This window comes from Enterobacter genomosp. S (assembly GCF_001631805.1).
GTDB classification, from domain to species: Bacteria; Pseudomonadota; Gammaproteobacteria; order Enterobacterales; family Enterobacteriaceae; genus Enterobacter; species Enterobacter quasihormaechei.
The window spans coordinates 741,000-789,688 of record NZ_LVVA01000001.1 but is presented as its reverse complement, the minus strand read 5'-3'; the positions used below and the strand labels follow the sequence as shown (position 1 = coordinate 789,688).

Sequence of the window (48,689 nt, the reverse complement as noted above, 5' to 3'; positions counted from 1 at the left end):
TGTGCGCAATGCCGCGGATCGTTGGCGCAAAACCGCGCATGCTCTCGGGCAGCATGGTGTCGTCTGAATAAATCTGTATGCCCCGGAACATAATGCTGTCGAAAATATCTCCCGGCGTGCTTGTTTCGCCAAGCTGTAGCTGTCCTTTCAAAAACTGTATATCGCGGCTCAGCGTCGTACTGACGGACGAAAAATCATGCTCTTTATTACTTTTAGTGGCGGTACTGTAATTACGTAGCCGCCACGGCCCCAGATTCAGACCGCTCTGTAGGTTCAGATAAAGCTGATCCTGCGTCTTTCCCTGATTTACCCAATTGCGCGAGCCATTGGCACTGTAGTTGAGCAGCAGCGCCGGGATGCCCTGATCCCAACGGGAAGGGTCAACCGTGCCGCGTGCACGAATGTTAAGCGCTGACTGAGGAATGGATATATCCAGCCTTTGCTTGTCAAAATTCAGGCGAGCGCTGGCATCAGGTATAAAGGCGCCAGGGTTGGTTATAATCGTTCCTTCCGGCAGTGCCGCCAGCTTCGGAAAAAGCTGGGTCCGTACACCAAGCATATCAAGCATGCCGCGGTTTAGCTCAGGCGCCAGCCCCACACCATTCAGGGCTACAAAAGAAATATTCTCCGTCCGAACATATTCATTGTTAAGCCAGATTTCTACCCTGTAGGTACCGGGCAACTGCTCGCCATGTTCAAAACGGCTTAGATCAATGCTTTTTGCCGATGTGTGCGTCTTTTCCAGCGCGTCAGACATAAAATATAATTCACCTGCCTTTGCAGGAAACAGACCGGAAATTAACAGGGCAATAGCAGACAGCCGGATAACTTTAAAATATTTCATTTCCGGTTTAATTAATTTTCGGCAATTAAAGTCAGTCTTCACTTTGCTTTCCTGCTCGGATGACATGGCTGAATCTATTTCTTAATTACGGCAATCTCTGACGCGCTTCTTCAGTAACGCCGCCGAAATCATTTATCGCTTTCCAGGTAACATCCCGTCCCGCAGCGGTGATATGTGCCGTACCGAACGGTGCTACCATCGGCGGGTGTTCAATAGCCTGACTGCCCACTTTTAAAGAAAACAACGACACGTAATAGGGGGTTGGATTAGAGATAACAATCCGATCTCCGCTACGCTCATAGTGCAGGTTTTTCCAGGCGTCATTTACCCTGTCGGTTGCTAATTTTGCCGGCCGATAGAAAAGCTTCATGCGCGTCTTGACGGCTAAAAGCAGCCTATTACGATTCGATTTTTCCATAGATGGAATCGACTTTACGTTAAGCCAAAAGAGGGATTCACGATCTTGGGGCAGCATCTGTTCCCCGGTGTAAACAATACGAAGGGTATTTTCATGCTCTCCGTCCAGACGAAACAGCGGTGGTGTGACAATAAAAGGTACTTTAGCAGGTGAATTTTCTTCCAGTTCAATCCATGACTGAATGAGATAAGGAATCGAGTTTTTACTGTTTTTTACCGATATTGACGCTTCGTTTTCTTCACCATTGTAAATCAGCCGTGTACCGCCAACGGTAATGCCAGCATTGACTGAAAGCGTGAATAAGCAAGCAGTGAGTAAAAGAATAGCATGAAGGAGACGGCTCATATTACAACTCCATGATCCCATCGGGAAACAGGCGGGCGTGCAGCGGGCACGCCCGAAGGTCTTACTGGTAGGTGATAGTAAAATCTGATGAGGCATTAGCCGTACCGGCTGTAACCGTAGCCTCGGTTGCCTTGTATTTAGCAACAAATTCCATCTGATTACTGTTTGAAGCCGTGGTATCAAGGGTCAGGCTTTTAGACGGCGTGCCGAGAGGGATAGGCGTAACGCCATCTTTTTCATACAGCGCGACGCCTACTCCTTTGGCCGTCTGACCTGAACTAAGCGCAAGAACGCTGGTATCATTAGCATCAGCTGTGCCATCAAATTTAACTGATGCGGTTTTAACCGCCGTCGGGCAATTATCAAGCACGATAGTAAAGCGAGTTGCTGCCGCTACATCGCCTTTTGCGCTGAATGAGCTCTTGGGAATTTGTCCGAGGTCAACTGTCTGGGTAGCAGTACCTGTGTTAACCGTGCACGCCGAATCCAGAATAGTTCCGGTAAAATTAATCTTCCCATCGGCAGCTTGAGCCGCAAAGGAAATACCGGTGACGACAGTAGCTGCCAGCACATTGCGAACAAGACGGGGCATTTTATTTTGCATAGCTATATATCCTGATGATTGAACAAATATCTGCTGCGGACGTTATCCATAGCAGGACTGGCGGTTTAATACCGCCTTATAAAAATATGCAACAAGATCAAAAGGAGCACTTCTGACCAAAAACACATTAATAGATAATGTTGCTACTTATAATTTACATAAAATCTCTTCTGGAACCCCTCCAGAAGACAGCATTAAAATGAGTTGCTTTAACTCCAGGCTGCTACCTAAAAAAAGACGGCTCTTTACATACTGTAATCTATTGGTATCAGACCTGTTTTTACGCAAATAAATTTTATTTGTTGGGTCGTAAATGTTTACCAGAAAATCAAAGTAATCTTCTGATAAAGTATCTTTCAATTTTTGATGCAATACATTAACTAAACTACAGGATGATTCTGCCAGGGCGAGTTTTGCTGCACGGCTGCAAATCTTCTTTAGTTCTTTGATTGTCGTTATTAGCCCAAATGCTTTAAGGAAGCTATTTGCGGCAATGTTTTCTGGTACAATAAAATGGGTCTGCCTGGATAATCCCCTCGCAGCCAGGCGCGAGTGAAGCCAGCGAATATTCTCTCCCGTTTCATGAACCGTATCGATGATTATATAGGGTTTATCAAAAACCGTCGCGCAAACTAAAAATGCCAGACGATTATCAAAGAAGAAAATTTGTCTATTTTCAGGGGATAGCGCCATTACCGCCTGTCGCATTGCAAAATTTCTGGTAAAAACAAGTACAGCTGTCACTGCTTCTGTCCTTTCGAGCTAATCTCATTTTTAATAAATGATTGTTTTTTGACAACATATACACGTTCCAGAGCATCCTGTTCTATTTTATATGCTTTGCCGTCCAGCCTTGAGAAGGGATATCTTTCAAAGCCAACGCTGTTAAATGCAAGCTGAATCTTCTTTATCATCGACAGTAAATATGATTTTGAACAGCGTAATCCATTATCATAAAATACATGAATGATAATATCTTCATCATACACAACACCCGTGTCCATTTCAGACAGCAAATATTCGAAGAGCCTGGCTTTAGTGGCTCCAAACCTTTTGATACGTCCATTTTTGATGTTAATTAACGTTCTGGTAGAAAGCCTGTACTCCAGATTTTGAAAAATATTATATCCATATAGAATAACGTCTGAGAAAAAGGGCACGGCCACTCCTTAGAGGTCTATCCATCTCATATCCATGACACTTTTTTTCATATCTTTACAATGAATTATTGTTCACCAGGTACGAGAAAATAGTATTTCATTAAAAAAAAGGTGGCAATGAGACAGGTTTGTCAAAATAAAATACCAAAATGATAGTTATCAAAACATTTATAACTTTAAATGCTAATCTGAGGGTGATAAAAATCTATATGATAATAAAATGTTGCTTTAATTTTTTCTGTTTTAACAATATTTAAACGTCAGAATATTTATCTGATTAAAGTTAATTTGTGGATTTATATAAAAAATAATCAAAAAATATTATAATTTTCAATGAGTTGTAATTATCGGTTGAAGGTGTTAAGCCATATCCTAACCAGGTGGATTTAGGAATAGTCAGAACGGCGCGTTAAATCTGCTTAAAACATTGGCAACATAAATTAATCTAAATTAACAAATGGTAACCCTGAACAATATCTTGCAACATAGTGTTTGAAATAATCTATTAAAATCATTGGGTTACCTGAAGATGCGCGAGATCACTATCTCCCCATATCGGTAACCATCTAAAAAATTACCTGGATCAACATCCAGGCCTGAACATATATAAAGGAAAAATGACCATTCCTGTGCCACAGCTGTCTGGCGTAGGCAACTCTATAGACGACATTGTAAACATTTCACGGGCTGATATCATTACGTCAGGGTATTAATAATATTTTAATAATCATCTTTAATTAAATGATGATTGAATACGCGCGCGTAGAGTGAATAGGTGATGAGTTAATCGCTTTGCATTCCGTATGGGTTCCCGTTGTATTTCCGCCTCTTGTAAAAGTTATCCGTGCGCTGCTTTACACAAAACAGTACATTGCATTCAACAGAGTTTTAGTTACTCTCACAAAAATAATTGGGGGAGCGTAGTTATGTATCGGCGAGAACGGGGCGGTTGTTGAATTTAACAAGGTTAACAGTGCATTTTTCGCCATTTCACCCGTCGGTATGCCGCTGTACGCTCCTGCTTCAGCTAAGCGGAATTCTCCCATGCTTTTCGCCATGTTGACGGCCGGAACCCAGACGGTCTTAAGATTTTCTGAGCATTACTGCGCTTTAAGGCATAGGCCGGATGGTCATAAACTTGTCCACCCTGGATTTTTGAAAAATGTGTAACACGGTTTCCCTGTGGGGTGTTGTTACTGTAGTTGTTTTTTCTACAGCCTTAATGATTTAAATATGTGATGAAATCAATTCACTTTTTGCGCTATTTTGTGTGTGGCTATTGCTATAGAGTGAAGTCTCAGGAGGATCTCATGGAGCCAAAACTCGAATTTTCTTTCAGTGTTGATATTATTGTCGATCGGCCGATCATCGTTTCTAACTCTCCTGTCACAGGAAAGCGTCAGTTAATACCTATTTTGAGTGGAAAAGTTTACGGGGGACTAACAGGTGAAGTTCTGCCTGGTGGTATTGACAGTCAGATCATTGAGCCTAATGGAGTATGCCGACTCTCTGCAAGATATGCTTTAAAGGTCTCAGAAGGGACAATTTATATTGAAAATAACGGCATACGCAAAGTGCCAGCAGAGTTTACACATTTACTTTTTACTGAGGACATGAGTTTTTTCAATCAAATTTTACCCTCTGACATTTATTTTAAAACTGTGCCTGTTTTTGAGGTCGATTCGCCTGAACTTGAATGGCTGAGGACATCAATTTTTATCTGTTCTGCAAGCCGTACATCTGATGGTGTTAAGCTAGATTTTTATCGTGTGAACTGATTTTCAGTCTCGTATATTTTTGACAGCACCGCACCGTAACCTTTAAAGCAGTGATGGGACTAAGGATTGGCAGGCTTTCCGTGGGATAACCCTGCCCGCCCGGAAGCTTACATATTACCTAATAGTATTCCGGCCTCCCATCACCCGCCTCAGTGCGCCGTGATATAAGGCTCTCGTACAAACTCCGCCAGCAGCCAGACCATATCATGCAACAGCCCGGTGAGTTCTTTCGCCACGCTCGCAGGCAGCGTCCCGCCCATCACCGCAAGCGTTAACGCCACGGCATAATCCACCTGTAGCGCTGTTTCTTGCCAGCATTCCGGCACGCAGGAGGGGATCTTTTCCCCCGCAATCAGTCTTTCAACCAGATGCGGCGGAAGTGCCGAGTCACAACATTCCCGCAGCCGCTTCAGCGTAGTCAGTAGTCGCTTACAGAGCGTGGCAAACGTCACCGCGTCGTCCGTTTCCAGCAACACGCTTACGTACGCCGCGCAGGCATCAGCCAGTTGAAAAAGATCCGCAGAGTCGGGAAGTTGCAGGTGGAGAAGGTGATGAACAGCGCTTTCTTCAGCGTGGGCGTACGAAAATCCATGGGTAGTAGCCATTTAGCATCCTCTTGGTCCAAAAATGTTTAGTCATGCTAACGGGTTCCTATGCCCGGCTGCGGATGTGCCGCAACGCAGGCACTTTAAAACTGCGAAGAAGGGATGAAAAGGGATAACCCTGAATTACATAAGGTTGCTTGCAGGTTTGCGAGGCGGCTTCCAGAACGGCATTGCCGGGTGGCGGCTACGCCTGACCCGGCCTACAAAAAAAACCACCCGCGACACGAACCGTAGGCCCGCTTACCCTTCGCTCATCATCGCCAGAAACCGCTTCACCGTCCGCGAACGCTCAAAGCGCCGCCAGCAGAGCGCGATATCGGTATAAAGCTCTGGCGAGCGCAGTGCATGGTAGGTGACATTCGGCGGCGAAATAGCGGCCATGGATTTCGGCACCAGCGCGAACCCGCCGCCGGCGGAGACCATGCTCAGGGAAGAGGAAAGTTGTGAAGATTGCAGCATGTGCTGCATATCGATTCCGGCGCGCTCGCAGCTGCCGTAAACGCGGTCGTACAGCCCCGGTGCGACCTCCTGCGGGAACAGCACCACCGGCGTATCCCGAAGTTCCTCCAGCGCCAGATCGCCGCACGTCGCCAGGGGATGATCGCGATGCAGCGCCACCACCATTGGCTCCCGGTCGAGGATTTTTAATTCGAACACCTTGCTGCTCTCGCACGGCAGGCGCACAAAGGCGATATCCAGCTCCCCCTCCGCCAGCATCGTGGTCAGCGAGGACATGTTGGCTTCCACCTGGTGAACCTGCACTGCCATGTTCTGCACCTGAAACTGGCGGATCAGGGCGAAGATTTTGGGATGGAAAGCGTCGGAGCTGGTGATGCCAATCGACAGATTGCCGTTCAGCCCGCGCGCGATGCCCCGGGCTTTCTCCAGCGCGGCGTCGCTCAGCGCCAGGATTTTACAGGCGTCCTCATAGAAGGCCTCTCCCGCCTCGGTCAGCTCCACGCCCCGCGTCAGGCGCCTGAACAGCGGCGTGCCCACTTCCTCCTCAAGCCGTTTGATCTGCTGGCTCAGAGGAGGTTGTGAAATACCCAGCGCGTTGGCCGCCCTGGTGAAGTGTCGCTCGCGTGCTACCGCGACAAAATAGCGCAGATAACGAAGTTCCATATCAAAAACGTCTCAAACCAGCATGGATTCTATATTGGAACTCTCTGCTGAATCGGGTCAACATTTATTTAACCTTTATAAATAAAGTTGAAGAGGACGAGCATGATGATGCATTCATCTGCATGCGACTGTGAGGCGAGTTTATGCGAGACCCTGCGCGGGTTCTCGGCTCAACATCCTGACAGCGTGATCTATCAGACATCGCTAATGAGCGCCCTGCTAAGCGGCGTCTACGAAGGGGAGACCACCATCGCTGACCTGCTGGCACACGGCGATTTTGGTCTCGGCACCTTTAACGAGCTGGACGGCGAAATGATTGCCTTCAGCAGCCAGGTATACCAGCTGCGCGCCGACGGCAGCGCCCGCGCCGCGAAGCCGGAGCAGAAAACGCCGTTCGCGGTAATGACCTGGTTCCAGCCCCAGTACCGCAAAACTTTCGACGGGCCGGTCAGCCGTCAGCAGATCCACGACGTGATCGACCAGCAGATCCCCTCCGATAACCTGTTCTGCGCGCTGCGCATCGACGGCAACTTCCGCCATGCCCACACCCGCACCGTTCCGCGCCAGACGCCGCCGTATCGGGCGATGACCGACGTGCTGGACGACCAGCCGGTGTTCCGCTTTAACCAGCGCGAGGGCGTGCTGGTGGGGTTCCGTACCCCGCAGCATATGCAGGGGATAAACGTGGCGGGCTATCACGAACACTTCATCACCGACGATCGACAGGGCGGCGGCCATCTGCTCGATTACCAGCTGGAAAGCGGCGTGCTCACCTTCGGTGAAATTCACAAGCTGATGATAGACCTGCCCGCCGACAGCGCGTTTTTACAGGCCAACCTGCACCCCAGCAACCTTGATGCGGCTATCCGCGCCGTTGAAAACTAACAGGAGTACTACCGTGAACAGTGAGAAACAGTCACGTCAGTGGGCGCACGGCGCCGATATGGTTGTCGGCCAGCTGGAAGCGCAGGGCGTGAAGCAGGTGTTCGGGATCCCGGGCGCAAAAATCGACAAGGTTTTTGACTCCCTGCTGGACTCCTCCATCGAGATCATTCCCGTACGCCACGAGGCCAACGCGGCATTTATGGCGGCGGCAGTGGGGCGTCTGACCGGCAAAGCCGGGGTGGCACTGGTGACCTCCGGACCGGGCTGTTCAAACCTGATCACCGGTATTGCCACCGCCAACAGCGAAGGCGACCCGGTGGTAGCGCTGGGCGGGGCGGTGAAGCGGGCGGATAAAGCCAAGCTGGTGCATCAGAGCATGGACACTGTCGCAATGTTCAGCCCGGTGACGAAATACGCCGTGGAAGTGAACTCCCCGGACGCGATTGCCGAGGTGGTGTCCAACGCGTTTCGCGCCGCCGAGCACGGCAGACCGGGCGGGGCGTTTGTCAGCCTGCCGCAGGATATTGTCGACCAGCCCACCACGGGGGCGATTTTGCCCGCCAGCGGTCCTGCGCTGATGGGCCCGGCACCGGAGTCAGCGATTAACGACGTGGCGAAGCTTATCGAAAAGGCCAAAAACCCGGTCATCTTACTCGGCCTGATGGCCAGCCAGCCCGCCAACAGCGCCGCGCTGCGCAAGCTGCTGGAGAAAAGCCGCATTCCGGTCACCAGCACCTATCAGGCCGCCGGGGCGGTCAATCAGGAGCACTTCACCCGCTTCGCCGGACGCGTCGGCCTGTTTAACAACCAGGCGGGCGACCGGCTGCTGCATCTGGCGGATCTGATTATCTGCATCGGCTACAGCCCGGTGGAATACGAGCCGTCCATGTGGAACAGCGGCGACGCCACGCTGGTGCACATTGACGTGCTGCCCGCCTATGAGGAGCGCAAGTATGTTCCCGATCTGGAGCTGGTGGGGGATATCGCCGCCACGCTGAACCTGCTCGCCAGCCGCATTGAGCACAAGCTTGAACTGAGCCAGCGCGCCTCGGAAATTCTGGTCGATCGCCAGCATCAGCGGGACCTCCTCGACCGTCGCGGCGCATCGCTTAACCAGTTTGCCCTGCATCCGCTGCGCATCGTGCGCGCCATGCAGGACATCGTGAACAACGACGTGACGCTTACCGTCGATATGGGCAGCTTCCACATCTGGATCGCCCGCTACCTCTACAGCTTCCGCGCGCGTCAGGTGATGATCTCCAACGGTCAGCAGACCATGGGCGTGGCGCTCCCGTGGGCGATTGGCGCGTGGCTGGTCAATCCGGGGCGCAAGGTGGTGTCGGTCTCCGGGGACGGCGGCTTTTTGCAGTCGAGCATGGAGCTGGAAACCGCCGTACGCCTCAACGCCAACGTGCTGCACATCATCTGGGTGGATAACGCCTACAACATGGTTGCCATTCAGGAAGAGAAAAAATACCAGCGTCTTTCCGGCGTGGAGTTCGGCCCGGTCGATTTCAAAGCCTATGCCGACGCGTTCGGCGCAAAAGGTTTTGCCGTCGAGAGTGCCGACGCGCTCGAACCGACGCTGCGTGCCGCAATGGATGTCGATGGCCCGGCAGTGGTGGCCATTCCCGTCGACTACAGCGATAACCCGCTGCTGATGGGCCAGCTCCATCTCAGCCAGATTTTGTGAATCAACATAAGGACAGAGAAATGCAAAAAGTGGCTCTCGTAACCGGCTCCGGCCAGGGGATTGGCAAAGCGATCGCGCTTCGTCTGGTGAAGGATGGTTTTGCCGTCGCTATCGCCGATTACAACGAAGCGACGGCGAAAGCGGTTGCCGATGACATCATCCGCAGCGGCGGGAAGGCCGTCGCCGTGAAGGTCGACGTCTCTGACCGCGACCAGGTGTTTGCGGCCGTGGAGAAAGCCCGCACCGAGCTGGGTGGCTTCAACGTCATCGTCAATAACGCCGGGGTGGCGCCGTCCACGCCGATCGAATCCATCACACCGGAGATTGTCGACAAAGTCTACAACATCAACGTGAAAGGGGTGATCTGGGGCATTCAGGCCGCGATTGACGCGTTCCGCAAAGAGGGACACGGCGGCAAAATCATCAACGCCTGCTCCCAGGCGGGGCATACCGGCAACCCGGAGCTGGCCGTCTACAGTTCCAGTAAATTTGCGGTGCGCGGCTTAACCCAGACCGCCGCACGGGATCTTGCTCCGCTGGGGATCACCGTTAACGCCTACTGCCCGGGCATCGTTAAAACGCCGATGTGGGCGGAGATCGACCGTCAGGTCTCCGAGGCGGCGGGTAAACCGCTCGGCTACGGGACCGAGACCTTTGCCAAACGCATCACACTTGGCCGTTTGTCCGAGCCGGAAGACGTGGCCGCGTGCGTCTCTTACCTTGCGGGGCCAGACTCTGACTATATGACCGGCCAGTCTCTGCTCATCGATGGTGGGATGGTGTTCAACTAAATTCTAATAAGCTCTGACATGAAGTTTCCCCTGCTCCCGTGCAGGGGCTTTTTTTTGTCTCCTTCGCCATTGTGGATTACACTGCGCGCTGCAAAACTTCAGTCTTGAGATCTGACAGGCGGTAACAGCGATGAACGGTACAATCACAACGTGGTTTAAAGATAAAGGCTTTGGATTTATCAAAGATGAAAACGGCGACAACCGCTATTTTCATGTGATTAAGGTCGCCAACCCTGATCTGATTAAAAAAGATGCGGCGGTGACCTTCGAGCCAACCACCAACACCAAAGGCCTTTCCGCGTATGCGGTGAAGGTGATCCCGGAGAGCAAGCATCTCTATATCGCGGGCGAGCGCGTGAAGCTCACCTCGATCAAATCCTTCGTGGTATTCAGCGAGGAAGAGCCCGTTGAGACCAAAATCGACAAAGAGAACGCGGTGCTGTCGGTGGGGCTGCTGATGAACAGTATCAAACCAAAATCCGACAAGAAGCCGGGCGAAATGCGCACGGTGAAGAAGCTGGCGATCACCACTTTCCAGAACACGACGATGATCTTTACCGAAGATGAAATCGACATCGACGCGACGGTTAAGCTGCTGAAGTAATTTCGTGCCGGGTAGCGGCTCTCCCATACCCGGCCTGCATTTCCTCTCTTTTCGTCCGCTTTTTAACCTGCTATAACAAACTCCTTACCTTTCAGGGAGTCATCGCCGTGCCCGAAATCAATCAATATGGTCAAACCGTTAACGATATCGTCCCGGACTGGAAATGCGCCAGGGTCTTAACCCGCACCCCGCTCACCGGTCAGTATTGTCGTCTGGAGCCGCTGGACGCCGATCGCCACTCGGCTGATTTATATGAGGCCTACGCGCTGGGTGATGACAGCGACTGGACGTGGCTTGCCAGCACCCAGCCTGAAAGCGTGGAAGCCACCGCCCACTGGGTGCTCGGCAAGGTGATGGATGACGATCTGGTCCCGTTTGCGGTAATCGATTTACGCACTGAAAAAGCGGTAGGGCTGGTGAGCTACATGGCGATAGAGCGGTTCCAGGGCTCGGTGGAGATCGGCCATGTCACCTGGTCGCGGAAGATGAAAGGCACCCGCATTGGCACCGAAGCGGTGTGGCTGCTGCTAAAAAATGCCTTTGAGCACAAGTACCGTCGGCTGGAGTGGAAATGCGATTCGATGAACACCGCCTCACGCAGCGCGGCGGAGCGGCTGGGGTTCGTCTGGGAAGGACGTCTGCGCCAGAGGCTGGTGCGTAAGGGGCGTAATCGCGACAGCGACATGCTCTCTATTATTGACGGCGAATGGCCGCAGAGGGACGCGGCGCTGCGCGCATGGCTGGCAGCAGAGAATTTTGACGCGCAAGGGCATCAGATTAAGCGGCTTGAGGCATTTCGCTAGAACGGTATCGTGGGCAGAGCGCAATGCGGCTGCTCTGCCCACGAACGTTATTTCTCGATCATCTGCATAATTTGGTCGCGATTGATAGCATGTTCATTGCCCGCAACGTCCTCATAGGTAATTAACCCGTTGTCATCATCGACTTCCGGCTTTCCGTGGGTAATAATCATTTCGCCATTTTTCTTTTGTAATACGTAGTCGCTGGAGCACCCTGTAACCGTCAGGGTCATCAGTGCCAGACTCAATACTGCTGCTAAATTTTTCATCTTAATGCCTGTAATTAAAAAGACCACCAGGGCCGAATAAGATTACTGACATTCACCTCATAAAAAAGGGAGATATCAGTAACACTGTATATATCAAAACCATAAACAGGAGCGTCACAATAACAACGCGACGTTCAAGGGGCGTAACGGCCGCTTTAGATCTTTCATCTGGTTTCGTTGACATGATTTTCTCTCATTTAGCCTGCGAGCGTTAGACTAAGCCGTGACCACGCCAGTAATAGCGTGCCAGTGACAAATAAACAGCAAAAAAGCAGTTCAGGATGATATACCTGCGTAATGACAACGTTATTTATTTTTCCCGAGCGCCAGGTTAAGCGTAAGGCGTCATGAATAGACCTCACGCTATTTAATAAAATATAAAGCGTTTATGATAATTCGCAGCAGTAAACCGACTGAACCCTTTCACCCACGTTTACGCAGCACGTCCGTGTGCTTACAGAATAAAGGTTCCTTCAATCATCAGGCACGCTTTGCCTGAGAGCTCGACGCGTCCGTTGTTCTTAACATGGCAAATCAGTTCGCCTTTACGGCTCCCGCCCTGTTGCGCGCGCAACGTCTTCTTCGACAGTTTTTCGCTCCACAACGGTGCCAGAAAGGTGTGGGCAGAACCCGTCACCGGATCTTCATTTACTCCCACCTGCGGGCCGAACCAGCGGGAGCGAAAATCGAAGGTGCGTGAGGCGGCAGTAACCACCACGCCGCGCGTGTTAAACCTTTCCAGCGCGGAAAAATCAGGCTTCAGCGCATCCAGCCTGTCTTCATCATCAATGACGACGATGAGATCGGACGCCTGCCAGGTTTCTCCGGCGTTTTCCTCCAGCCCTAGCGCCTCAAACAACCCTTCCGGAGCGGTAATGCGGGACGGGAGCGCCTGTGGGAAATCCAGCGTGTATTGCTCACCCTCCGAGGTGACGGTCAGCTCGCCGCTGCGGGTGAAAAAACGCACGCTTTCAGAGGCGTGGTCACGGCTTAAGAGAACGCTCGCAGCGGCAAGCGTCGCATGGCCGCAAAGATCCACTTCCACCGCAGGAGTGAACCAGCGAAGCGCGAAGCCGTCGTCCTGCTTAACCACAAACGCGGTCTCGGAAAGATTGTTTTCCGTAGCGATACGCTGGAGAACATGCGCGTCCGGCCAGGTGTCCAGCAGGCAGACGGCCGCGGGATTGCCCGTAAACGGACCGTCAGAGAAGGCGTCAACCTGGTAAAACGGAATGCGCCGGGGACTGTTATTTTTCACCCATCACCTCAAGATCGTTATAAACCGTATAGCGCGTCACGCCCAGGGCCTGCGCCGCGTGCTGGACGCCTCCCCGCATTTTGAAAATGCCTTTAGCATGCATTTCAGCGACTATTTTAAGCCGCTGCGCTTTCTGAACCTTTTTGCCCGGGACCGAATGTTTATCGATGATTTCCTGGATTGACTGCTCGATGATGCCGCCCAGGTTCATATCCTGCGGGTCTGAATCGGCAAGCGGGCTGCCCGTTATCGCGTCCAGGCACTTGCGCATTTGCTCGTAAGGAGAGGTATCGATATTGATGCAAAAGGCCATCAACGGTACGCCTTCCTCGCTGTAGTAAATTGTCGAGGCGCTGCTCAGGATCCGTCCGGACGCCGTGACGGTTTTATAATTTTTTACCGTGACCGGGGTGCTGTTTTTGCTGTTTTTAAGCAGCAGTGCAAATCCTTTGTCTTTTTCAGGACCGGACAAAAGATTGTCACCCACTTGTCTGCCGCTGACGTGCCCGTTGATGATTTTTACCACGGACTGATCTGGCATGGTGAGGTTGTGCAAGACTATCTCATGGTTCGCCGACAACGTACCTGCAAGCGCTTCCATTGCCGCTTCCAGCGGCCCGGAAATCAGTTTAATCTGTTTGGCGTAATCTGATTTCATCGTTGTTCCTTTGTGTTTGGCATGGTCAGATGTCGTGCTTAAAACCTCACTGAGCTTAAAGTATATCGATAATGTTTAATTATCAACAAAAAGTTGATAAAAGCGTCGCGTGCGCGTAGATTTACTGCCGTACCGGGCGGTTAAAGAGACCGTAACCAACTAATGCTTAAAGGATAAAATGAAATTTCTGACTGTGATTGTGGCTGTTACGCTGCTGACGGCATGCCAGCTGGTACGCCCCTTTGGCAATGCGACCACCTATAAACCTTTTACCGTATCAGCGCATCCCGGACTGGATGGACGATATCACTGTATGCGAAGCGCGCTTGAGGCCGAAGGCTATGAGGTGGAATACATCTTCCCCGAGCGGGATACGCCTAACTTTTTTGATATCTCCAGGGGGAACCGGCTGATTGCCCAGGTTGATATGACTCATACCACAGGGGCAAACTTTCTGGATATTACGCTTATATCGGGGTCAAAGCAGGCTAATGAAGAGCTTGGCCGGGCAATTGCACCCTGTGTAAGCAGATGAGCATCCATTAAATAAAAAAGCCTCTGGTGAAAGAGGCTCAGGGGATCGTATTCTCAGCGGTTTTGAAGGGCGTGGCGCGTTTTGCCGTGAGGGCAAGACTTAAAAATGCAGCGGGTTGTGGTCGTACAATACGGATTTTCAGGTTCTCTGTCCCCCGGACAGCTGGACATATTGTGCATTACCCGCCAGAGCGTTGGGCTGTATTTATCGATCTGAATAATGTTCACCGAACGTAGTTTCCCGGAAATAACAAAGCCTTTGTTACTAACCTTAATGTTATCTCCCGGCTTGATAAGATAGTCGCCATTATACCAGAGCAGATATTTATGATTATGTTGTGTAACTATTTTAGTGAAAAACGTTCCAGTGATAGGGCTGACAATCGTCCCTAACGAAATCCATAATTTTGTTGTTTCCACTTATTTACCTTTTTAACAAATAATATACTCTTTGAAAGCAGTTTAGCTACCTCCGTAAAGAGTACATAATAGATATTGCCTATCCATCGGATTATCGCCGATATGCATCGAATAAATCTTCTGTCAAATATATCGTCAATAATTTACATTAATAAAACGTTACGTTGAAATTTTCACAAAATTTCTTCACGGTGTTGATGCCGGGCGAAGCATATAGGGGGAGTCTGATTAATGCGCATCCCAGAGGGAGAGCACTTCCTCGACATCTCTCACCCCATCGCGAAAAAAATTAACATGACGCTTTTCGATATAAAGAATTTCAAGCGTTAACACCAGAAAGAGAAACACAACGAAGCGGATTAAAAGATTTTTGATCATAAATTGTACCGGACGACGTGATACCTGACGGGATATAGCTGCCGCTCAGTGCCCTGTTGAATTCGAAAACAGATTTATCACCAGAACGCCGGCAATAATAAGGCCTATTCCTGTCAGGGCCGCCATATCCAGCTTTTGACCATAAATAATCCATCCAGCCAGGCTAATCAGTACGATCCCGGCTCCTGACCACACCGCATAGATAATTCCCGTTGGGATTGTCCTCATGGGGATGGTTAATGACCAGAACGCAATAATGTAAAACATCACCGTGATGAGGGAGGGCCACAACCGGGTGAAGCTGTCGGATAGTTTTAATGCCGTCGTCGCAATGACTTCAGATATTATTGATAATAAAAGAAAAAGATAGTTATTCATTTAGATGCCTGTTTTTTAATACACCGGTTTCCCTGGTGGGGGGGAAATATTATCAACAATAAGTTGTAAATTAAACTCAACGTTTAATTCGTGTGAGCCAGCGCACCTTCTCTGGCCTGAGGACGGCAGCCGGAGAATGGCTGAGGGGAGCAATCAGAGGACGTTCACTCGATTGATTGTTATTTGACCTAATTTGTCATTATGTAAAAAACGTAATAATAAGTAATGGATATTGTCACGCAGCGGGATAATAGGGATAGTGCGCTTCACAGGAAAAACCACATAAGGAAAATGGTTTATGAAAACGTTCGTTTCTCTTACCGTACTTCTCGGCGTTGCCTCAACGTCTGCTTTTGCCGCGACCGCGCCTGACTGCGTAAAAGCGGATAATCAGCAAATTGAAGCGCTTTTTGATAAATGGAATGCCTCACTCCAGACGGGAGATGCCCACAAGGTCGCGGAGAATTACCTGAGCGATGCGGTTTTGCTGCCGACCATATCCAATCAGGTCCGGCTGACCGATCAGGAGCGCGTGGATTACTTCCAGGATTTTCTGAAGAAGAAGCCGTTCGGGAAAATTGATAGCCGCACCATTCGTCTCGGCTGCAATAAAGCGATTGATACAGGGACCTACACGTTCACCTTTGCCGATAAAACGTCCGTGACCGCACGTTATACCTTCACCTACGCGTGGGATGGAAAAGCGTGGAAAATTTCATCGCACCACTCTTCAGCAATGCCAGAAGGGTAAATTCTGTCCCCCTCGCCCTGGCGGGAGAGGGGGAATGTCTTATCGGCGAACCGGCGCGCCGTTCGCCACGTAATACGCCGCCGTGCTCTTCGCCAGCGGCTCGCGCCCGCGAATGGCATCAGCAATTTTCTCACCGATCATAATCGTGGTGGCGTTCAGGTTGCCGGTAATAATCTGCGGCATGATCGACGCATCCACCACGCGTAATCCTTCCAGCCCGTGAACGCGGCCTTCACCGTCAACCACCGCCATCTCGTCGTAGCCCATTTTGCAAGTGCCGCACGGATGGAAGGCGGTTTCAGCATGGTTACGCACGAACTCATCCAGCTGTTCGTCGGTCTGGCATTCGACGCCCGGGCTGATTTCACGACCGCGGTATTTGTCCAGCGCCGGCTGGTGCATGATCTCGCGGGTGATGCGGATCGCGTCGCGGAACTCCTGCCAGTCCTGCTCGTGGGACATATAGTTAAACAGGATCGCCGGATGCTGGTGCGGATCGCGAGATGTAATGCGCACGTGCCCACGACTCGGGGAGCGCATGGAGCCGACGTGGCACTGGAAGCCGTGTTCCTTCACCGCGTTTGAGCCGTTGTAGTTAATCGCTACCGGCAGGAAGTGGTACTGAATGTTCGGCCACGCAAACTCCTCGCGGCTGCGGATAAACCCGCCCGCTTCGAAGTGGTTGCTCGCACCTACGCCGGTGCCGCCAAACAGCCACTCCGCCCCAATCTTCGGCTGGTTCCACCATTGCAGGGCAGGGTAGAGGGAAACCGGCTCTTTACATTCATACTGGAGGTACATCTCCAGGTGATCCTGCAAGTTTTCCCCCACGCCGGGTAAATCATGCACCAGCGGGATATCGAACTGCTTCAGCAATTCAGGATTGCCCACGCCGGAACGCTGGAGGATCTGCGGTGACGCAATGGCGCCTGCGCACAGGAGGACTTCTTTATTCGCCGTCGCTTTTGACGGAATGGTGCTTTCGCCTTCCAGCCACTCAACGCCCGCCGCGCGTTTGCCGTCAAAAATAATGTGATCGGTCATGGCGTGGGTGCGGATGGTCAGGTTAGGACGTGGTTTTGCCTGGTCCAGATAGCCGCGCGCGGTGCTGGCGCGTCGGCCCTGCGGCGTAACCGTGCGGTCCATCGGGCCAAAGCCTTCCTGCTGGTAGCCGTTGAGATCGTCGGTGCGCGGATAACCCGCCTGCACGCCTGCTTCCACCATTGCTTCAAACAGCGGGTTTACGCCTGGCTTAGAGGTGGTGACGCTCACCGGACCGTCGCCGCCGTGGTAATCGTTCGGCCCCACGTCGCGGGTCTCTGCCTTGCGGTAGTAGGGCAGACAGTTGAGGTAGCTCCAGTGCTCCAGACCTGGTTCTTTCGCCCAGTTGTCCAGATCCATCGCGTTGCCGCGCACGTAGCACATGCCGTTGATCAGCGACGAGCCGCCCAGCCCTTTTCCGCGTCCGCACTCCATGCGGCGGTTGTTCATGAAAGGCTCTGGCTCGGTTTCATACGCCCAGTTGTAGCGCTTGCCCTGGAGCGGGAAGGCCAGCGCGGCGGGCATCTGGGTACGGAAATCAAAGCGGTAGTCCGGCCCGCCCGCCTCAAGCAGCAGGACGGTGGTGTTCGGATCTTCAGTCAGTCGTGTAGCCAGTACGTTGCCGGCAGAGCCGGCCCCGATAATGATATAGTCAAATTGCAAATAAACCTCCCGGTTAAAATATGGACTGGAATTTACCCATCTCAACCTGGATGGACTTCACCTGGGTGTAGCTCTGAAGCGTCATCACGCCGTTCTCGCGGCCAATGCCGGAGTGCTTGTAGCCGCCAACCGGCATCTCCGCAGCGGATTCACCCCAGGTGTTGATCCAGCAGATGCCCGCTTCAAGCTGATGAATGGCGCCGTGCGCGCGGTTCAGATCGGCAGTGACGATGCCCGCCGCCAGACCGTAGTCGGTGTCGTTGGCGCGGCGAATCGCTTCTTCATCGCTTTCATAAGTGAGGATGGACATCACCGGGCCGAAGATCTCTTCGCGCACGATGGTCATCTCGTCGGTGCAGTCGGTGAACACGGTTGGGGCTACCCACGCGCCGTTATCAAATCCGTCGCCCTTCAGCACGTCACCGCCGCACAGCACGCGCGCGCCTTCTTCTTTGCCTTTGGCGATGTAGCGCATCACGCTGTCGCGGTGCGGGAAGCTGACCATCGGGCCAAAGTTGGTGCTTTCATCGAACAGATCGCCTGCGCGGATGCGGCCCACGCGCTCAACGATTTTCTGCTCAAACGCGGCCTTATATTTTGCAGGCACGAACACGCGGGTGCCGTTGGTGCACACCTGTCCGGAACTGAAAAAGTTGGCCATCATGGCGATGTCTGCGGCGAGATCCAGATCCGCATCGTCAAACACTATCAGCGGGGATTTGCCGCCCAGCTCCATCGTCACCTCCTTCAGGGACGAGGCTGCGGCGTTAGCCATCACCTTTTTGCCGCTGGCGACGCCGCCGGTGAAGGAGACTTTGGCAATGCCCGGATGCTCGGTCAGGTACTGGCCGGTTTCCGCGCCCACGCCCGGCAGGACATTAAACACGCCGTCCGGCAGACCCGCCTCGGTGTAGATTTCTGCCAGTTTCAGGGCGGTGAGCGGGGTGACCTCGCTCGGCTTGAAGATCATCGCGTTGCCCGCCGCCAGTGCCGGGGCGGATTTCCACAGGGCGATCTGGATCGGGTAGTTCCACGCGCCGATGCCCGCCACCACGCCCAGCGGCTCGCGGCGCGTGTAGACGAATGAGGTGTCGCGCAGCGGGATCTGGCTGCCTTCCAGCGCCGGGATCAGCCCCGCGTAGTACTCCAGCACGTCCGCGCCGGTGACGATGTCGACGGTCGAGGTTTCAGAAAACGCCTTACCGGTGTCGAGGGTCTCCAGCTTCGCCAGCGCGTCGTTGCGCTCACGCAGGATATCGACGGCGCGACGCAGGATGCGCGAGCGCTCCATGGCGGTCATCGCCGCCCAGATTTTTTGCCCGCGCTTTGCGCTCTCTACGGCGCGGTCCACGTCTTCGCGCCCGGCGGCCTGCACGCTCGCCAGGACTTCACCGTTGGCCGGGTTGATGGTCTCGAAGGTGCGACCGCTGGTGGCGGATGTATAACCACCATTGATATAAAGCTGCTGTTCTGCCATTCGGGACATGCTTCCTCCTCGGTTATTCGGTCGGTAAATGCTGGCTGATAAAGTGGCTGGTGAGCGATTGTGCGAGGGTTTTGTCCAGCGGTTTGCCGCTGAGTGCGGCGCGCAGCCACAGTCCGTCAATCAGCGCGGCGAGCCCGTAGCCCGCTTCTTCAGCCTGTTCACGCGGCAGCTCGCGGCGGAACTCGTACACCAGGTTTGAGAGCAACCGGCGGCTGCTGACCTGCTGCAAACGGTAAAGCATCGGCTGATGCATGCTGCTCGCCCAGAAGGCCAGCCAGGCCTTCATCGCCGCGCCGCTGACCTGGGTTTCATCAAAATTGCCGCCGACAATCGCCTGCAAACGCTGCTCCGCGCTGCCGTTCGGCAGGGCGCGTAAGCGGCTTAACACCGCATCGCGCAGCTGGCCGGTGATGTCGCGCATGGTCGCTTCCAGCAGGCCGTTTTTATCTTTGAAATAGTGGCTGATGATCCCCGTGGAGACGCCCGCCCGACGGGCGATCTGCGCGATGGTTGCGTCATGCATTCCCACTTCATTAATTGCTTCCAGCGTGGCGTCGATAAGCTGCCTGCGCCGGATCGGCTGCATTCCCACTTTGGGCATTTTTGCCACTCCATTCATCAGCGTTGGTAATCTATTAAAGCGGTTTTTGATTGGACGTTCAATATAAAATGTGTCTTAATTGTTGCGATTTTGGATTTCAATAGTTACAAAAACAGTGGGGATACTGGATGACAGACCTTTCACAAGACAGAGAAAAAGACAAAATCAACCCGGTCGTTTTTTATACGTCCGCCGGGCTGATTTTGTTGTTTTCCCTGACGACCATTTTCTTTAGCAATTTTTCTGCCGAGTGGATTGGCCGCACCCTGAACTGGGTGTCGAAGACCTTCGGCTGGTACTACCTGCTGGCGGCGACGCTCTATATCGTCTTCGTGGTCTGCATTGCCTGCTCGCGCTTCGGCTCGGTGAAGCTCGGGCCAGAGCAGTCCAAGCCCGAGTTCAGCCTGCTGAGCTGGGCGGCGATGCTGTTTGCCGCGGGCATCGGCATCGACCTGATGTTCTTCTCCGTGGCGGAACCGGTCACGCAGTATATGCAGCCGCCGGAAGGGGCAGGGCAGACGATGGAGGCCGCGCGACAGGCGATGGTCTGGACGCTGTTCCACTACGGTCTGACAGGATGGTCGATGTATGCCCTGATGGGGATGGCGCTCGGATACTTTAGCTATCGTTATAATTTGCCCCTCACCATCCGCTCCGCGCTGTACCCGATTTTCGGGAAAAGAATTAACGGCCCGATTGGCCACAGCGTCGATATCGCGGCGGTGATCGGCACCATCTTCGGTATTGCGACGACGCTCGGGATTGGCGTGGTGCAGCTCAATTATGGGCTGAGCGTGCTGTTTGATATCCCGGATTCGATGGCGGCGAAAGCGGCGTTGATTGCGCTCTCGGTGATTATCGCCACCATTTCGGTGACCTCCGGCGTGGATAAGGGCATCCGCGTGCTCTCTGAGCTGAACGTGGCGCTGGCGCTGGGCCTGATTCTGTTCGTGCTGTTTATGGGCGACACGTCATTCCTGCTTAATGCTCTGGTACTGAACGTGGGCGACTACGTGAACCGCTTCATGGGCATGACGCTGAACAGCTTCGCCTTTGACCGCCCGGTGGAGTGGATGAACAACTGGACCCTGTTCTTCTGGGCGTGGTGGGTCGCATGGTCGCCGTTTGTTGGCCTGTTCCTGGCGCGTATTTCGCGCGGGCGCACCATTCGTCAGTTTGTGATGGGCACCCTGATCATCCCGTTCACCTTTACCCTGCTGTGGCTGTCGATTTTCGGCAACAGCGCGCTGCACGAGATCATCCACGGCAACGCAACCTTTGCCCAGGAAGCGATGGCGCACCCGGAACGCGGCTTCTACAGCCTGCTGGCGCAGTATCCGGCGTTCACCTTTAGCGCCTCCGTGGCGACCATCACCGGCCTGCTGTTTTACGTCACCTCGGCGGATTCCGGCGCGCTGGTGCTGGGCAACTTCACCTCGAAGCTGAAGGACATCAACAGCGACGCGCCGAACTGGCTGCGCATCTTCTGGTCGGTCGCCATCGGCCTGCTGACGCTCGGCATGCTGATGACCAACGGCATTTCGGCGTTGCAGAACACCACGGTGATTATGGGCCTGCCGTTCAGCTTTGTGATCTTCTTCGTGATGGCCGGGCTGTATAAATCGCTCAAGGTGGAGGACTACCGCCGCGAAAGCGCCAGCCGCGACACCGCGCCGCGGCCGATGGGCGCCCAGGACAGGCTGAGCTGGAAGAAGCGCCTGTCGCGCCTGATGAACTACCCGGGCACGCGCTACACCAGCCAGATGATGGAAACCGTCTGCTTCCCGGCGATGGAAGAGGTGGCGCAGGAGCTGAAGCTGCGCGGTGCGTACGTGGAGCTGAAAAACCTGCCGCCGGAGGAGGGCGAAACCCTGGGACACCTGGATCTGCTGGTGCACATGGGCGACGAGCAGAACTTTGTCTATCAGATCTGGCCGCAGCAGTACTCGGTACCCGGCTTTACCTACCGGGCGCGCAGCGGGAAATCAACCTACTACCGGCTGGAAACCTTCTTACTGGAGGGTAGCCAGGGGAATGATTTGATGGATTACAGCAAGGAGCAGGTGATTACGGACATTCTGGACCAGTATGAACGGCACCTGAACTTTATCCATCTGCACAGGGAAGCGCCGGGGAATAGCGTGATGTTCCCGGATGTCTAAGTAATGACAAACTCCTTTAATTAAAAATCCAGCCATTTTTTTGCCGGGTGGCGCTGCGCTTACCCGGCCTACAAAACTTCAAAACTGCTTTTCCGTAGGCCTGATAAGCGAAGCGCCATCAGGCACGCCCTTCATTGACATAACTTTAATGATAACCATTTTCATTTAAATATAGCCTGTGCTATACCTTATAGCACGGGCTAATTTTGCTTTGAATTTAACCACCTCAGGAGACTTCTGCGATGCACCCACTGCAAGGATTAAAGCGTCTGTTGCTCGGCGCGCTGCTTACGGCTACGACCAGCACGGGCGCGCTAGCGGCTGAAAAGTTCCAGGTCATCACCACCTTTACCGTCATCGCGGATATGGCGAAAAACGTGGCGGGGGATGCCGCAGAAGTCACCTCCATCACCAAACCGGGCGCTGAAATCCACGAGTACCAGCCGACGCCGGGCGATATCAAGCGCGCGCAAAAGGCGCAGCTGATTCTGGCGAACGGCATGAACCTGGAGCTGTGGTTCCAGCGTTTTTATCAGCATCTGAACGGCGTGCCGGAGGTGATTGTCACCCAGGGCATTACGCCGATGGGCATCAGCGAGGGGCCGTACGACGGCAAGCCTAACCCGCACGCGTGGATGTCGCCGGACAACGCGCTGATTTACGTCGATAACATCCGCGACGCGCTGGTGAAGTACGACCCGGCCAACGCGCAGACGTATCAGCGCAACGCTGACGCCTACAAGCAGAAGATCGTCGCGACTCTTGAACCGCTGCGCAAGCAGTTGGCGGCGATCCCGGAAGACAAACGCTGGATGGTGACCAGCGAGGGCGCCTTCTCCTATCTTGCGCGGGATCTGGGTATGAAGGAACTTTACCTGTGGCCGATCAACGCCGATCGGCAGGGGACGCCGCAGCAGGTGCGCAAGGTGATCGATCTGGTGAAGAAACATCGCATCCCGGCGGTATTCAGCGAAAGCACGGTCTCCGATAAGCCGGCGCGTCAGGTGGCGCGGGAAACCGGCGCCCACTACGGCGGTGTGCTGTATGTTGACTCCCTGAGTGCGGAAAACGGCCCCGTGCCGACCTATATCGACCTGCTGAACGTCACCACCCGCACGCTGGTGCAGGGCATTCGCGACGGCATGAAGGAGTGACCATGCAAAAGGGGATTGTCGTCACGGACGTAACCGTGACCTACCGCAACGGCCACACGGCGCTGCGCAATGCGTCGTTCAGCGTGCCCGGCGGATCGATTGCCGCGCTGGTGGGGGTGAACGGCTCCGGCAAGTCCACGCTGTTTAAGGCGGTGATGGGCTTTGTGCGGGCGGCGAGCGGCACCATCACCCTCCATGGGCTGCCGCCTCACCGGGCGCTGCGCCAGAACCTGGTCGCCTACGTGCCGCAGTCGGAAGAGGTCGACTGGTCGTTTCCGGTGCTGGTCGAGGACGTGGTGATGATGGGGCGCTACGGGCATATGGGGTTTCTGCGGCGGCCTAAAGCGCAGGATCGGCAGATCGTGACCGACGCCCTAAAGCGCGTGGATATGCTCAAGCTGCGCCATCGGCAGATTGGCGAGCTGTCCGGCGGACAAAAGAAGCGCGTCTTTCTGGCGCGGGCGATTGCCCAGCAGGGCGAGGTGATCCTGCTCGACGAGCCGTTTACCGGCGTGGACGTTAAAACCGAAGCCAGAATCATCAGCCTGCTGCGCGAGTTGCGCGACGAGGGCAAAACCATGCTGGTCTCGACCCACAATTTGGGCTCGGTCACGGAGTTTTGCGATTACACGGTGATGGTCAAAGGCACCGTGCTGGCGAGCGGTCCGACGGAAACCACCTTCACCGCCGAAAACCTTGAGCGCGCCTTCTGCGGCGTGCTGCGCCACGTGGTGCTCAGCGGTTCTGAAGACCGCATTATCACCGACGACGAGCGACCCTTCGTGACGCACCGGCAGGAGGCAAAATGAACGCGCTTCTCGAACCCTTCAGCTATGAGTACATGCTCAACGCGATGTGGGTCTCGGCGATGGTGGGCGGGCTGTGCGCGTTTCTCTCCTGCTACCTGATGCTCAAAGGCTGGTCGCTGATCGGCGATGCGCTCTCGCACTCCATCGTGCCGGGCGTGGCGGGCGCTTACATGCTCGGGCTGCCGTTCTCGCTGGGGGCGTTTTTATCGGGCGGGCTGGCGGCGGGCAGCATGCTGTTTCTCAACCAGCGCAGCCGCCTGAAGGAGGATGCCATTATCGGGCTGATCTTCTCCTCCTTTTTCGGGCTGGGGCTGTTTATGGTCTCGCTTAACCCGACCTCGGTGAATATTCAGACCATCGTGCTCGGCAATATTCTGGCTATCGCGCCGGAGGATATCGTCCAGCTGGCGATTATCGGCGTGGTGTCGATGGTTATCCTGCTGTTCAAATGGAAAGATCTGATGGTGACCTTTTTTGATGAGAACCACGCCCGCGCCATCGGCCTGCGCCCGGCGCGCCTGAAGGTTCTGTTCTTTACGCTGCTGGCGGTCTCCACCGTGGCGGCGCTGCAAACCGTCGGCGCGTTTCTGGTGATTTGCCTGGTGGTTACGCCCGGCGCAACCGCGTGGCTGCTCACCGACCGCTTCCCGCGCCTGCTGATGATTGCCGTCGCCATTGGCAGCCTCACCAGCTTCCTCGGCGCGTGGGCCAGCTATTACCTGGACGGCGCCACCGGCGGCATTATCGTTGTCGCCCAGACGCTGCTGTTCCTGCTGGCGTTCGTCTTTGCGCCGAAGCACGGGCTGCTCGCCAGCCGCCGCCGCGCGAAGGAGGCACACCCATGATGGCGCTGCTCCTTGAACCCTTCCAGTTTGCGTTCATGAATAACGCGCTGCTGATTTCACTTCTGGTGGCCGTACCCTGCGCGCTGCTGTCGGTTTTTCTGGTGCTGAAAGGCTGGGCGTTGATGGGCGACGCCATGAGCCACGCGGTGTTTCCCGGCGTGGTGCTGGCGTGGGTGATGGGCCTGCCGCTGGCGGTGGGCGCGTTCGTTGCCGGTCTGTTTTGCGCGGTTGCCACCGGCTACCTCAAGGACAATAGCCGCATCAAGCAGGATACGGTGATGGGGATTGTCTTTTCCGGGATGTTCGGCGCGGGGCTGATCCTCTATATCGCCGTTAAACCTGAGGTGCATCTCGACCACATTCTGTTCGGCGATATGCTGGGCATAAACGGGATGGACATTCTGCAAAGCGGCATCGTGGCGGGGCTGATTGCGCTGGTGATTGGCCTGAAGTGGCGCGATTTCCTGCTGTTCTGCTTTGACTATCAGCAGGCGCAGGCGAGTGGCCTGCGCGCCCGCTGGCTGCACTATGGCTTACTGTGCATGGTGTCGCTGACCATCGTGGCGACGCTGAAGGCGGTGGGGATCATTCTGTCGATTTCGCTGCTAATTGCCCCCGGCGCGGTGGCGGTGCTGATCGCCCGACGCTTCCACATGGCGCTGCTGGTGGCAGTGGCGGTATCAGTACTGGTGTCGGTCAGCGGCGTGTATGCCTCGTTTTATCTCGACAGCGCGCCCGCGCCGACCATAGTGGTCCTGTTCGCGGTGGTGTTTATCGTGACGTTTGTGGTGACCAGCGTGAAGGCGCGTCGGCAGGAACGTGTGACAGCAGGGTGCTCGCCTGCTCGCCGTGCAGTTGCCAGTGCAGGGTGAAGGCGGTGCCTTCGTTAAAGCCTGACAGTTGACGGGTCAACGCCAGCGTGAGCGTGTTATCGTCGAGCAGGATGACGCGCGCGCTGTCAAACCCCATGTAAGCCTGCACCTGCGGAAAAAGGGCCTTAAACAGGCTCTCTTTGGCGCTGAAAACCAGCGTCAGGGCGAGGGCGAACGGGTAACCCGAGTGGGAAAGCACGCGCTCTTCTTGGGCATCAATAATGCCGTCCTTAATTTCTCTGGCTTCATTTTCGGGCAGGATAGTTTCGCAGTCGATGCCGATAAGCGCGTGTCGATCGCGAACCACTACCGCCATGGCCTGGGTACCGCTGTGGGTGATGCTGCCGGAAATTCCGTCCGGCCAGAGCGGTTCCCCGCTGGGGCCGATGGCGGGAACGGTGTGGTCTGGTAAGGCGTGCGCGGCGGCGATGCGTCCTGCCAGATGGTCAGCCTTGCGTTTACGTCCGGCGTCAGCGAGCTGGGCGTGATGGGGGAGCCAGAGGAGATCGGCGTCGGTGAAGGTGGCGGGGTCGAAGATGATGCGGTGGAGGGTGAGGCCGGCGAGAGAAAATGTGCTGTGGGTGGTGTGCATGGTTTTTCCCTCTGAATTGTGCGGACTGATGCCCTCACCCCAACCCTCTCCCACAGGGAGAGGGGGAAGTCACTGCCTGTATCAGAATCTTGTGTTTACGCTCATGTACCAGGTGCGACCCGGTTCATTATACGTATACGCACCCGCACCGTACATATACGCGCCGGTTGTCGCGTTCCCCGTGGTCTGGGCATTACCCGCGCGCCACTGGCGCTTGTCGAAGACGTTGTCCACGCCGCCGGTCAGGCTGACGTTTTTCGTCACGTCCCAGGTGGCGCTCAGGCCAACGATGCTGTACGGGCTGACTTCGTCTTTTTCAGACCCGGTCACCGGCTGGCCTTTGTAGTTGTACTTCTTCGGCTGCTGCTTGCCGTACCAGGTGAAGGTCGACTGCAATGACACATCCTGGTGCACCTGCCAGCTCAGGGTTGAGTTCAGCGTGTACTCCGGAATGATCGACAGACGGTCGCCGGTCTCCTTGTTCTTGCTTTGCAGCATATAGGTGATGTTGTTGGTCCAGTTGATGGTGTCGCTGACCGGCACGTTCAGGGAGCCTTCCAGACCTTCCACCACCGCCTTCGGCACGTTTTCCCACTGGTAGATATCGGTGGTGACTTTACCGGTGGAGGTCTGGCCAATCGGCGCGTAGCCCGCTTCAATCTTGTTGCGGTAGTCGTTGCGGAACCAGGTCACGCCCGCCAGCCAGCCGTCGCGTTTCCACTCCAGGCCAATCTCTTTGTTGATGCTGGTTTCCGCTTTCAGATCGTCGTTACCCATCATGTAGCAGCCCACGCCGTCGGAACTGGCGTAGCAGCCCTGGCCTTTACTGTACAACAGGTAGTTCGGGTTGGTCTGGTACAGGCTTGGCGCTTTGTAGGCACGCGCGATGCCCATCTTCAGGGTGAAGTCATCCCCCAGACCTTGCGACAGGTTCAGGGACGGGCTCCAGTTATTGCCCACGATGGTGTGGTGATCGAAGCGCAGGGCAGGGGTCAGCATGGTGCTGTCGGTCAGCTCCATATTGTTCTCAGCGAACAGGGAGAAGATCTCCGCTGACGTGTACGGGCTACGGTCTTCGCTCATGCCCGGGATGGTGCCACCCTGCTGGGTTTGCGAGAAGGAGGTTGAATCCTTCATCCGCTGCTGGTTCCACTCGGTGCCAAGCGTCAGGTTCTGGTTCACAATGAAATCAATCGGCAGGTTGATTTCGCTGTGCAGCATCACGTCGGCCAGATCGGTATCGGTGAATTTATTGCTGTTGAACAGGCCTTCCGTACCGCCCGCCAGCCCTTCGCCCAGGCGGGAGTTGCGGGTGTGTTCGTACTGCGCCCAGTTGCTGGTGGTAATACCGTTGTCCCAGCCGCCGTTCCAGGTCACGGCGAAGTTCTGGCGATAAATACGGTTCGTCTCTTTGCCGTAGTTCTTCTTCACCAGCGCGTTGTCGTTGTTGGTATTTTGCGTGTCACCCGCATAGAGGTTGTTCTGGCGGCTGTAGCCCGCTTCAAACTCCAGCGACTGCATCGGCGCGAAGTCCCAGCGCACCACGCCGTTGATGTCTTTGTTCTCTACACCCTCGCGGCCCGCGGGCAGGGTGTTGGCGTAGGCTCCGGTACGCTCAGACTGGTGGCCCTGGTTGATGTCCCACGCGTCGGCCTGGGTTTTATCCAGGTTACCAAACATGCGGAAGCTGAAGTCGCCGCCCAGCGGGCCGCTCAGGCTGAAGTTGGTGCGTTTGGTGGAACCTTCATCCTTGTGTTCAGGCGCATTCAGGTAGGTGTTCCAGGAGCCGTGCCACTGGTCGTCGAACTTTTTGGTGATGATGTTCACCACGCCGCCCGCCGCGCCGTTACCGTAGCGGGCTGCGGCCGGGCCGCGGATAACTTCGATGCGCTCGATCATCTCCGGCGGCACCCAGCCGGTATCGCCGCGGGTATCACGCTCGCCGCGCCAGCCCAGGCGAATCGAGTTGCGGCTGGTGACGGGCTTGCCGTCGATCAGGATCAGGGTGTTTTCCGGGCCCATGCCGCGAATATCGATCTGACGGTTGTTCCCGCGCTGGCCGCTGGTGGAGTTCCCGGTCAGGTTAACGCCCGGCATGGTGCGGATGATTTCCGCCACGTCCCGCGCGGGCGGGTTTTTGCGGATCTCATCGGCGGTGATGGTCGAAACGCCAGGCGCCTGCAAATTCTGCTCGGCGGCGGTGATCACCATGGTGTCTTCGTGCTGCGCGGAGGCGGCGTTGTCTTCTGCCATGGCGGGCAGCGCGACGCCATAAATCCCTAAATTGACCAGCAAGGCCAGAGAGTGAATCTTCTTATTCATTGTACGTCCCGCTTTTATGGTTATTTATGAACGCGCTTCCCACAGCGCGGGCAATACGCTATTGCAAATGCAAATAGTTATCAATAATATTATCAATAAAATTTGCTCTGAAACAAAAAATATTGTTAAACATGGGGTTATAAGGGTGACGGCGTTAACAACCGGAAGTGAAGCGTGGTGGCAGTCGAAAAACGGGCCGGAATGGCAACGTCATGAGGAAAACTATCGCGTCACATTCTGGTGGCGGGACCCGGCAGGAACCCAGCAGACCTCGACGGTTAAACGCGTCTGGCTCTACGTTACCGGCGTGACCGACCACCATCAGAATGCCCGTCCGCAATCGCTTGAACGCATTCCCGATACCGACGTCTGGCAGTGGCAGGGGGAGTTCAGCCCCGAATGGCGCGGCAGCTACTGTTTTATCCCCTCCGATAATGAAAACGATTTTGCCGATGCAGTGTTTGAAGGCGAGCAGCCGAACCGCATGGCGTTGCGCGAAGGCTGGCGAAAACTGCTGCCTCACGCGGTTGCAGACCCGCTGAATCCGCAGAGCTGGCGCGGCGGGCGCGGGCACGCCGTCTCGGCGCTGGAAATGCCTGCGGCCCCCGTTCAGCCGGGCTGGAACCATCCCGATACGCCTTATAAAAAGCCCGTCTGCATTACGTGGAACAGCGAGCGCCTGAAGAACCGTCGCCGCGTGTGGATTTTTACCACCGGCGATGATAACCCCGGTCGCCCGCTGGCGGTCTTCCTCGACGGGCAGTTCTGGGCCGAAAGCATGCCCGTCTGGCCCGCGCTGGCGTCGCTCACCCGTGAAGGCAAACTGCCACCAGCGGTTTACGTGCTGATCGACGTGATAGACACCGCGCACCGCAGCCGCGAACTGCCCTGCAACCCTGATTTCTGGCTGGCGGTGCAGGAAGAGCTTCTCCCGCAGGTGAACCGCATTGCGCCCTTCAGCGATCGCGCCGATCGCACCGTGGTGGCGGGCCAGAGCTTCGGCGGGCTCTCTTCGCTCTATGCCGGCCTCAACTGGCCGCAGCGGTTTGGCTGCGTCCTCAGCCAGTCCGGATCTTACTGGTGGCCGCACCGCGGCGCACAGCAGGACGGGCTGCTCATCGAACAACTCAAAGCGGGTGAAAAAACCGCTCGCGGGCTGCGCATCGTCCTTGAAGCCGGGCGCAACGAGCCGCTTATCTTGCGCGCAAACCAGGCGATCCTCGCCGAACTACACACTCAGCAACCGGTTATCTGGCGTCAGGTTGACGGCGGACACGATGCGCTTTGCTGGCGCGGTGGGCTGACGCAGGGGCTGATGACCCTCTGGCAGCCGCTCATTCACTAACGGAGTCTGTATGGAATTCAGCAATCCTTTCGATAATCCGCAGGGACAGTTCGCCATTTTGCAAAATGACCAGGGGCAGTACAGCCTGTGGCCGCAGCAGTGCGAGTTGCCCGCGGGCTGGCGCGTGGTCTGCGAACCGCACTCTCAGGAGGCGTGCCAGCAGTGGCTGGCGCAACGCTGGCAGACGCTTGAGCCGTCCTGTTTTGCGGGGGAGCGCGCATGAACCGTCTTCCTCTCGTCGCCGCCCAGCCGGGTATCTGGATGGCAGAGCAGCTTTCCTCGCTGCCAAACGCCTGGAGCGTGGCGCACTACACCGAGCTGAAAGGCAATATCGACGCGCCATTGCTGGCAAAAGCCATAGCTGAAGGCATGATGCAGGCCGATACCCTGCGCACGCGTTTCGCTGAAGATAACGGCGAGGTCTGGCAGTGGGTCGATGAGACCCTGATCCTGCCGGAGCCGTCCATCGTTCGCGTTGATTCTCACGATGCCGCCGTGGCGCTGATGGAGGCCGATCTCAGTCAGGATCTGCGCGTGGACAGCGGTCAGCCGCTCGCTTTCCATCAGCTGATTCAGGTCGGTGACAACCGCTGGTACTGGTATCAGCGCTATCACCATCTGGTGGTGGATGGTTTCAGTTTCCCGGCGATTACCCGCCAGATCGCCGCGATTTACGCTGCATGGAAGAAAGGGGATCCCTCCCCAGCCTCACCATTTACTCCGTTCGCCGAGGTCGTTGACGAGTATCAGCGCTATCGCGACAGTGAGGCCTGGCAGCGCGACGGTGCTTTCTGGGCCGGGCAGCGCAAACAGCTTCCTCCTCCGGTCTCGCTCTCCTCCGCGCCGCTGCCGGGACGCGCCGCTACTACCGACATTCTGCGTCTGAAAATGGCAATGGACACTCGCGCCTTTAGTCAGCTGGCGCAGGCAGCCGGGCAGGCACAGCGCACCGATCTGGCGCTTGCGCTGGTGGCGCTGTGGCTCGGCCGCCTCACCGGACGGCTGGACTACGCCGCCGGGTTTATCTTTATGCGCCGCATGGGGTCCGCCGCGCTGACCGCAACCGGCCCGGTGCTTAACGTCCTGCCGCTGGCGGTGAATATTAATCCGCTTGAGAGCCTGCCGGAGCTGGCGCTGCGCCTGGCGAACCAGCTGAAAAAGATGCGCCGACATCAGCGCTACGACGCCGAGCAGATCGTGCGCGACAGCGGGCGGGCCGCAGGGGACGAACCTTTGTTTGGGCCGGTGCTTAACGTGAAGGTGTTTGATTATCAGCTGGATATTGACGGCGTGGAGGCCATCACCCACACGCTGGCGACCGGCCCGGTGAACGATCTGGAGCTGGCGCTGTTCCCGGACGAGCAGGGCGGATTAAGCATTGAGATCCTTGCCAACAGGCAGCGTTACGACGACGCGACGCTGAAGCGCCACGTTTCGCGCCTGAACGCGATGCTGACGCAGTTTGCCGCGAACCCGGACCTGCGCTGTGGCGACGTGGAAACCGTATCCGAGCAGGAGTACGCCCGGCTGGCGCGCATCAACGATACTGGCCTGGCGCTGCCCTCCACCACGCTGGCGGATCTGGTGGCGGAGCAGGCGAGCAAAACGCCGGACGCCCCCGCGCTGGCGGATGCCCATATTGAGCTGAACTACCGCCAGATGCGCGAGCAGGTGGTCGCGCTGGCAAACCTGCTGCGCGCGCGCGGCGTGAAGCCGGGCGACAGCGTAGCGGTGGCGCTTCCGCGCTCGGTGTTCCTGACCCTGGCGCTGCACGGGATTGTTGAAGCCGGCGCCGCCTGGCTGCCGCTGGATACCGGCTACCCGGACGATCGTCTGCGGATGATGCTGGAGGACGCGAAACCGTCGCTCCTCATTACCACCGACGCGCAGCTTCCGCGCTTTAACGATCTGCCGATACCTTCGCTTAGTTACAACATGCTATTGCCGACCACGGACGCTGAACCTCTGCGTCTGGCGAAGCCGGAGCAGACTGCGTACATCATCTTTACCTCAGGTTCAACGGGACGCCCGAAAGGGGTGATGGTGGGGCATACCGCCATCGTTAACCGCCTGAAGTGGATGCAGGATCATTATCCACTGGCGGCGCATGACGTCGTGGCGCAGAAAACGCCGTGCAGCTTTGACGTGTCGGTGTGGGAGTTCTGGTGGCCGTTTATCGCCGGGGCTAAGCTGGTGATGGCCGAACCGGACGCGCACCGCGATCCGCAGGCGATGCAGAGCTTCTTCGCAGAATATGGCGTAACCACCACCCACTTCGTGCCGTCGATGCTGGCGGCGTTTGTCGCCTCGCTGACGCCGGAAAACGTCGACTGTTGCAGGACGCTGAAGCAGGTGTTCTGTAGCGGCGAGGCGCTGCCAACGGCGCTGTGCCGCGAGTGGGAGCAGCTCACTCATGTACCGCTGCACAACCTCTACGGCCCAACCGAAGCGGCGGTGGACGTGAGCTGGTATCCGGCGTACGGCCCGGAGCTGGCGGCGGTGGAGGGCAACAGCGTGCCGATCGGCTTCCCGGTGTGGAATACGGGGCTGCGCATTCTGGACGCGATGATGCGCCCGGTACCGTTCGGCGTGGCGGGCGATCTGTATCTCACCGGCATTCAGCTGGCACAGGGGTATCTGGGACGCCCCGACCTCACCGCCAGCCGCTTTATTGCCGATCCGTTTGCCCCAGGCGAGCGGATGTATCGCACCGGAGACGTTGCCCGCTGGCTGGACAACGGGGCGGTGGAATATCTGGGCCGCAGCGATGACCAGCTGAAAATCCGCGGTCAGCGCATTGAGCTGGGCGAAATCGACCGGGCGATGCTGTCGCTGCCGGACGTGGACCAGGCCGTGGCGCATGCGTGTGTATTCAATCAGGCTGCGGCAACGGGCGGCGATGCCCGCCAGCTGGTGGGGTATGTGGTGTCCGAATCCGGTTTACCGCTGGATCGCGACGCGCTGCTGGACTCGCTCAGGGCACAGCTGCCGCCGCATATGGTGCCGGTGGTGCTGCTGCAAATCAGCGCGCTGCCGCTGAGCGCCAACGGCAAGCTGGATCGCAAGGCGCTGCCGCTGCCGGAGCTGACCAGTAAAACCTCCGGTCGCGCACCCGAGACGCAAACCGAAGCCGCCGTGGCGCAGGCGTTTTCTGCGCTGCTGGGCTGCGAAGTGAACGATATCGACGCCGACTTCTTTGCCCTCGGCGGCCATTCACTGCTGGCGATGCGCCTCGCGGCGCAGCTCGGTCGTGCGTTCAGCCGCAAGGTCACGCCGGGGCAGATTATGGTCGCCTCGACGGTCGGCAAGCTCAGCGCGCTGCTGGACTCGCAACTGAGCGACGAACAGTCGCAGCGTCTGGGGTATGAAACCCTGCTGCCGCTGCGTGAAAGCAACGGCCCGACGCTGTTCTGCTTCCATCCGGCGTCCGGCTTTGCCTGGCAGTTCAGCGTCCTGGCGCGTTACCTCAGCCCGCGCTGGTCCATCGTCGGCATTCAGTCGCCGCGGCCAAACGGTCCGATGCAGCAGTGCGCGGATCTTGATGGGGTGATAGAACATCACCTGAAAACGCTGCGTAAGCAGCAGCCGCAAGGGCCGTATTATCTGTTCGGCTATTCGCTCGGCGGTACGCTGGCGCAGGGCATTGCGGCGCGTCTGCGCGAGCAGGGCGAAGCGGTGGCGTTTCTTGGTCTGCTGGATACCTGGCCGCCGGAAACCCAGAACTGGGCGGAGAAAGAGGCCAACGGTCTAGACCCGGAAGTGCTGGCGGAGATCGAGCGCGAGCGTCAGGCGTTTATCGCCGCCCAGCAGGGTCAGGGCTCCAGCGAATTGTTTAACACCATTGAAGGCAACTACGCGGACGCGGTGCGACTGCTCACCACCGCGCACAGCTCACGGTTCGACGGTAAAGCGACGCTGTTTGTTGCCGAACGCACGCGAACGATGGATCCGCATACGGCCTGGGCGCCGTGGGTGGGCGAGCTGGAGGTCTACAGCCAGGACTGCGCCCACGTGGATATCATTTCACCGCAGGCGTTCGAGAAGATAGGACCGGTGTTGAAGGAAATATTGGAGTAACGTCAACAGCGCCGGGTGGCGGCTACGCCTTACCCGGCCTACGGGAGCTGACTGTAGGCCGGGTCCGGCAATTACCGCCGACCTAACGGCACCACCAGCGGCGTACCCGCCACCGGATCGTCAATAATCATGCAGCGCATGCCGTAGATCCGCGCGATCAGCTCTGGCGTCACAATCTCTTTCGGCGCGCCCTGCGCCACAATCTCGCCGTCGCGCAGCGCAATCAGATGCGTGGCGTAGCGGCACGCCTGATTTAAATCATGCAGCACCGCCGCCAGGGTATACCCCCGCGTGCGGTTCAGCTCGCTCAGCAGCTCCAGCAGGTCAATCTGATGGCTGATGTCGAGCCAGGTCGTCGGCTCGTCTAGCAGCATAATGGCGGTTTCCTGCGCCAGCACCATCGCGATCCACGCGCGCTGTCGCTGTCCGCCAGAGAGGGTATCCACGCTTTGCTGAGCCAGATCGGTGATGCCCGTTGCCTCCATCGCGCGCTTCACGGCCTCGTCGTCCTCTTTGCGCCAGCGGGTAAACAGCGGCTGGTGTGGGTAGCGTCCGCGTGAGACCAGCTCCTGCACCGTGATATCTCCCGGCGTGGTGGCGTTTTGCGCCAGCAGCCCGATGCGCCTGGCCACCTCTTTGCTGGCGAAGCGCTGGATCTGCTCCCCGTCGAGGAATACGCTGCCCTCTGACGGCGACATCAGGCGGCTCAGGGTGCGCAGCAGGGTTGATTTGCCGCAGCCGTTCGGACCGATAATCGCGGTGAAGTGGCCGTCCGGAATGGCGACGGTTAAATCACGGGCAATGATTTTTTTGCCATAGCCGAGGGTCAAGTTTTCGCCGCGCAAGCGGGTTGTTGAATCTGTCATTTCTTGCGTGACTCCTGAACGAGCAAGACGATGAGGTAAATCCCGCCGAGGCTGACGGTCACCACGCCCACCGGAAGTTGATAAGGCATAAACAGCCGCTGGGCGCAGAGATCGGCGGCCAGCAGCAGCATCGCACCGCACAGGGCAGCCTGGGTCAAGCCCCAGCGCGCGGTGCCGCTAAGACGCCGCGCGATATGCGGCGCGACAAGGGCAATAAACGAGATCGGCCCGGCGATGGCGGTGGAGGCGGCGGTCAGCAGTACCGCCACCAGCATCAGCATCAGACGCGAGCGCTCAACGCTCACGCCCAGCGCGCAGGCGCTGTCGTCGCCCATCTCCAGCAGGCGCATCCGGCGTACCAGCAGCAGGGCGGCGATAAACATCAGCAAAATCAGCGGCGCGGCGGGCCAGGTTTTGCCCCACGTCAGGCCGTTGAGGGAGCCGGCGTACCACAGCCCGGCGGAGAGCGCGGTTTCCAGAGACGCCTGCAACAAAAGCCAGGTGTTAAAGGCCATCAGCATCGCGCGGATGCCGATCCCGATAATGATCAGCCGGAAGGTGTCAATGCCGTTGCGCCAGGCCAGGGCCCAGATAAGCAGCGAGGTCAGAATGCCGCCCGCCATCGCCGTAAAGGTAATGGCCGTCAGATGCTGCCCGAACAGCACCATCGCCACCAGCACGCCGCTCCACGCGCCGGTATTCAGGCCCATCACGTCCGGGCTGCCGAGGGGGTTACGCATCAGCGACTGGAAAATCGCGCCGCTGACGCCGAGCGCCGCGCCCACCAGGATCGCCATCGCCACGCGCGGCAGTCGCCATTCGGTGATCACCATGGTGATGTTACGCGGCGCGCTGCCGGTGAGGGCGTGAAAGACCTGCGCGAAATCAAGCGTTACGGCACCGCTTTGCAGGCTCCAGACCGCCAGCAGAGTAATGGCGATAGCCAGCAGGAAGACGCTGATGAGTAAACGGCGGGACGGAGCCATCATGCGCCACCCCCGCGTCTGCGACGTACCAGGAAGATCAGCACCGGCGCGCCGATAAACGCGCTCACCACCGAGACGCGCAGCTCGCCGGGCACCAGCAGGCGGCCCAGCACGTCGGCAAACAGCAGCAGGGCAGGGGTCGCCAGCAGCGTGACCGGCAGCGACCAGCGGTGGTCTGACCCCACCAGCCAGCGCGCCATGTGCGGCATCATCAGGCCGATAAAGGCGAGCGGACCGACCACGGCGGTTGCGCTACCGCTCAGCACGGTGATAGCGAGCAGGCCAGTCAGCTGCGTACGCGCCACGCGGTTGCCGAGGGCGGTCGCGGTGTCGCTGCCGAGGCTCAGGCTGTTCAGCGACCGGCTTAAACACAGCGCCACGACGGCGGCGATAATGACCGGGATCGCCACCACGTTTAAGGTTTCAAGGGTCCGGATATCCAGCGAACCGGCCTGCCAGAAGCGCAGCTGGTCATACACGTCCGGATTGAGCAGGGCGATACCGCTGGACAGACCTTCCAGTACCGCCGCCAGCGCCACGCCTGCCAGGGTTAAGCGTACCGGGCTGAGCTGGCCGCCGCCCTGACTGCCGGTAAACGCCACCACCAGCGAGGCCGCCAGCGCGCCGCAGAAGGCCATCACCAGCTGTTCAGAGGGCGACGTTAACCCGAACAGCGCTGCGCCGAGCACGATGGCAAAGCTTGCGCCTGAGTTCACGCCGAGAATACCGGGGTCCGCCAGCGGGTTACGGGTAAGGGTTTGCATCAGCGCACCCGCAAGACCGAGCGCGCCGCCGGCCAGCAGTCCGGCAAGGGTACGGGGCAGGCGAGCGTCGAGCACGATGGTGCAGTCGGCGCTCTGACAGGTTCCGGAGAGCGCATCGACAATAACGGACGCGGGCAGCGGTTTAGCGCCGACCAGCAGGCTGAGTGCAATCGCAAGGATTAGCAGTAGCAATAATACGGGCACGGCAATGGCGCGCACCGCAGAAGAGGAAAACGACATAGCAACATCCATGATTTGATAATGATAGTGATTATCGTTATCTATCTTATTTGGCTATGTTAGCATGTGCGCCCATGGAATGGGTAGAAATAGACTCAAGGCTTTGTCATGAATCAAAAATCCTGGCTGCTTAACCTCAGCCTGTTGAAAACGCACCCGGCGTATCGCGCCGTTTTTATCGCTCGCTTTATCTCCATTTTGTCCCTCGGCCTGCTCGGCGTCGCCGTGCCGGTACAGATCCAGACCATGACGCACTCCAGCTGGCTGGTGGGGCTATCCGTCACCTTAACCGGCGGGGCGATGTTTATCGGGCTGATGGTCGGCGGCGTGCTGGCGGATCGCTACGAGCGTAAGAAGCTGATCCTGCTGGCGCGCGGCACCTGCGGGGTGGGCTTTATCGGGCTGTGTCTGAACGCCATGCTGCCGGAGCCGTCGCTGTTGGCGATTTATGCCCTTGGTTTGTGGGACGGTTTTTTCGCCTCGCTCGGCGTGACGGCGCTGCTGGCGGCGACGCCCGCGCTGGTGGGGCGCGAGAACCTGATGCAGGCGGGGGCGATCACTATGCTCACGGTACGCCTCGGCTCGGTGATTTCGCCGATGGTCGGCGGCCTGCTGCTGACTACCGGCAGCGTGGCGTGGAACTATGGTCTTGCAGCGGCGGGCACCTTTATCACCACCCTTACGCTGCTGCGTCTGCCGCTCCTGCCCCCGCCACCGCAGCCGCGCGAGCACCCGCTGAAGTCCCTGATGGCCGCGATTCGTTTTCTGTTCAGCAACCCGCTGATTGGCGGCATTGCACTGCTCGGCGGCCTGCTGACGATGGCGAGCGCCGTGCGCGTGCTTTACCCGGCGCTGGCGGGCGAGTGGCAGATGAGCGCCTCAGAGATTGGCGTGCTGTACGCCGCCATTCCGCTCGGTGCGGCCTGCGGGGCGCTGACCAGCGGTAACCTGGCCCAAAGCGCGCGTCCGGGCTTGATTATGCTGGTGGCGACGCTGGCCTCGTTTATCGCCATCGGCTTCTTCAGCCTGATGCCGGTCTGGGCGTTGGGGGTGATGTGTCTGGTGATTTTCGGCTGGCTGAGCGCGGTCAGCTCACTTTTACAGTACACCCTGATCCAGACCCAGACGCCGGAAGGGATGCTGGGGCGTATCAACGGCCTGTGGACCGCGCAGAACGTGACGGGCGATGCGATTGGCGCGGCGATCCTCGGCGGGCTGGGGGCGATAATGACCCCGGTGGCGTCGGCGAGCAGCAGCGGGTTTGTGTTAGCGATGGTTGGCGCGATCTTACTGGTGGTGCTGGTGGAATTGCGGCGGTTCAGGCAGGAGGTCGTGTTGAACGACGGTGCGGCCTGATGCCCTCACCCCGGCCCTCTCCCACGGGGAGAGGGAGGGAAAATGCCTACTTAAACAACGCATTCAATCTGTCTAACACCAGCATCGCGCTGTAATAATCCAGGCGGAACGTCTCCGTTCCCAGCGCCCAGACGCGTTTGTTTTTCACCGACGGTAAATGCGCCAGCAGCGGGTTGGCGTAAATCGCATTCACGTCTTTCTCGTCGCCGGCAAACACGAAGAGCCCTTCGCCGTTCAGCCCCGTCGCCAGATTTTCTCCACCCAGCTGAATAATGTCGTGACGCTTGCCCTGGCTTTTTGAGGTGTGCAGCCCATCGGGTAACGCCGCCAGCGTAAAGCCCAACTGGTGTAACAGCTTGCCCTGCGCCGATTCTGTCGTCCACAGGTTCGCCGTGTGCGCGGCGGCGGTGTAGACGATGGCATTCACCGGCTGCGGCGGCAGTTTCATCTGCTGTTTCACTTGCGCGAGCTGTTTATCGAACGCGGCGATGCGTTCAGCGGCCTGTTTCTCATGCCCGGTCATCGTGCCCAGCTGGGTCAGCAGTTCCTGCCAGCTTTTGTCGTCGTAATTGATGATAAGCGTCGGGGCGATGGCGGAGAGCTGATCGTACAGCGCCAGCGCGGAATCCCCGCCGGTGGCGCTGATTAGAATCAGGTCCGGCATCTGGGCGGCCACCGCTTCGGCGCTCGGCTCGCCGATGTACAGCCGGGCAACCTTACGTTGTTTTGCAATATTCCCCCACTGGCGCAGGAAACCCTGCGCGTCCGCCACGCGGTTGTTGGGCGTGGTCGCACCGCTGGCAATGACCGGCGCGTCAATGGCCAGCAGGGAGCCGGTTAAGGTCACGCTGGTGGAGACAATGCGCGTCGGCTTGCTCTCAAGCGTGTGCACGCCGCGGCTGTCGGTCACCTGACGCGGCCAGTCGTCGGCGGCGGCTGAGGTTAGTCCTAAAACAAAAAGTCCTGTCAGAAGAAGGGCATTGCGGCAAACGGCAGCGATTTTCACAGAGCGGCATCCTGTTTTTATTGAAGATAATGCTTCTCATTTTCATGGTTGCCGGGAAGGGATGCAAGCGTTTGTCGCACAAGTTAATTGCCCGACGGTTGACAGCGGCGCGCTGTGGGATTAGGTTAGCCGACGAAAATATAAATGATAATCATTATTGCTTCTTTTATCATTTTAAGGAGGATGATATGGACACGTCCCTGGCTGAGGAAGTTCAGCATACCGCGACCACGCTGCAATCAGACAGCTTTTTCTTTATGTCGCCTTACCGCAGTTTTACCACGTCCGGCTGTTTTGCCCGTTTTTCTGAACCCGCCGTCGGCGGTAACGATCCGGCGGGGTTCTTTCAGCAGAAACTGGCTCAGGCTTTCAGAAATGCGAAAAATAGCGGCATTGCCCATCCGGTAATGGTAGGGGCGATTCCCTTCGATACCCGCAAACCGTCGTCGCTGTTTATTCCGCAGCGCTGGCAGACCTTCTCTCGTCCTGCGCGTCAGCAGACCGCACGCTACGCCTCCGGCGCACAGACGCTGAACGTGCAACAACGCACCGAGATCCCACCGCAGCCGGTTTTTGAGGAGATGGTCGCCCGCGCCGCGTCGCTTACCGCCACGCCGCAGGTGAATAAGGTGGTGCTGTCGCGCCTGATTGATATCGCTACCGACAAAACCATCGATAGCGGTGCGCTGATGGAGCGCTTGATCGCTCAGAACCCGGCGAGCTTTAACTTCCACGTGCCGCTGGAAGATGGCGGCGTGCTGCTGGGCGCCAGCCCGGAGCTGCTGCTGCGTAAAGAGGGCGCGCACTTTAGCTCCCTGCCGCTGGCAGGCTCCGCGCGGCGTCAGCCGGACGATGTGTTGGATCGCGAGGCGGGCAATAAGCTGCTGGCCTCTGAAAAAGATCGTCACGAACACGACCTGGTCACCCAGGCGATGAAAACCATTCTGGAACCGCGCAGCCATCATCTGAGCATGCCGTCTTCCCCGCAGCTCATCACCACGCCGACGCTGTGGCATCTGGCGACGCCGGTTGAAGGTGACGCGCGCGAGAACGAAAACGCCCTGACGCTCGCCTGCCTGCTGCACCCGACCCCGGCCCTGAGCGGCTTCCCGCATCAGGCGGCTAAAGAACTGATTGCCGAGCTGGAGCCGTTTGACCGCGAGCTGTTCGGCGGCATCGTCGGCTGGTGCGACAGCGAAGGTAACGGCGAGTGGGTGGTGACCATCCGCTGCGCGCGTCTTCACGAAAATACCGTTCGCCTGTTTGCCGGCGCGGGCATTGTGCCTGCCTCCTCCCCGGTGGGCGAGTGGCGCGAGACGGGCGTGAAGCTCTCCACCATGCTTAACGTGTTTGGTTTGCACTAAGGAATACCCATGACCATCCCTTTTACCCGCTGGCCTGAGGATTTTGCCCGCCGCTACCGTGAAAAAGGCTACTGGCAGGATCTGCCCCTGACCCACATCCTGACGGACCATGCGCAAAGCGATGCGGTCGCGATTATCGACGGCGATCGCCACATCACCTACCGCGCGTTGAATGAGGCGGTGACGAATCTGGCGTCTGCCCTCCAGGCGCAGGGGCTGCATCGCGGTGAGACCGCACTGGTGCAGCTCGGCAACGTGGCCGAGTTTTACATCACTTTCTTTGCGCTGCTGCAAATTGGCGTCGCGCCGGTCAACGCGCTCTTTAGCCATCAACGCAGCGAACTGAACGCCTACGCGGTGCAGATCAAACCCGCCGTGCTGATTGCCGATCGCGACCACGCCCTGTTCGCGGGCGACGAATTTCTCAATACGTTTATCGACGAGCATCGCTCGGTGCGCGGGGTACTGCTGCGTGGCGATCGGAGCGATCGCGCGCTGGAAGCGGCGATTGCCCGTCCGGCGGATAATTTTATTCCTAACCCGACGCCCGCCGACGAAGTGGCATTCTTCCAGCTCTCCGGCGGCAGCACCGGCACGCCGAAGCTGATCCCGCGTACGCATAACGACTACGACTACAGCATCCGTCGCAGCAACGAAATCTGCGGTATCACTGCGCAGACTCGCTATCTGAACGCGCTTCCCGCAGCGCACAACTACGCCATGAGCTCGCCAGGATCGTTAGGCGTGTTCACGGCGGGCGGCTGCGTGGTGCTGGCGAACGATCCGAGCGCCACGCTCTGCTTCCCGCTGATTGAGCAGCATCAGATCAACGTGACGTCGCTGGTCCCTCCGGCGGTGAGCCTCTGGCTGCAGGCGATTGCCGACGGCGCGGGGAACGCGCAGCTGAAATCCCTCAAGCTGCTCCAGGTAGGCGGCGCACGGCTCTCCGCCACGCTCGCGGCGCGTATCCCGGCGGAAATCGGCTGCCAGCTGCAACAGGTGTTTGGCATGGCGGAAGGGCTGGTGAACTACACCGCCCTCGACGATGCGCCGGAACGCATCATCAACACTCAGGGCCGTCCGATGTGCCCTGATGACGAAGTGTGGGTGGCGGACGAGGACGGGAATCCGCTCCCGCGCGGGGAAGTCGGACGTTTGATGACGCGCGGCCCGTACACCTTCCGCGGCTATTTCAACAGCCCGGAGCACAACGCCAGCGCCTTTGATGCCAACGGTTTTTACTGTTCCGGCGATCTGATCGCCATCGACGAGCAGGGCTACATCACCGTGCAGGGTCGCGAGAAAGATCAGATTAATCGCGGTGGCGAAAAGATTGCCGCCGAAGAGATCGAAAACCTGCTGCTGCGCCACGAAGCGGTGATCCACGCCGCGCTGGTGAGCATGGAGGACAGTCTGCTGGGCGAAAAAAGCTGTGCGTATCTGGTGGTGAAACAGCCCCTGCGTGCGGTTGAGGTGCGTCGCTTCCTGCGCGAGCAGGGCGTTGCCGAATTTAAGCTGCCGGACCGCGTGGAGAGCGTGGATGCGCTTCCGCTCACGCCGGTCGGCAAAGTTGATAAGAAACAGTTGCGCCTGTGGCTTGCTGAACGCGCCCGGGGCTGAGGAACAGAGAATGGCCATTCCAAAATTAACCGCTTACGCGCTGCCAACCGCCGCAGAGCTGCCGACCAACAAGGTGAACTGGGCGTTTGAGCCGGAGCGCGCCGCGCTGCTGATCCACGATATGCAGGAGTATTTCCTGAACTTCTGGGGCGAAAATAGCGACATGATGCAGCAGGTGGTGGCGAACATCGCTAAACTGCGCGCGTACTGCAAAGAACACAATATCCCGGTGTACTACACCGCGCAGCCGAAAGAGCAGAGCGATGAAGACCGTGCCCTGCTGAACGACATGTGGGGGCCGGGCCTGACCCGCTCGCCTGAGCAGCAGCGCATCGTGGCTGAACTGACGCCGGACGAAGCGGACACCGTGCTGGTGAAGTGGCGCTACAGCGCGTTTCACCGCTCGCCGCTGGAGCAGATGCTGAAAGAGACCGGCCGCAACCAGCTGCTGATTACCGGCGTGTATGCCCACATCGGCTGCATGACCACCGCCACCGACGCCTTTATGCGCGACATCAAACCGTTCTTTATCGCCGACGCGCTGGCGGATTTCACCCGCGACGAGCACCTGATGTCGCTGAAATACGTGGCCGGACGTTCGGGCCGCGTGGTGATGACCGACGAGCTGTTGCCGTCCGTTCCGGCAACGAAAGCCGCGCTGCGCGCGCTGATCCTGCCGCTGCTGGACGAGTCCGACGAGCCGATGGATGACGAAAACCTGATCGACTACGGTCTGGACTCGGTGCGCATGATGACGCTGGCCGCCCGCTGGCGGAAGGTGCACGGCGACATCGACTTCGTGATGCTGGCGAAAAATCCGACCCTCGACGCCTGGTGGGCGCTGCTCTCCCGTGAGGTGAAGTGATGGCGGAGCTCGATTTTACCGGTAAAACGGTTTGGGTAACGGGCGCGGGTAAAGGTATTGGCTATGCGACCGCGCTGGCCTTTGTGGAGGCGGGCGCGCGGGTGACCGGGTTCGATCTGGCCTTTCCACAGGACGATTATCCCTTTTCTACCGAAACGCTGGACGTGGCGGACGCGGCGCAGGTGGGCGACGTCTGCGGGCGTTTACTCGGCACCCTTGAGCGCCTTGACGTGCTGGTTAACGCTGCGGGCATTCTGCGTATGGGGGTGACGGACGAGCTCTCGCTGGAGGACTGGCAGCAGACCTTTGCGGTTAACGTCGGCGGCGCGTTTAACCTGTTTCAGCAGACGATGGGCCAGTTCCGCCGTCAGCAGGGCGGGGCGATAGTGACCGTAGCCTCCGACGCGGCGCACACCCCGCGCATCGGCATGAGCGCCTACGGCGCGTCGAAGGCAGCGCTGAAAAGCCTGGCGCTGACCGTCGGGCTGGAGCTGGCGGGCAGTGGCGTGCGCTGTAACCTGGTGTCGCCGGGCTCAACGGATACCGACATGCAGCGCACCCTGTGGAAAAGCGACGACGCGGAACAGCAGCGTATTCGCGGCTTTGGCGAGCAGTTTAAGCTCGGCATTCCGCTGGGCAAAATCGCCCGTCCGCAGGAGATTGCCGCGACCGTGCTGTTCCTTGCGTCCGATGCCGCCAGCCATATTACCTTGCAGGATATCGTGGTGGACGGCGGCTCCACGCTGGGGGCGTGATGATCTGGAAACGTCATTTGTCCCTCGACGAACTGAACGCCACCAGCCAGAACACGATGGTGGCGCACCTGGGCATCGTCTATACCCGCCTCGGGGACGACACGCTGGAAGCGGAGATGCCGGTGGATGCGCGCACCCATCAGCCGTTTGGCCTGCTGCACGGCGGCGCCTCGGCGGCGCTGGCGGAAACGCTGGGCTCAATGGCTGGTTTTCTGATGACCCGCGACGGGCAGAGCGTGGTCGGCACGGAGCTGAACGCCACGCACCACCGCGCGGTGTCGCAGGGCAAGGTGCGCGGCGTGTGTCAGCCGCTGCATCTGGGGCGTTCCAGCCAGAGCTGGGAGATCGTGGTGTTCGACGAGCAGGGGCGGCGGTGCTGCACCTGTCGGTTGAGCACGATGGTGCTGGGGTAAGTCATTCAGCTGAAAGTGATCGGCTTAACACTGTAGTGTAAATCTCTGGTTTGACCACGCATTATTGCGTTTCAAAGTTGTTAAATTTTATCCGTTGTTCTAGAAACAAAATGTAACATCTCACTGTTTCACAACAACGGATAACAGCTATGAACAACTCAGGGAAATACCTTACGTGGGCGGCGCTCTCCGTTGTGGGAGCCTTTGCCCTGGGCTACATTGCCCTTAATCGGGGGGAGCAGATCAATGCGCTCTGGATCGTCGTCGCCTCCGTCTGCATTTATCTCATCGCGTACCGTTTTTATGGCCGCTATATCGCAAAGACGGTACTGGGCGTAGACGGCACGCGCATGACGCCTGCCGTTCGCCACAACGACGGGCTGGACTACGTGCCGACAGATAAAAAAGTGCTGTTCGGTCACCATTTCGCGGCGATTGCCGGTGCAGGCCCGCTGGTGGGGCCGGTGCTGGCGGCGCAGATGGGCTACCTGCCGGGGATGATCTGGATCCTCGCGGGGGTGGTGCTGGCGGGCGCGGTGCAGGACTTTATGGTGCTGTTCGTCTCCACCCGCCGCGACGGTCGTTCGCTGGGCGAGCTGGTGAAAGAGGAGATGGGGGCAACCGCCGGGGTTATCGCGCTGGTGGCGACCTTTATGATCATGGTGATCATCCTCGCGGTGCTGGCGATGATCGTGGTGAAAGCGCTGACCCACAGTCCGTGGGGCACCTACACCGTCGCCTTTACCATTCCGCTGGCGCTGTTCATGGGGATCTACATTCGCTACCTGCGCCCCGGGCGCATTGGTGAAGTCTCTGTCATTGGCCTGGTGTTCCTGGTATTTGCCATTATCTCCGGCGGCTGGGTGGCGGAAAGCCCGACCTGGGCACCGTTCTTCGACTTTACCGGCGTGCAGCTGACCTGGATGCTGGTGGGCTACGGCTTTGTGGCGGCGGTGCTGCCCGTGTGGCTGCTGCTGGCCCCGCGCGATTATCTCTCAACCTTCCTGAAAATCGGCACCATCGTCGGGCTGGCCATCGGCATTCTGATTATGCGCCCGACCCTGACCATGCCTGCGCTGACCAAATTCATCGACGGTACCGGCCCGGTCTGGACTGGTAACCTGTTCCCGTTCCTGTTTATTACCATCGCCTGCGGTGCGGTGTCGGGCTTCCACGCGCTGATTGCCTCCGGGACGACGCCGAAGATGCTGGCGAATGAAAATCAGGCCTGCCTGATTGGCTACGGCGGCATGCTGATGGAGTCCTTCGTGGCGATTATGGCGCTGGTCTCCGCCTGCATTATTGATCCGGGCGTTTACTTTGCGATGAACAGCCCGATGGCGGTACTGGCCCCGGCCGGCACCGTTGACGTGGTAGCGTCGGCCGCGCAAGTGGTGAGCGGCTGGGGCTTTGCCATTACCCCGGAAACGCTGACGCATATCGCTAATGAGGTGGGCGAGCAGTCAATTATCTCCCGCGCGGGTGGGGCACCGACGCTGGCGGTGGGCATGGCCTACATTCTCCACGGCGCGCTGGGCGGGCTGATGGACGTCTCGTTCTGGTATCACTTCGCCATTCTGTTCGAGGCGCTATTTATCCTGACGGCGGTGGATGCGGGTACGCGTGCGGCGCGCTTTATGCTCCAGGATCTGCTGGGGGTGATCTCGCCAAACCTGAAGCGGACCGATTCGCTCCCGGCTAACCTGCTGGCGACGGCGCTGTGCGTGCTGGCGTGGGGCTACTTCCTGCATCAGGGCGTGGTCGATCCGCTGGGCGGGATCAACACCCTGTGGCCGCTGTTCGGTATCGCCAACCAGATGCTGGCGGGCATGGCGCTGATGCTCTGTGCTGTGGTGCTGTTCAAGATGAAGCGCCAGCGCTACGCGTGGGTGGCGCTGGTACCAACCGCGTGGCTGCTGATCTGTACCCTGACGGCGGGCTGGCAAAAAGCCTTCAGCCCGGACAACAAGGTGGGCTTCCTGGCCATCGCCAACAAGTTTCAGGCGATGATCGACAGCGGTAAGATCCCGGCGCAGTACACCGAGTCACAGCTGTCGCAGCTGGTGTTCAACAACCGTCTGGATGCCGGGCTGACCATCTTCTTTATGGTGGTGGTTGTGGTGCTGGCGTTGTATTCTCTGAAAACCGCGCTGGCGGCGCTGAAGGTCGACACGCCGACGGCGAAAGAGACGCCGTACGAGCCCATGCCTGAAAACCTGGACGAGATTGTGACCCAGGCGAAAGGGGCGCATTAACCTGTGTGCCGGGTGGCGCTAGCGCTTACCCGGCCTACATTTCCAGTGAGACCAGAATGATGTTCGACACCCTCTCCAAAGCAGGTAAGTACCTGGGCCAGGCCGCCAAAATGATGATTGGCGTGCCGGATTACGACAACTACGTCGAGCATATGCGCGTCAACCATCCTGACCAGACGCCGATGACCTACGAAGAGTTTTTCCGCGACCGCCAGGACGCCCGCTACGGCGGCAAGGGCGGGGCGAAGTGCTGTTAACCCTCTTTCGGTAAATAGAGGCTGATCTGCTCCTGCTTGCAGCCATAAATTGCCGCCAGCTTTTCGCGGGTGCGCTTTTGCGGACGGGAGTCCAGCGCTTCAAGCTGTGATACAGCGGACTGGGTGATGCCAAGTTTCTCAGCGACCTCCTGCTGGGACATGCCGCGCAGAATGCGCCATGCGGCCTGTAGGCTGACGTTCTCGTTATGCATGACGTCGCACACTTCCCCTGGTAAACCTACGTTATCGTAGATATCTGATTCGTAAGGGATGTCTTCCCAGTCGTTTTCATCATCGTCATCATACTCAAGCATGGCTAAACGCATGCGAAAATATTCATCGTAGGGAATGACAACATACTGTTTTTTTCCTTCTTCATCCTTGATGAACTGAATAGTCATATTCCGTATGCTCCTCATGAAGGTAGGTGGTGGTTGTCCGGCGTTTTACCGCCACTACGTAACAGGTATCACCCGGCGGGTTTCCGAAGGTGTAAATGACCCTGTAATCACCTAATCGCAACCTGTAGTGGTTTTCGGGAGAAGATAATTTCTTGATATCCGCGACAGGTGATGTTTTATCATCCATCTTCTCCAGCCTGAATTTAATGCGGTTCTGATATCGCGTATCGATTTTAGAAAATTGCTTCTCTGCTGTTTTTGACCACACGATCTTCATCCGTACCTCCACTGTACGCCCACACAAAATATAAGGAAATAATAAGACTATTAGATAAATTCCGAATTTCTTATGGGGTACTGTAGAGCGGAGAAAAACCGTGAGAAAGCGGCAAAACGCAAACCGTCGAGGCGGTTCGGAAACGCCTCTGCCGGTCGACAGAGGCTTGCAGGAAAAATGCGATCAGGCGTTCAAACCGCCGTCGACGTCCAGACCGGTGCCTGAGATCTGCCCGGCTGCCGGGCTGGCGAGGAAGGTGACCGCCGCCGCGACGTCTTCCGGCTGGCCGTAATGACCCAAAGCAATAAGCTGACGCTGTGAGTCAGCCTGTTCACCGTCCTCCGGGTTCATATCGCTGTTGGTCGGGCCGGGGTGCACCAGGTTCACGGTGATGCCGCGTGGACCCAGATCGCGGGCCAGACCGCGGGTCAGGGAGTTCAGTGCAGATTTGGTCATTGAGTAGACGGCAATCCCCGGCTGCGCCACGCGGTTTGCCAGGCAGCTGCCGATGTTGATAATGCGCCCGCCGTCGGACATGTGTACCAGCGCTTCCTGAATGGCGATCACCACGCCGCGGATGTTGACGTTGATGAGGGCGTCGATGTCCGCCAGCGTCATGGACTCCAGCGGGCCGCCGCGCGCGATACCGGCGTTATTGACCAGGATGTCCAGCCCGCCGAGAGAGCGTGCCGCATGGGTGACGGCATCCTGAATCGCCTGCGCGCTGGCGCTGTCCGCCTGAATGGCCTCGCCGTGCCGCCCCAGCGCCTTAATTTCATCGGCGACCGCCTGGGCTTTATCGGCGGATTTTTCATAGGTGATGACCACATCGGCACCGGCGCGCGCCAGCGACAGGGCAATCGCTCGACCCAGCCCGCGGCTGGCGCCGGTAACCAGCGCCTTTTTACCTGTTAAATCGATCTGCATGATGACCTCGTTACGAGAGTGGTGAGAATCATCATTAGGTATAGCCCGTCGGCGCAATTAACGGCGGAAGGAT

The 48,689-nt window shown here is 57.6% G+C and carries 49 protein-coding genes (1 of these 49 only partly in view); 24 read left to right on the top strand and 25 right to left on the bottom strand.

Annotated elements, in window-relative coordinates; genetic code table 11:
* The 5 genes from A3466_RS03745 to A3466_RS03725 form a co-directional block, all read right to left on the bottom strand.
* Positions 1 to 886: FimD/PapC N-terminal domain-containing protein (locus tag A3466_RS03745; RefSeq protein WP_245167724.1), on the bottom strand; the 886-nt coding region annotated here is incomplete at its 3' end.
* Between the two features lie 43 nt (positions 887 to 929).
* Positions 930 to 1,607 carry a fimbrial biogenesis chaperone gene (locus A3466_RS03740; protein WP_063449444.1) on the bottom strand — a complete coding sequence of 226 codons (678 nt, stop codon included), beginning with the start codon at positions 1,605 to 1,607 and terminating at the stop codon, positions 930 to 932.
* Positions 1,608 to 1,668: 61 nt separating this feature from the next.
* Positions 1,669 to 2,211 (bottom strand): fimbrial protein, encoded by a 543-nt coding sequence (locus A3466_RS03735; protein ID WP_074160905.1) that lies wholly within the window; start codon positions 2,209 to 2,211, stop codon positions 1,669 to 1,671.
* Between the two features lie 147 nt (positions 2,212 to 2,358).
* A complete protein-coding gene (locus tag A3466_RS03730) occupies positions 2,359 to 2,955 on the bottom strand; it encodes a hypothetical protein (protein WP_082830908.1) in 597 nt (198 codons plus the stop codon).
* Positions 2,952 to 3,371: a hypothetical protein gene (locus A3466_RS03725; RefSeq protein ID WP_063449442.1), complete on the bottom strand. Its 420-nt coding sequence runs from the start codon at positions 3,369 to 3,371 to the stop codon at positions 2,952 to 2,954. Before A3466_RS03725 ends, A3466_RS03730 begins: the two co-directional genes overlap by 4 nt.
* Positions 3,372 to 4,681: 1,310 nt before the next feature.
* Between A3466_RS03725 and A3466_RS03720 the strand changes: the two genes are divergently transcribed.
* The gene (locus A3466_RS03720; RefSeq protein WP_063449441.1) at positions 4,682 to 5,149 is read left to right on the top strand and encodes a DUF3237 domain-containing protein; all 468 of its coding nucleotides are present in this window, start codon (positions 4,682 to 4,684) and stop codon (positions 5,147 to 5,149) included.
* Between the two features lie 149 nt (positions 5,150 to 5,298).
* On the opposite strand, the gene A3466_RS03715 is transcribed toward A3466_RS03720, so the two are convergent.
* Positions 5,299 to 5,754: a hypothetical protein gene (locus A3466_RS03715; RefSeq protein ID WP_063449440.1), complete on the bottom strand. Its 456-nt coding sequence runs from the start codon at positions 5,752 to 5,754 to the stop codon at positions 5,299 to 5,301.
* 240 nt (positions 5,755 to 5,994) lie between these two features.
* On the bottom strand, positions 5,995 to 6,876 hold the full coding sequence (locus tag A3466_RS03710; protein WP_063449439.1) for a LysR family transcriptional regulator: 882 nt from the start codon (positions 6,874 to 6,876) through the stop codon (positions 5,995 to 5,997).
* 105 nt (positions 6,877 to 6,981) lie between these two features.
* Between A3466_RS03710 and budA the strand changes: the two genes are divergently transcribed.
* The 5 genes from budA (at position 6,982) to A3466_RS03685 (ending at position 11,652) form a co-directional block, all read left to right on the top strand.
* Positions 6,982 to 7,761, top strand: a complete 780-nt coding sequence (budA, locus tag A3466_RS03705; protein ID WP_028012263.1) for an acetolactate decarboxylase — start codon at positions 6,982 to 6,984, stop codon at positions 7,759 to 7,761.
* 13 nt (positions 7,762 to 7,774) lie between these two features.
* Complete coding sequence (gene alsS / locus A3466_RS03700; protein WP_028012264.1) at positions 7,775 to 9,454, top strand: acetolactate synthase AlsS; 1,680 nt, start codon at positions 7,775 to 7,777, stop codon at positions 9,452 to 9,454.
* A gap of 20 nt (positions 9,455 to 9,474) precedes the next feature.
* On the top strand, positions 9,475 to 10,245 hold the full coding sequence (locus tag A3466_RS03695; protein WP_063449438.1) for a (S)-acetoin forming diacetyl reductase: 771 nt from the start codon (positions 9,475 to 9,477) through the stop codon (positions 10,243 to 10,245).
* Positions 10,246 to 10,375: 130 nt separating this feature from the next.
* Positions 10,376 to 10,849, top strand: coding sequence for a cold-shock protein (locus A3466_RS03690; protein WP_045260739.1), 474 nt, complete (start codon positions 10,376 to 10,378; stop codon positions 10,847 to 10,849).
* 107 nt (positions 10,850 to 10,956) lie between these two features.
* Positions 10,957 to 11,652, top strand: a complete 696-nt coding sequence (locus tag A3466_RS03685) for a GNAT family N-acetyltransferase (protein WP_063449437.1) — start codon at positions 10,957 to 10,959, stop codon at positions 11,650 to 11,652.
* A gap of 47 nt (positions 11,653 to 11,699) precedes the next feature.
* Here the strand turns inward: A3466_RS03685 and A3466_RS03680 are convergent, their stop codons facing one another.
* The 3 genes from A3466_RS03680 to A3466_RS03670 form a co-directional block, all read right to left on the bottom strand.
* Positions 11,700 to 11,918: a YgdI/YgdR family lipoprotein gene (locus A3466_RS03680; RefSeq protein ID WP_063449436.1), complete on the bottom strand. Its 219-nt coding sequence runs from the start codon at positions 11,916 to 11,918 to the stop codon at positions 11,700 to 11,702.
* Between the two features lie 454 nt (positions 11,919 to 12,372).
* On the bottom strand, positions 12,373 to 13,176 hold the full coding sequence (locus tag A3466_RS03675; RefSeq protein ID WP_063449435.1) for a PhzF family phenazine biosynthesis protein: 804 nt from the start codon (positions 13,174 to 13,176) through the stop codon (positions 12,373 to 12,375).
* Positions 13,166 to 13,834 carry a helix-turn-helix transcriptional regulator gene (locus A3466_RS03670; RefSeq protein WP_063449434.1) on the bottom strand — a complete coding sequence of 223 codons (669 nt, stop codon included), beginning with the start codon at positions 13,832 to 13,834 and terminating at the stop codon, positions 13,166 to 13,168. The genes A3466_RS03675 and A3466_RS03670 overlap by 11 nt, the downstream gene beginning before the upstream one ends.
* Positions 13,835 to 14,012: 178 nt before the next feature.
* Between A3466_RS03670 and A3466_RS03665 the strand changes: the two genes are divergently transcribed.
* Positions 14,013 to 14,369 carry a hypothetical protein gene (locus A3466_RS03665; RefSeq protein WP_063449433.1) on the top strand — a complete coding sequence of 119 codons (357 nt, stop codon included), beginning with the start codon at positions 14,013 to 14,015 and terminating at the stop codon, positions 14,367 to 14,369.
* A gap of 53 nt (positions 14,370 to 14,422) precedes the next feature.
* Here A3466_RS03665 and A3466_RS23285 read toward each other — a convergent pair whose 3' ends face one another.
* Positions 14,423 to 14,788: a hypothetical protein gene (locus A3466_RS23285; protein ID WP_131797697.1), complete on the bottom strand. Its 366-nt coding sequence runs from the start codon at positions 14,786 to 14,788 to the stop codon at positions 14,423 to 14,425.
* A 423-nt stretch (positions 14,789 to 15,211) separates the two neighbouring features.
* The gene (locus A3466_RS03660; protein ID WP_063449432.1) at positions 15,212 to 15,544 is read right to left on the bottom strand and encodes an SMR family transporter; all 333 of its coding nucleotides are present in this window, start codon (positions 15,542 to 15,544) and stop codon (positions 15,212 to 15,214) included.
* Between the two features lie 298 nt (positions 15,545 to 15,842).
* On the opposite strand from A3466_RS03660, the gene A3466_RS03655 reads away from it, so the two are divergent.
* Positions 15,843 to 16,295, top strand: coding sequence for an SgcJ/EcaC family oxidoreductase (locus tag A3466_RS03655; RefSeq protein WP_063449431.1), 453 nt, complete (start codon positions 15,843 to 15,845; stop codon positions 16,293 to 16,295).
* Positions 16,296 to 16,334: 39 nt separating this feature from the next.
* On the opposite strand, the gene betA is transcribed toward A3466_RS03655, so the two are convergent.
* From betA to betI, 3 genes are read right to left on the bottom strand one after another with little or no spacing between them, the layout of a single operon-like run.
* Positions 16,335 to 17,999 (bottom strand): choline dehydrogenase, encoded by a 1,665-nt coding sequence (gene betA / locus A3466_RS03650; RefSeq protein ID WP_063449430.1) that lies wholly within the window; start codon positions 17,997 to 17,999, stop codon positions 16,335 to 16,337.
* A gap of 13 nt (positions 18,000 to 18,012) precedes the next feature.
* Positions 18,013 to 19,485, bottom strand: coding sequence for a betaine-aldehyde dehydrogenase (gene betB, locus A3466_RS03645; protein ID WP_063449429.1), 1,473 nt, complete (start codon positions 19,483 to 19,485; stop codon positions 18,013 to 18,015).
* Positions 19,486 to 19,498: 13 nt separating this feature from the next.
* Positions 19,499 to 20,086 carry a transcriptional regulator BetI gene (gene betI, locus A3466_RS03640; RefSeq protein WP_023334836.1) on the bottom strand — a complete coding sequence of 196 codons (588 nt, stop codon included), beginning with the start codon at positions 20,084 to 20,086 and terminating at the stop codon, positions 19,499 to 19,501.
* A gap of 128 nt (positions 20,087 to 20,214) precedes the next feature.
* On the opposite strand from betI, the gene betT reads away from it, so the two are divergent.
* The 5 genes from betT (at position 20,215) to A3466_RS03615 (ending at position 25,928) form a co-directional block, all read left to right on the top strand.
* Positions 20,215 to 22,248 (top strand): choline BCCT transporter BetT, encoded by a 2,034-nt coding sequence (gene betT / locus A3466_RS03635; RefSeq protein WP_063449428.1) that lies wholly within the window; start codon positions 20,215 to 20,217, stop codon positions 22,246 to 22,248.
* 242 nt (positions 22,249 to 22,490) lie between these two features.
* Positions 22,491 to 23,402, top strand: coding sequence for a metal ABC transporter substrate-binding protein (locus A3466_RS03630; RefSeq protein WP_063449427.1), 912 nt, complete (start codon positions 22,491 to 22,493; stop codon positions 23,400 to 23,402).
* A 2-nt stretch (positions 23,403 to 23,404) separates the two neighbouring features.
* Positions 23,405 to 24,211, top strand: coding sequence for a manganese/iron ABC transporter ATP-binding protein (locus tag A3466_RS03625; protein WP_063449426.1), 807 nt, complete (start codon positions 23,405 to 23,407; stop codon positions 24,209 to 24,211).
* Positions 24,208 to 25,056, top strand: a complete 849-nt coding sequence (gene sitC, locus A3466_RS03620) for an iron/manganese ABC transporter permease subunit SitC (protein WP_063449425.1) — start codon at positions 24,208 to 24,210, stop codon at positions 25,054 to 25,056. The genes A3466_RS03625 and sitC overlap by 4 nt, the downstream gene beginning before the upstream one ends.
* Positions 25,053 to 25,928 (top strand): metal ABC transporter permease, encoded by an 876-nt coding sequence (locus A3466_RS03615; protein ID WP_063449424.1) that lies wholly within the window; start codon positions 25,053 to 25,055, stop codon positions 25,926 to 25,928. Before sitC ends, A3466_RS03615 begins: the two co-directional genes overlap by 4 nt.
* On the opposite strand, the gene entD is transcribed toward A3466_RS03615, so the two are convergent.
* Both entD and A3466_RS03605 read right to left on the bottom strand, forming a co-directional pair.
* A complete protein-coding gene (gene entD / locus A3466_RS03610) occupies positions 25,828 to 26,520 on the bottom strand; it encodes an enterobactin synthase subunit EntD (protein ID WP_063449423.1) in 693 nt (230 codons plus the stop codon). The genes A3466_RS03615 and entD overlap by 101 nt on opposite strands.
* Positions 26,521 to 26,601: 81 nt before the next feature.
* Positions 26,602 to 28,842 (bottom strand): TonB-dependent siderophore receptor, encoded by a 2,241-nt coding sequence (locus A3466_RS03605; protein ID WP_063449422.1) that lies wholly within the window; start codon positions 28,840 to 28,842, stop codon positions 26,602 to 26,604.
* Positions 28,843 to 28,987: 145 nt separating this feature from the next.
* Here A3466_RS03605 and fes point away from each other — a divergent pair, with 145 nt between their 5' ends.
* From fes to entF, 3 genes are read left to right on the top strand one after another with little or no spacing between them, the layout of a single operon-like run.
* Entirely contained in the window at positions 28,988 to 30,187 is a 1,200-nt protein-coding gene (gene fes, locus A3466_RS03600; RefSeq protein ID WP_063449421.1) for an enterochelin esterase, read from the top strand.
* Between the two features lie 10 nt (positions 30,188 to 30,197).
* Positions 30,198 to 30,410, top strand: a complete 213-nt coding sequence (locus A3466_RS03595; protein ID WP_063449420.1) for an MbtH family protein — start codon at positions 30,198 to 30,200, stop codon at positions 30,408 to 30,410.
* Complete coding sequence (entF, locus tag A3466_RS03590) at positions 30,407 to 34,264, top strand: enterobactin non-ribosomal peptide synthetase EntF (protein WP_063449419.1); 3,858 nt, start codon at positions 30,407 to 30,409, stop codon at positions 34,262 to 34,264. The genes A3466_RS03595 and entF overlap by 4 nt, the downstream gene beginning before the upstream one ends.
* A 71-nt stretch (positions 34,265 to 34,335) precedes the next feature.
* Here entF and fepC read toward each other — a convergent pair whose 3' ends face one another.
* Genes fepC through fepD form a run of 3 tightly spaced genes read right to left on the bottom strand, consistent with a single transcriptional unit; the run spans position 34,336 to position 37,120 of the window.
* Positions 34,336 to 35,130 (bottom strand): iron-enterobactin ABC transporter ATP-binding protein, encoded by a 795-nt coding sequence (gene fepC, locus A3466_RS03585; protein ID WP_063449418.1) that lies wholly within the window; start codon positions 35,128 to 35,130, stop codon positions 34,336 to 34,338.
* Positions 35,127 to 36,116 (bottom strand): iron-enterobactin ABC transporter permease, encoded by a 990-nt coding sequence (gene fepG / locus A3466_RS03580; RefSeq protein ID WP_074160921.1) that lies wholly within the window; start codon positions 36,114 to 36,116, stop codon positions 35,127 to 35,129. The genes fepC and fepG overlap by 4 nt, the downstream gene beginning before the upstream one ends.
* Positions 36,116 to 37,120, bottom strand: a complete 1,005-nt coding sequence (fepD, locus tag A3466_RS03575; protein WP_063449416.1) for a Fe(3+)-siderophore ABC transporter permease — start codon at positions 37,118 to 37,120, stop codon at positions 36,116 to 36,118. Before fepD ends, fepG begins: the two co-directional genes overlap by 1 nt.
* 108 nt (positions 37,121 to 37,228) lie before the next feature.
* On the opposite strand from fepD, the gene entS reads away from it, so the two are divergent.
* A complete protein-coding gene (gene entS, locus A3466_RS03570) occupies positions 37,229 to 38,476 on the top strand; it encodes an enterobactin transporter EntS (protein ID WP_063449415.1) in 1,248 nt (415 codons plus the stop codon).
* Positions 38,477 to 38,522: 46 nt separating this feature from the next.
* Here the strand turns inward: entS and fepB are convergent, their stop codons facing one another.
* Positions 38,523 to 39,482: a Fe2+-enterobactin ABC transporter substrate-binding protein gene (fepB, locus tag A3466_RS03565; RefSeq protein ID WP_063449414.1), complete on the bottom strand. Its 960-nt coding sequence runs from the start codon at positions 39,480 to 39,482 to the stop codon at positions 38,523 to 38,525.
* Between the two features lie 188 nt (positions 39,483 to 39,670).
* Here fepB and entC point away from each other — a divergent pair, with 188 nt between their 5' ends.
* From entC to A3466_RS03530, 7 genes are all read left to right on the top strand, one after another.
* Positions 39,671 to 40,846 (top strand): isochorismate synthase EntC, encoded by a 1,176-nt coding sequence (gene entC / locus A3466_RS03560; protein ID WP_063449413.1) that lies wholly within the window; start codon positions 39,671 to 39,673, stop codon positions 40,844 to 40,846.
* A gap of 9 nt (positions 40,847 to 40,855) precedes the next feature.
* A complete protein-coding gene (entE, locus tag A3466_RS03555) occupies positions 40,856 to 42,466 on the top strand; it encodes a (2,3-dihydroxybenzoyl)adenylate synthase EntE (RefSeq protein WP_063449412.1) in 1,611 nt (536 codons plus the stop codon).
* Between the two features lie 10 nt (positions 42,467 to 42,476).
* On the top strand, positions 42,477 to 43,331 hold the full coding sequence (locus A3466_RS03550; RefSeq protein WP_063449411.1) for an isochorismatase: 855 nt from the start codon (positions 42,477 to 42,479) through the stop codon (positions 43,329 to 43,331).
* Positions 43,331 to 44,086 carry a 2,3-dihydro-2,3-dihydroxybenzoate dehydrogenase EntA gene (entA, locus tag A3466_RS03545; RefSeq protein ID WP_063449410.1) on the top strand — a complete coding sequence of 252 codons (756 nt, stop codon included), beginning with the start codon at positions 43,331 to 43,333 and terminating at the stop codon, positions 44,084 to 44,086. The genes A3466_RS03550 and entA overlap by 1 nt, the downstream gene beginning before the upstream one ends.
* Positions 44,086 to 44,499 (top strand): proofreading thioesterase EntH, encoded by a 414-nt coding sequence (gene entH / locus A3466_RS03540; protein WP_063449409.1) that lies wholly within the window; start codon positions 44,086 to 44,088, stop codon positions 44,497 to 44,499. The genes entA and entH overlap by 1 nt, the downstream gene beginning before the upstream one ends.
* Before the next feature lie 149 nt (positions 44,500 to 44,648).
* Complete coding sequence (gene cstA, locus A3466_RS03535) at positions 44,649 to 46,754, top strand: pyruvate/proton symporter CstA (protein WP_063449408.1); 2,106 nt, start codon at positions 44,649 to 44,651, stop codon at positions 46,752 to 46,754.
* Between the two features lie 59 nt (positions 46,755 to 46,813).
* Positions 46,814 to 47,011, top strand: coding sequence for a YbdD/YjiX family protein (locus A3466_RS03530; RefSeq protein WP_006809671.1), 198 nt, complete (start codon positions 46,814 to 46,816; stop codon positions 47,009 to 47,011).
* Here A3466_RS03530 and A3466_RS03525 read toward each other — a convergent pair.
* The 4 genes from A3466_RS03525 to A3466_RS03510 all read right to left on the bottom strand — a co-directional run.
* The gene (locus A3466_RS03525; protein ID WP_063449407.1) at positions 47,008 to 47,412 is read right to left on the bottom strand and encodes a helix-turn-helix domain-containing protein; all 405 of its coding nucleotides are present in this window, start codon (positions 47,410 to 47,412) and stop codon (positions 47,008 to 47,010) included. The two genes, A3466_RS03530 and A3466_RS03525, sit on opposite strands and share 4 nt — an antisense overlap.
* Positions 47,387 to 47,689 carry a type II toxin-antitoxin system RelE family toxin gene (locus tag A3466_RS03520; protein WP_063449406.1) on the bottom strand — a complete coding sequence of 101 codons (303 nt, stop codon included), beginning with the start codon at positions 47,687 to 47,689 and terminating at the stop codon, positions 47,387 to 47,389. The genes A3466_RS03525 and A3466_RS03520 overlap by 26 nt, the downstream gene beginning before the upstream one ends.
* A gap of 183 nt (positions 47,690 to 47,872) precedes the next feature.
* Entirely contained in the window at positions 47,873 to 48,616 is a 744-nt protein-coding gene (locus tag A3466_RS03515; protein WP_028012303.1) for an SDR family NAD(P)-dependent oxidoreductase, read from the bottom strand.
* A 57-nt stretch (positions 48,617 to 48,673) separates the two neighbouring features.
* Positions 48,674 to 48,689, bottom strand: partial view of an oxidoreductase gene (locus A3466_RS03510; RefSeq protein ID WP_063449405.1) — the 3' end only. Its footprint extends 1,073 nt past the window's final position; only the last 16 of its 1,089 coding nucleotides appear in the window; its start codon lies beyond the right edge, outside the window; its stop codon occupies positions 48,674 to 48,676.

Bases quoted from the DNA above. Each gene is read 5' to 3' on its own strand.
- A3466_RS03655 (WP_063449431.1), top strand. From the start codon at position 15,843: ATGAAAACGTTCGTTTCTCTTACCGTACTTCTCGGCGTTGCCTCAACG.
- A3466_RS03680 (WP_063449436.1), bottom strand. From the start codon at position 11,918: ATGAAAAATTTAGCAGCAGTATTGAGTCTGGCACTGATGACCCTGACG.
- entF (WP_063449419.1), top strand. From the start codon at position 30,407: ATGAACCGTCTTCCTCTCGTCGCCGCCCAGCCGGGTATCTGGATGGCA.
- A3466_RS03665 (WP_063449433.1), top strand. From the start codon at position 14,013: ATGAAATTTCTGACTGTGATTGTGGCTGTTACGCTGCTGACGGCATGC.
- A3466_RS03660 (WP_063449432.1), bottom strand. From the start codon at position 15,544: ATGAATAACTATCTTTTTCTTTTATTATCAATAATATCTGAAGTCATT.
- A3466_RS03695 (WP_063449438.1), top strand. From the start codon at position 9,475: ATGCAAAAAGTGGCTCTCGTAACCGGCTCCGGCCAGGGGATTGGCAAA.
- A3466_RS03530 (WP_006809671.1), top strand. From the start codon at position 46,814: ATGTTCGACACCCTCTCCAAAGCAGGTAAGTACCTGGGCCAGGCCGCC.
- betB (WP_063449429.1), bottom strand. From the start codon at position 19,485: ATGTCCCGAATGGCAGAACAGCAGCTTTATATCAATGGTGGTTATACA.
- fepC (WP_063449418.1), bottom strand. From the start codon at position 35,130: ATGACAGATTCAACAACCCGCTTGCGCGGCGAAAACTTGACCCTCGGC.
- A3466_RS03605 (WP_063449422.1), bottom strand. From the start codon at position 28,842: ATGAATAAGAAGATTCACTCTCTGGCCTTGCTGGTCAATTTAGGGATT.
- A3466_RS03710 (WP_063449439.1), bottom strand. From the start codon at position 6,876: ATGGAACTTCGTTATCTGCGCTATTTTGTCGCGGTAGCACGCGAGCGA.
- entC (WP_063449413.1), top strand. From the start codon at position 39,671: ATGGACACGTCCCTGGCTGAGGAAGTTCAGCATACCGCGACCACGCTG.
- entA (WP_063449410.1), top strand. From the start codon at position 43,331: ATGGCGGAGCTCGATTTTACCGGTAAAACGGTTTGGGTAACGGGCGCG.
- entE (WP_063449412.1), top strand. From the start codon at position 40,856: ATGACCATCCCTTTTACCCGCTGGCCTGAGGATTTTGCCCGCCGCTAC.
- A3466_RS03595 (WP_063449420.1), top strand. From the start codon at position 30,198: ATGGAATTCAGCAATCCTTTCGATAATCCGCAGGGACAGTTCGCCATT.
- A3466_RS03735 (WP_074160905.1), bottom strand. From the start codon at position 2,211: ATGCAAAATAAAATGCCCCGTCTTGTTCGCAATGTGCTGGCAGCTACT.
- A3466_RS03630 (WP_063449427.1), top strand. From the start codon at position 22,491: ATGCACCCACTGCAAGGATTAAAGCGTCTGTTGCTCGGCGCGCTGCTT.
- A3466_RS03525 (WP_063449407.1), bottom strand. From the start codon at position 47,412: ATGACTATTCAGTTCATCAAGGATGAAGAAGGAAAAAAACAGTATGTT.
- A3466_RS03720 (WP_063449441.1), top strand. From the start codon at position 4,682: ATGGAGCCAAAACTCGAATTTTCTTTCAGTGTTGATATTATTGTCGAT.
- A3466_RS03625 (WP_063449426.1), top strand. From the start codon at position 23,405: ATGCAAAAGGGGATTGTCGTCACGGACGTAACCGTGACCTACCGCAAC.
- A3466_RS03520 (WP_063449406.1), bottom strand. From the start codon at position 47,689: ATGAAGATCGTGTGGTCAAAAACAGCAGAGAAGCAATTTTCTAAAATC.
- sitC (WP_063449425.1), top strand. From the start codon at position 24,208: ATGAACGCGCTTCTCGAACCCTTCAGCTATGAGTACATGCTCAACGCG.
- A3466_RS03715 (WP_063449440.1), bottom strand. From the start codon at position 5,754: ATGGCTACTACCCATGGATTTTCGTACGCCCACGCTGAAGAAAGCGCT.
- betI (WP_023334836.1), bottom strand. From the start codon at position 20,086: ATGCCCAAAGTGGGAATGCAGCCGATCCGGCGCAGGCAGCTTATCGAC.
- betT (WP_063449428.1), top strand. From the start codon at position 20,215: ATGACAGACCTTTCACAAGACAGAGAAAAAGACAAAATCAACCCGGTC.
- fepG (WP_074160921.1), bottom strand. From the start codon at position 36,116: ATGGCTCCGTCCCGCCGTTTACTCATCAGCGTCTTCCTGCTGGCTATC.
- A3466_RS03740 (WP_063449444.1), bottom strand. From the start codon at position 1,607: ATGAGCCGTCTCCTTCATGCTATTCTTTTACTCACTGCTTGCTTATTC.
- A3466_RS03515 (WP_028012303.1), bottom strand. From the start codon at position 48,616: ATGCAGATCGATTTAACAGGTAAAAAGGCGCTGGTTACCGGCGCCAGC.
- cstA (WP_063449408.1), top strand. From the start codon at position 44,649: ATGAACAACTCAGGGAAATACCTTACGTGGGCGGCGCTCTCCGTTGTG.
- budA (WP_028012263.1), top strand. From the start codon at position 6,982: ATGATGCATTCATCTGCATGCGACTGTGAGGCGAGTTTATGCGAGACC.
- entH (WP_063449409.1), top strand. From the start codon at position 44,086: ATGATCTGGAAACGTCATTTGTCCCTCGACGAACTGAACGCCACCAGC.
- A3466_RS03690 (WP_045260739.1), top strand. From the start codon at position 10,376: ATGAACGGTACAATCACAACGTGGTTTAAAGATAAAGGCTTTGGATTT.
- A3466_RS03550 (WP_063449411.1), top strand. From the start codon at position 42,477: ATGGCCATTCCAAAATTAACCGCTTACGCGCTGCCAACCGCCGCAGAG.
- A3466_RS03615 (WP_063449424.1), top strand. From the start codon at position 25,053: ATGATGGCGCTGCTCCTTGAACCCTTCCAGTTTGCGTTCATGAATAAC.
- entS (WP_063449415.1), top strand. From the start codon at position 37,229: ATGAATCAAAAATCCTGGCTGCTTAACCTCAGCCTGTTGAAAACGCAC.
- A3466_RS03670 (WP_063449434.1), bottom strand. From the start codon at position 13,834: ATGAAATCAGATTACGCCAAACAGATTAAACTGATTTCCGGGCCGCTG.
- entD (WP_063449423.1), bottom strand. From the start codon at position 26,520: ATGCACACCACCCACAGCACATTTTCTCTCGCCGGCCTCACCCTCCAC.
- fepD (WP_063449416.1), bottom strand. From the start codon at position 37,120: ATGTCGTTTTCCTCTTCTGCGGTGCGCGCCATTGCCGTGCCCGTATTA.